This is a genomic window from Pseudarthrobacter sp. PvP004 (assembly GCF_017876035.1).
Taxonomy (GTDB): Bacteria; Actinomycetota; Actinomycetes; order Actinomycetales; family Micrococcaceae; genus Arthrobacter; species Arthrobacter aurescens_A.
In genome coordinates this window covers 916837-974507 of the sequence record NZ_JAGINL010000001.1, presented here as the reverse complement: position 1 = coordinate 974507, position 57671 = coordinate 916837, and the positions used below count along the sequence as shown (strand labels likewise).

Here is a 57671-nt window from a genome sequence, read left to right as displayed (position 1 = left end):
GGCCTTCTTCAGCCGTTTTTCCTGCTCTGCCCGGACAAACGGAACTCCCTCGATGATGGCCTCGCCGTTCTCATCAACCGGCGCCCGAAGCTCAGCCCACTTATCGGTGGTGGCTCCGGGTGGCAGTGGAACCGGTTGATCGGGACCGTAATCGGCAATGAGTTGTTCAGCGGAGAGGCCAAGTTCTTCGATGGACCGCGATTCCAGGGCCTCGATGCGGAGCCGCTGCTGTGTCCGGGCCATTTCATCCCGGTGCACCGAGTCAGTCAGTTCGGCAAGCTCCCGGGCCAGGGCATCGTTCCCGGAGCGGACCTCAGTGAGCTCCTTCTCCAGCTGCTCACGCTTTTGCTCGGCAAGGTCACGATCATATCCGGCCAGATCCACCGAAATATCGATGAACCGGAGGGTCTGCTCCACCGCTGACGCGACTGCCGCCGCACGATTCGCCTGGGCGCGTCGGCGTTGCGCCCGACGAGCGGCCTCTTCACGGGCACGGCGTTCAGTTGCTGCTGCCCGCTCAAGAGATGCCGCCCTGTTACTGATTGCTCCCAACTGCTCTTCCGAAGTCCGGAGCCCGAGGCGGGCCTCTGTTTCCAATGCCCGGGCGGTTCTGGCGTGGGCAGCCAGTTCATCCCGTTGATCCGTGGACGGTTCCTCATCCGGAGCTTCCTGGGCCGCAGCGAGGCGCTCCGCCGCGACCTCGAGGTCCAGTTGGGCTTCAGCGATGTTGGCTTCAGCCTTGGCCATGGATGCAGCGAGCCTTTCGCTTTCGCCAACAGCACTGCGAAGAACCGAGTTAAGATGGCCCAAGCGCTCAGCGACCGCCGCCAGCCGGGCATCCGATTCGTGCAGCCGCTCCAAGGCGGCATCGGCGCGGTCCTGCGCTTCGGCGCGGCGCGATTGAGCTCCGGCCAAGGCGAAGCGTCCACGTTCCAGACGGGCCGTGACCTCCTGGAGCCGGGCAACGGCGTCGTCCACTGCTGCCTGAACCTCAAGCAGTGTCGGCGCGGTGGCCGATCCGCCTGTGATGGTCAAGGAGGTCAGAACGTCACCTTCACGGGTGACAGCCCTGAGGCCAGGGTGCTCCGCAATGAGGTCTGCCGCCGCCTCCACATCATCGACGACGGCGGTACGGGCCAAGAGTGCGAGCGCACCTTGGGCAGCGGGATCAGCGATTTTCACCACATCGGCTGCCCAGCGACTACCGGCGGGAAGCGCGGCGTTGGCACGTACGTCTTCCTCGGCGGGTGGACCGCCGGCAAGAAGCAGTGCTGCCCGGCCGGCGTCGTCATCCTTCAGTAAACGCAAGGCTGCTACAGCGCTGTCCGTATCGGCGACCACCAAGGCGTCCGAGGCACTCCCCAGGGCGGCAGCTATGGCGGCCTCATATCCCGGCTCGATAGTTATCAGCGCGGCCAATGAGCCAAGAACGCCCTCAGCCGTCAGAAGACTTCCGGACCCGTCCTTGCGGTTGAGCCCCAGTTGAAGTGCATCACGCCGAGCCGTCAGGGCGTCCCGCTCACGGACAGCTTCCCGCTCGGAAGCTTTCAGTTCCTCGATCTCCGCCAGGACAGCATCCAGGACCTCGTTGGCATTCTCGTAGTCAGCGTCGAGGCTCTCTTCGCCGTCTTCAACGCCCGCCACCTGTGTTTCGAGGGCAGTGAACTCGCTTTGCGCCTTACGGCGCCGTTCGTCACCTGCCCCGAGGGATTCCCTGAGGCGACCACGCTCGGCTTCGGCAGCTTCAGCCCGGGATCTGGCCGCTGCCACTTGGCCTGCCAACCTGGCCAGCCCTTCCCTGCGGTCGGCGGCTGCCCTTAGCATGGCCGTCAGGCGCTTGTCTTCCGCGGCTGCGAGTGCTTCGGCCGAGTCCTTCGCTACCGTGGCTTCCAGGAGTGCGGCTTGTTTGGCAAGAATGTCGTGTTCAAGGGCAGCTTGTTCCTCGCGGACCCGCGCGGCCTGGCGTTCGAGTTGCTCGGGATCGCGTCCAGTATCCGGGGGCGCCTCTGAGGAGCCAAGGAGTCGCCGGCGTTCAGTTGCCAGTGATCCGAGTGAGCGGAGTCGCTCCCTGTTTGCGGAGAGCTGGTACCAGTGATCGCGTGCGGCGTTGAGTCGCGGCGTGGCTTCGGCGGCCTGCTGCTCCAAAGCAGCTTGGCGTCGCCTCCCCGAACCCAACCCGGCCTCAACCACCTGGCGGCGTTCCTTGAGGGCCGCTTCGTCGGCAACATCCTTCTCAAGGGTGGTTGTCAGTTGAACGAGCTCGTCCGCCAAGAGTCGGGCGCGGGCGTCCCGAACGTCGAATTGCACTGTTTGGGCACGGCGGGCTATCTCTGCCTGCTTGCCCAAGGGAGTCAACTGCCGCCGTATTTCCGCCGTTAGGTCACCCAGGCGCGCGAGGTTGGCCTGCATGGCCTCCAGCTTGCGGACCGTCTTTTCCTTGCGGCGGCGGTGCTTAAGGATTCCTGCCGCCTCTTCGATGAAGCCGCGCCGGTCCTCGGGTGTCGCGTGGAGTACGCGGTCCAGCTGGCCTTGTCCCACGATGACGTGCATTTCGCGGCCGAGACCGGAATCGGAGAGGAGTTCCTGTATGTCCAGGAGCCGGCACGGTGCTCCGTTGATGGCGTACTCGGATCCACCCGTTCGGAAGAGAGTGCGGGAGATGGTGACTTCGCTGTACTCGATGGGGAGCGCGTTGTCTGCGTTGTCGATAGTCAAGGCGACATGGGCGCGGCCCAGAGGCGGCCTGCCTGAGGTGCCGGCGAAGATGACGTCTTCCATCTTGCCGCCGCGAAGGGTTTTTGCACCCTGCTCTCCCATGACCCAGGCTAAGGCATCCACCACATTGGATTTACCGGACCCGTTGGGACCGACGACAGCAGTGACGCCGGGCTCAAAGTCGAAGGTCGTGGCCGACGCAAACGACTTGAATCCGCGGACAGTCAAACTTTTCAGGTGCAAGGCGCTTCGGTTCTCCTGGGTGGCCCGGGTGTCTGTATCCAATAAATCTACTGCGGTTTGTGCGAAATCCGCGGATCTGACGGCGGAAGCCCTTGCGGGCGGCATTCCACACCCCTACACTCCTGCCAAGGGTTACTTGGCGGATTTGTTCCTGTAATCCGGCTTCGGCTTGAACTTCTGTTCGGTCACTGCCGGATACGGTCCCGATCTTCGGAACATTCATTCGCCTACCCTGCGTTTCATAACTGAAGATCTTGGTTTGACCCTGGCTGGGGAGCGGCAAGCAGGGCCCGCGCGTAAAACCGCGGACCCGTCTTAGCAATTGGCGTACCACTCCAGGAGTTCTGATGCCCGGTCGTTCAGCTACCCGATCACAGCGAGTCTTCAGGGGATTTCTTGTGCCCTTGGTGATTGGCATGACGGCGGCCCTGCTGCCCCTTACCGCACCCGTAGCGGTAGCCGCTGGCCCATGTGATCCGGTAGTAAACGCCGTGGCCTGTGAGAACTCCAAGCCCGGAAGTCCTCCGTCCGAGTGGGACATCGAGGTTCCGGGCGACGACAGCATACAAGGCTTCTCGACCGAGATGAGCGTCAATGCCGGCCAGCCAATACGCTTCAAGGTGGATACTGACGCGTCAACTTACACCATCGGGATTTACCGTACGGGCTGGTATGGCGGCAACGGGGCCCGCAAGATCGCGAATGTAACTCCATCGGTTTTCCGGCAGAATCAGCCCCAGTGCCGAACGGACTTGGCCACCGAGCTATACGATTGCGGCAATTGGGCGGTGTCTGCAACCTGGCAGGTCCCGGCTACGGCCGTCTCTGGCGTCTACGTGGCGCTGCTAACCAGACCCGACACTGGCGGCCAAAGTCACATAACGTTCGTTGTTCGGTCTGACTCGAGCCGCTCGGATGTTGTGTTCCAGACGTCTGATACGACGTGGCAGGCTTACAACACCTATGGCGGCTCCAATTTTTACCAAGGCGGCGAGAACGGCAGGGCCTACAAGATCAGCTACAACCGTCCAATGGCCAGCCGCGGTGCTAATGCCGGCAGAGATTTTTACTTTGCCAATGAATACCCGATGGTCCGGTTTCTGGAACAAAACGGTTACGACGTCAGCTACATCAGCGGCCTCGATACGGATCGCAGCGGTTCGTTACTGCTCAACCACAAAGTCTTCCTCTCTGTAGGGCACGATGAATATTGGTCTGGCGCCCAGAGGGCCAACGTCGCGGCGGCCCGCGATGCGGGTGTCAACCTGCAGTTCCTGTCCGGGAACGAGATGTATTGGAAGACCCGGTTCGAACCTTCCATCGTGGACGGCGCTGCCGGGCGCACACTGACTTCATACAAGGAGACCTGGTCCAACGGCAAGATCGACCCCAGCCCACAGTGGACAGGTACTTGGCGGGACCCTCGCTTCGCATCACAAGCCAACGGCGGCGGACTACCGGAGAACGGGCTGACCGGAACCCTTTACATGTCCAATTACTCCGATCTACCCGTGACGGTTAGCTCCGAGGAAGGAAAGACCCGGCTATGGCGTAATACCCCCCTGGCGTCATTACCCGCTGGCTCATCGGCAGCCTTGGCTCAACACACAGTCGGCTATGAGTCCAACGAAGACATCGACAACGGGTTCCGTCCGGCCGGCCTCATCCGGCTTTCCACAACGGTAGGGAGCGTACCCGAATACCTGCAGGATTACGGGAACACCGTCAAGCCCGGAACTACGACACATAATGTGACGCTTTATCGCGCTGCGAGCGGCGCCTTGGTCTTCTCAGCCGGCAGCGTGCAATGGACTTGGGGCCTGGACCAGGAACACGACGGCAACGGGGCGGCAGCGGATCCCAGGATGCGGCAAGCCCAGATCAATCTCTTTGCGGATATGGGCGTGCAGCCTGCGACGCGTGCGGCAGGTCTTGTGGCCGCAGCCCCGAGCAGCGATCGGACAGGGCCTACGGTTGCTGTTACCGCACCGGCCAACGGCGCCACAATCCCCCACGGCTCCAAGGTCACCGTCACTGGCACCGCGGCCGACAGCGGCGGCGTGGTAGCCGGCGTCGAGGTTTCCACGGACGGCGGCAACACATGGCACCCTGCCGTGGGAAAGCAGAACTGGACCTTCAGCTACATACAGCAGGGCCTGGCGACTGCCACCATCCAAGTCCGGGCAATTGACGATAGCGCCAACATTGGTACGCCCACCACCCGCAACCTCGTACTCGCCGGACCCTACAGCGTCTTTGGCCAGACGGTTCCCGCCATTCAGGACTCCGGCGACGGTGGAGCCTACGAAATGGGACTGCGCTTCACTCCCACTGTTGACGGCTTCATCACCGGCGTGCGCTTCTACAAGAGCGCGGCCAACACAGGAACACATACAGGCTCGCTCTGGAGCTCCTCCGGCGAGCGCCTGGCCACGGCCACCTTTACCAACGAGACTGCCAGCGGCTGGCAGACCACGCTGTTCAGCCAACCTGTGGCTGTCACGGCCGGGCAGAAGTACACCGTCTCGTACTGGGCACCACGGGGGCACTATGCCATAAAGGACTTCCAGTGGGCGAGCTTCGGGTCTACTGCTGCTCCGCTAACCGTGGCTGGTGGCTTCGGAGCTGAACCAGCAGGCGTCTACAGCACGTCGCAGAGCTTCCCGACTGCCAGTTACAACGGGGGCAACTACTTCGCCGACGCCATCTTCAGCACCGTGGACAACTCCCCTTTGACGGTGTCCGGGCACTCTCCGATCCCGTCGTCGTCCAGCGTTGCGGTTGCCACGAAGGTCAGCGCGGTGTTCTCCAAGCCCGTTACCCCAGCAAGCGTACAGTTGACGTTGCGGTCGTCCGCTGGCCCTGTGGCCGGGACCACTGCTTACGATGCTGCGACCCGCCGCGCCACTTTCACTCCAAGCTCGCAGTTGGCGTTTAGTACGCAGTACACGGCGACGATCGCCGGTACTGACGCGGTCGGCGGACAAGTAGTATCCGGCGGCACTTGGACGTTCACCACAGCGGCCACCCTGCCTGTCCCCGGCTCCTGCCCCTGCAGCTTCTACGATGACAGCGTCACTCCGGGGATTGCCGAGATTCGCGATGGCGTTCCGCTGACGTTGGGCGTTCGGTTCTCGAGCGTTTCGGCAGGCGAGGTCACAGGCATCCGCTTCTACAAGTCGGCCGGGAACACCGGCACTCACACGGGCGCCCTTTACACGGCCAACGGCCAGCAATTGGCAACAGTGACCTTCGCCAACGAGAGCAGCTCCGGATGGCAGACCGCCATGTTCAGCCAGCCGGTCCAGATTACGGCCAACACGCAGTACATTGCCTCTTACAAGACACCTACAGGCACCTATTCCGCCACCGCCAACGGTTTCGGCCCGGGCATGAGTGTTGGGCCGCTTCGGGCAGATGCCGACGCCGGCGCGTACTCGTACAGCGGGGACTTTCCCAATTCGCGGTCGACCGCCAGCTACCTGGTTGACGTCATCGTCATGATTCCAGCGCCTCCATTCACGGTTGGCTCCCATTCACCCCTGCCTGGTTCCTCAAGTGTTCCGCTGGATAAGGCTGTGTCAGCCGTGTTGTCGGAGGCCGCGGTGCCGTCGAGCGTCACGCTGTCCTTGAAGAACAGCAACGGGGTTGCGGTAGCGGGCACCACCACGTACGACCAAGCAACACGGAAGGTTACTTTCGCTCCTTCTGCGTCCCTTGCGGCAGGTATGTCCTACACGGCCACCCTCACCGCCACGGCGGTGTCCGGGCAACCGATGTCCTCCGGTGGTTCGTGGACCTTCACTACCGTTCCCCCGCCACGGACCCCGGGAGTGTGCCCCTGCACCTTGTACCAGGACACGGTAGTACCTACCACCGCCGAAGTGGACGATGGCATGGCTTTGACATTGGGCGTACGGTTCGCCAGCGATACCGCCGGTCAGATCACCGCCATCCGTTTCTACAAGTCGGGTGGGAACACCGGGACGCATACCGGGTCCCTCTATACCGCAGCGGGGCAATTGTTGGCATCAGTGACATTTACCAACGAAACAACAAGCGGCTGGCAGACTGCGACCTTCAGTCAGCCAGTGTCCATCCAGGCTGACACAGAATACGTGGCCGCATACAAGTCTCCGAGTGGCAAATATTCCTACACCGACGGAGGGTTCGGCGCCGGCTTCACCAGCGGTCCGCTCCGCACAGCGCCAGACTCCGGAATGTATTCGTATACAAACAACTTCCCGAGTGACCGTTCGTTTGCAAGCTACTTGGTGGACCTCGTGTTTAGTGTCACGTCTGCTCAGCTAACGGTCTCAGAACAGATTCCGGCACCGGGTGCTACCGGGATTCCTGTGGACGTCAAGCCGTCCATCACGTTCTCGTCCGCCATCAACCCCGGCGCTTCGTTCACGTTGACCGCGAACGGCGCGTCCGTCGCAGGGACGGCTGCATTTTCTGCCGATGCCCGGACCATCACCTTCACCCCAAGCGCGCCGCTCCCCAACAGCACAGCGATTTCGGCCACCGTGGCGAACGTCGTGTCCCAGCAAGGGCAGGCGTTCCCCACCACCACCTGGCAATTTACAACTGCGGCCCCGGCCGTCCAGCAATCCACGATTTTCGGGTCGCTGGTTCCACAGGTCGCCGCAAACTCTGACTTCCTGTCTGTGGAACTGGGTACCGCCTTCACGGTGTCCCAAGCCGGGAACGTGACGGGAATCCGCTTCTACAAGGGGGCCGGAAACACGGGAACTCACGTGGGCTCTCTGTGGAACGCGGCAGGCACCCGTCTGGCGCAAGTGACCTTCACCAATGAGACGGCGACAGGCTGGCAAACTGCCACCTTGGCCACACCAGTGGCATTGACGACGGGCCAAACCTACGTGGTGTCCTACCGGGCACCGAATGGCCGCTACTCGTCGACATCCGGGTTCTTCAACCAGACATGGACGAGCGGGGTATTCACTGCCGCTGGCCCGAACAATGGCCGCTACCGGTACGGCTCCGGCGGAGTCATGCCAACCAGCTCCTGGAATGCCACCAACTACTTTGTGGACGTGGTGTATTCCTCCGCAGCTCCGGCTCAGCAGCAACTGGCCGCCCCATCTCCGTCGCCTACACCCACTCCGACAGTGACTCCGACACCAACGCCGACCGCAACTGCGACAGCGACGCCAACTCCGAGTCCGTCACCGAGCCCGACGCCCAGTCCCACACAAACAGGCGGGCTAGTCTGCGGGCTGTTGCGGGTCTGCTGAAGGCTAGCTGAAAGGGACTGCTTCCGCTGGTGTCCGAACCCCTGAACTCCGGGCCGGGCGCCAGCGGATCCATGCAGTGGACCCCTGATCTCGAGCAGCTTCAGCGGACCACGCTGGGTGACCATGCATGGGCGATGAACAGGCTCGGCTGCGAGTCGGGATCGGTTGCCAGCTTCCAGATGTTGCTGTCCCCGCCAATGGTTTCGTCCGCTAAACCGTAGAGAACGTTCTGGTTGTCGAGCCATTCGATCTGGTCATCGACACTGCGCTTCTCAGCGAGTACCGTTTCCCGTCCCGTAGCGAGCTCAAGCACAGCGACGTTCCAGTGGGCTGCCAACGCCCCGCCGTCGTTCTTCTTAAACGCGATCCGCGTGCCATCAGGCGAGATGGACGGACACTCAACGTTGTCGTGAATGGCAGTCAGGGTCTTGGCGGACAGGCTCCCCCGCACCAGCCAGATGCGCCCTGAGGAAGCGGCAGTAGCGTAGAAAACATCGCTCTGGCCAGGCGCGAAGGTCACACCCCAAATGTTCCTGTCGGTGGCAAGAAGCCTTTCGCCGTTCACCATCAAGGCGAAGTCCTCGAGGTTACCGGAGGTACCTTCCGGAAGGCTGATCTCGGTGGCGGTGGAAAAGCCTGCTGTGGCATAGGAGTGGCCGGAAACGAAAACGGTGGTGGCGATCATGGAACCGTCGGGGCTGATGCGGGTCCTGCTGGGTATTCCCGGGACCGGCCAGACCCGTTGCTGCTCCCAGTTGCGGTTCAGCACAGCAGCCTCGAATGCCGTCACCAATCCCCGGTTTGTCTTCAGGCACACCACGTTCTCCGACGTTCCGTAAACGCGATCGCACTCTTGTCCACTCACCGCCCGGGTGCCATCCGGGGAGTCCAACGGAACAGTGGCGGCGTTTCCGTAGCCTTGGCCTGATGCTGTGTTGCGAAAAAGGATGAAGGGTCCGGCCGGAAGCGGCTGGCTCGCCGTGACGCCCACGGACGAGGCCGCAATGCGACTCTCCTCGAAACGCTGATATGCGCCCACCGCGTAGATACCTGCCGCCACCAGGACCAGTGCCGTGACGGCAAGGAGGGCACCCCACCGCAACTTACCTTCCGCGAGCCCGCCGCTCATGCCTCGTCACTTGCATCCTGAACCGGGGCAACCCGGGCGCCTCTCAGGATGAACGCGACGGCCACCACAGCGCAGGCGAGCAACCCACCGGCCAACACCATGGCCGTTGGCGCACCGACTGCGTACCACAGGACACCGAAACCTGCCGATGCCATCATCCGGCTGAGAGCCACCACTGTCTGCGCAGAGGCAATGCCCGTGGCGAGCTTCCCCGGAGGGGTTAGTTGGCTGGCCAAGGCGGCCAGAACGCCATCTGTGGCTGCGTAGAACGCTCCCAGAAGGACCAGGCAGCCTACAGTCGCCCAAAGCCCCCCGAAAGGTGCCGCCGCGAGGAGGTAGGTTGCCAGTAGCGCAATGTGTCCCGCTACGAACACCGGGATCTTTCCCACCCGGTCCGCCAGCCGTCCCAGCGGAATGGCGAAGGCGAGGAACACCACATTTGTGCCCACGAACAACAACGGAAACCACTGGACGGCGAAGGAATCCCGTGCCTGCAGCACCAGATAGATGAAGCCGTCACCAACGGTCACCAACCCCAACAGCCCCGCAGCAATCAGCAGCTTGCCCAGCCCTGGTTCCTTCAGGTGACTCCAGGAAAAAGCGAAAAGCCGGCGTCCTTCGCGTTCCTCCGTGCCCTTGAGGCCACGCGCCTTGATATCAGGCACCACCAAAGCAAGAACAGCAACACCGATCACGGCGAACGCCAGCGACACCACAAACACCGTGCTGAAACCGTTGGGAATCATCAACAACACGAAGAACGCGATCAACGGCCCGGCCGCGGCGCCGATGTTGTCCAGCATCCTGTGCACGCCGAAGGAACGAGCCAGATGTTCGGGCTGTGCTGAGACCGAAATGAGGGCGTCCCGCGGTGCCGTGCGGATGCCCTTGCCGATCCTGTCACCGGTAACTATTGCCGCTATTGCCCAGAACCCGCCCGCGAAGAGAAAACCAATTCTGGCAATCATGGACAAGCCGTAGCCGGCCAAAGCTATCCGTTTGGGGTGGCCACTGCGGTCGGCAGCCCAGCCGGCCGCAATCCTGACGATCGCACTGGCGCCCTGGTTGATGCCGTCGATGAACCCAAAGGCAATGGTGGACAATCCCAGGAATCCGGTCACATACAAAGGGAGGATCGCGGTGACCGACTCGGAGGAGACATCGGTCACCATACTCACAATGCCCAACCACAAAATGACCGGAGACAAACGGAACGGCACTTCGCTCGATAGTGCCGTTCGTGTTCCCTCCGGCTTGTCCCGTTTACCTCGGTCCGAGAGTGAAATGTACATCGCTGCCCCTAGTCCGCCGCCGTGTGCAGGCTGCCCAAAAGCTGGAAACGTGAGTTGCCGGTACCTGTTGTCGATACCGAAACCGTGACCGTGTCTGTGCCCCGCACGAACCGTTCGGCAACAGCTCCTTCCGCTGCGGGGGCTCCCTCCGACCAGAATCCATGGGCCACCAACGACTGCCGGAAGGACGCCAGGACCTCGGCCTGCGGTTTGGCAATGATTCCGTCCGCTGTTACTTGGAGGACATCACCAGACGTCGATATTGAGGTGGAACCGATCGTTGTTCCTTGGGGCAACGTCAAAATATCGGCAGGCCATCCGTCCACCACTTCACCGGCCGCACTTCCGGGCTCAGGCAAGGTGGTGATCAGTGGCGCGGGGGCAGATGGTTCGGGCAAACCTGTGGGAGTGGCGGTTACCGGCGGGAGGACCTCGAGCGGCTTGGCGGTGGACGGGCCACCCTCCTCCTCGCTGTTGTTGCCTGCGCTGCCTTCGGCGCCCGACGTCGGGCTACCGGACTGGGCGGGCTCCCCGGCACCACCCGGGGTCGGGGCCCCTGAAGCGGTGGCGTTGGAGCCTGGGGTTGGGGCAGAAGACGTTGTGCTTTGGGCGGCCGACGGCCCTGGCTTCCCGGCCATCTGGTCCAAAACCACGGCGACGGCGGCGATCAGCACAGCAAGGCAGATGCCCGCAATGACCAACCGCCGCGCCATCATGGCATGTCCGGGGTGACGGGATTGCCGAGAGGTTGGTACGCCTTTTCACGATGGACGGCGGGTAGAACTGACGCCACCCACATTGTGGTGGCGTTGATCCTTGCGATGGCGATTCGAAGCGCCAAGCTGTTCATGGGGACAGTCTGCCATTGCGACCCCGATTCCGGAACAGTTTTGGCCCTACCAACGTCCATTCCGCGGCCGCGGTTGGCACACCGGGCAGGTATAGGAAGAACGGTTCATAAACTGTTCCCGCTTCATGACGCTGTGCAATCCGATTGCCTCGCAACGGCCACACAGTTCACCGGCACGTCCGTAGGCATTGAGCGACCTGGCGAAGTACCCGGAATCGCCATTGACATTCACATAGAGGGAGTCAAAACTCGTCCCCCCTGCGGCAAGGGCGGCGTTCATGACGTCTTTCACAGCCTCAACCAGGCGCTCGGCATCCGCCCGGCGAAGTGTGTCTGTGGCCCTGGCATAGTGGAGACGGGCACGCCACAAGGCTTCATCCGCATAGATGTTGCCGATGCCGGAAATGACCCCTTGGTCCAGAAGAGCGCGCTTCAGGCCGGTCTTGCGGCCCTTGACCTTCCGGTAGAACGCGTCAAAAGAGAAGTAAGGGTCAAGCGGATCCCGGGCAATGTGCGATGCTTCCTCGGCGATCTCCGGCAGGGGCGTTTCGCCCAGGCCGCCAGGGCCACCGTCGACAGTTGGCACCAAAGCAGTCACGAACAGGCCACCAAAAATCCTCTGGTCCACGAACCGCAGCTGCTCAGGCATCCCGTCCGCCGGGCTGAGGCTGATTCTGACCTTCAGGTGCTTCTCATCCGGCACCACGGGGTCCTGCATCAGCAGCTGCCCGCTCATTCCCAGATGCGCCATCAGCGCCACCTTGGGGAGCTCGTCCGCGGGTTCGGTGTCGGATACGCCGGACATGGCGAGGGGCATCCAGAGGAACTTGCCTCGACGGACGACGTCCAGCACGGTTGCGTGCTCAAGATTCCCGATAAAGTCTTCTGTTCCGAGGGCATGGCGTCGGATGGAGCGCGGATCAAGGACATCAACACCGGTGACGGTACGGCCACGAACCCACCGGGCCAAGCCGCGGCGGACAACCTCTACTTCAGGAAGTTCAGGCATCCGGGTTCAAGCGGAAGAAGGACCGGCAGTAGTGGGATCCAAGGCAGTCAGGGCACGCCAGGCATCAGCGGCTGCTTCCTGCTCTGCTTCTTTCTTGGAATGGCCCGAGCCCCGGCCGTAGGGAGTTCCACCGATGTTCAGTACTGCCTCGAACGTCCTGGCATGGTCCGGCCCGGAGCCCTCCACAGCATAGTGAATGGCGCCCAGTTGCCGGCTCGCCGTAAGTTCCTGGATGCTGGTCTTCCAGTCGGTTCCTGCTCCAAGGGCACCGGCATCTTTGAGCAGCGGGCCCACCAGGCGCATCACCAGTTGGCGTGCGGTCTCGATGTCGTTCGAGAGATACGTGGCCCCGATCAGGGCCTCCATGGTGTCAGCCAGGATGGAGGCCTTGTTCTTGCCGTCAGTCAGCTTCTCGCCTTGACCGAGGTAAATAAACTCGCCGACGCCGATCTCCCGGCCAATACCAGCCAAAGCACGCGTACTGACGACGGCGGAGCGTCGCTTGGCGAGCTCACCTTCAGGCAGCGAGGGGTTCTCACGGTAAAGAGAATCGGTGACCGAGAATCCCAGGATGGAGTCGCCGAGGAACTCAAGACGCTCGTTGGTGGGAATCCCGCCGTTCTCATACGCATATGAGCGATGTGTCAGAGCAAGACGAAGCGTCTCGGTGTCAATCGAGACACCGAGACGCTTCAGAAGCTCTTCAGTTGAAGACATCCTTAGTCAGCCTGTACGGCAGATTAGGCGTCTGCGACCTTGCGGCCCTTGTATTCAAGGAACAGCGCGGTGCCGGCAGAGTCAGTAACGACCTTTGCCTGGTGCGGCAGGCTGTAGGTAACCTGACCGTTTTCGATGGTCTTGACCAAGTTGGGGGCAGTTGCCTTCCACTGGGCACGGCGGGCGCGTGTATTTGCGCGAGACATTTTCCGCTTGGGAACAGCCACGGCTATCTCATTTCTCTCTTAGACGAACACTTACTAATCGGTTTGCCGGTCAGTCTTAGCCAGATCAGCTAGGGCAGCCCAGCGAGGGTCAATGACCTCGTGGTGGTGCCCCGGCTCGTCTTCCAGGCGCGCTCCACATTCGGAACACAGGCCCTGGCAGTCTTCCCGGCACACCGGCTGGAACGGCAGCATAGTGACAACTGCGTCCCGCAACACCGGCTCAAGATCGATTAGATCGTACTCGACTCGACGTTGCTCTTCATCGTCTTCTTCGCCCGAAAGCTCAACGCCTTCGTAGAAGAAAAGTTCTTGCACATTGACCTCAAGGTCATACGCAAGGGGATCCAGGCATCGACCGCATTCGCCGGTTACTTCGACGTCTACGGTTCCAGATACCAGAATTCCTTCGTGTACGGCCTCAAGACGAAGATCCAGCTCGATATCCGAGCCTTCCTTTACGCCAATGAGCGCCACACCAAGGTCACTTGGCGCAGGTACATGCTCGTTGAGTGTCCGCATGGTCCCTGGACTGCGTCCAAGGTCCTTGACTACCAGCGCCAAGGGCGAACTTGCATCTCGCTTAATGAGAACTCCTGTAGAACATATGACCGACGTATCATCTTAGCCTGATCACGCTTGAGGACTCAAACCGACGCCGGGCGCGCGTGAATGCGCGGTGATTTCAGCTTGGGAACTCCGCGCGAAGGCGCAAGGTACCCATCAAGCCTACCCCTTGCGCGAGGGTTCCGTGGGCGGCTCGCCAGCGAGGAGCCTCTTCAGCACCGATTTGGGGACGTACTCGGAGATGTCGCCGCCGAGGACGTTGACCTCTTTGATCAAGGTGGAGGAAAGGTGCACGTAATGCGCTTCCGCAGGCAGGAAGACCGTTTCGACGCCGGTCAACTGGCGGTTCATGGTGGCCATCGGCAACTCGTAATCGAAATCCGAAGATGAACGCAGCCCCTTGACTATGGCTGAGACACCGCGGTGACGGCAGTACTCCGCCAGCAAACCTTCGCCCATGGGCTCCACGATGATCCCGCGCAGAGAGGCCAATGTTTCCCGCGCCATTTCCATGCGGTCTTCAAGGCTGAACCTGTATTTTTTGGCGTAGTTGGTGGACACGGCCACGATGACTTCGTCGAACAGGCCGGCGGCCCGGGCGATGACTTCGAGATGTCCATTGTGAATGGGGTCAAAGGATCCAGGGCATACCGCGCGTCTCATGAGACGAACCTACCCCATGGCTTTGCCGGGATACCATGGCTGACATGGCATCCGCAGGCAAAAGCCCCTCCCTTGATATGAGTGCCGGCACCACCGCTGGTACTGACTCAACACCATGGCAGCGGGCCGCTACGGGAGCCAATCTGCTCTCCCCCGATGGAACGTTGGGTGTGACAATCTTCGAGGAAATGACCACCTTGGCACTGTCCACCGGGGCCATAAACCTTGGCCAGGGGTTTCCCGATGAAGACGGCCCGGCGGAAATCAAAGCGGCTGCCCAATCCGCCATCGCCCAGGGAGCCAACCAATACGCGCCAGGCAAGGGCACTGCCGCGTTGAGGGAAGCCATTGCCACACACCAACAGCGCTTCTACGGGCTTAACCCGGATCCGGACACGGAAGTACTGGTCACAACTGGCGCAACGGAAGCCATTGCCGCCACACTGCTCGCCTTCATCCAGCCCGGCGACGAAGTCCTGACCTTCGAGCCCTTCTACGACTCGTACGGGGCCATCATCGGCATGGCGGGAGGCAACCACGTCACCGCTCCCCTGCTGGCTCCGGACTTCCTCCCCGACCTCGCGGAGCTGGAAGACTCCTTCAGCAGCCGGACCAAAATCGTCCTTTTGAATAATCCGCATAACCCCACAGGAGCCGTTTTTCCGGAACCCGTACTGACCAGGATTGTGGAACTCGCAGCTAAGTACGGCGCCATCATCGTGAGCGACGAAGTCTACGAGCACCTGACATTCGGCGTAAGGCACATCCCGATCACGTCGCTGCCCGGCGCCGCCGAACGCACCATCACCATTTCGTCCGCAGGCAAGACCTTCTCCTTCACCGGGTGGAAAATCGGCTGGCTCAGCGGACCGGCGGAGCTGGTGGCGGCAGTGCGTACGGTGAAACAATTCCTGACTTACAGCTCGGGGACGCCCTTCCAAAGCGCAATCGCCGTGGGACTTGCCCTACCCGATGAGTTCTACACGGGCATTGCCAATACCCTTCGACACAAGCGCGACGTTCTTGCTGAGGGCCTCCGCGCCGCAGGCTTCGGAGTCTACAACCCCAGCGGAACCTACTTCATCAACGTCGACACCGCTCCGCTGGGCATTCGGGACTCGGTGGATCTCGCACGGCGACTTCCCGGGCTCGTTGGAGTAGCAGCCATCCCCGTCCCCGTGTTCTGCCACCCCGAAGGGGCCGAGCGAACGCGGAGCCTGCTGCGGTTTGCCTTCTGCAAGAAAGCGGACGTCCTGGAAGAGGCTGCCGCCCGACTGGCCACCCTCAAGGACCGGCTCTGAACCCGGCAGGCTCCGGCCAGCATGGGGCTACCCGCTTCCTCAGAACCACAGGACAGCACGCCACCATCGAGACGGACACCCTGATTGAGGGCGGCTTCATCCTCAGCATCGGCGGAGCCGAACAATCGCATGTGAACCTGGCCGATCCATCGGAGATCTTCTACGAGTACCTGCGCAGGATCGGGCACGTGGTGGACTTGGCTGCCGAACCCGGAAAACCCATCAGCGCCCTGCATCTGGGCGCCGGTGCCCTCACCTTGGCGCGTTACATCCAAGCGACCCGTCCGGGCTCGGAACAATACGCCGTTGAGCTGGAACGTGAGCTTTTGGACTTCGTACTCCAGAAACTGCCCATGCCTGAAGGCACCACGTTGACCACCCACATCGGCGACGCCCGCGACGCGTTGGCCGAACTTCCCGCGCAGGTGACGTTCGACGTCGTGATTCTCGATATCTTCTCCGGACCGGAGGCCCCTGCCCATATCGCCTGCCGGGAATTCTATGAAGAAGCAGCCGCGCGGTTGCGGCCCGACGGGGTGCTGATCGTCAACGTGGGTGACGAACCCGCGCTGACGCTCGTACGCAGTCAAGTGGCTGCGTTGCGCCAGGCCATGCCGGACGTCGCCGCCTTCGCTGAAACGGGAATGTTCGCTGGCCGCTACCCGGGCAATATAGTGCTGGTGGGCACACGCAAGCCGTGGTCCCCGGACTGGACCGCGCGGCTGCTGGCGCTGGGCCCCCACCCCGCAACCGTCCTCACGGGCGTGGAGCTGGATAGGATTACTGCCTAGCACCCGCGAGCGTTAGGCAGGCTCAGCGAACCACAACTTGGTCTCGCCGTACTTCTTGTCCGCGAAACATTCCAGAGCCTCGGGCCACACAGGTTCCGGGCTCCGCGAACTCCGCTCCACCACCACAACGGCCGCGTCGTCCAAATACGGTGCCAACTTTTCGAGCACGGCACTCAGGGCAGGCTCATCCAAGGGATAAGGCGGATCAAGGAAGACCAGATCCCACCTGTCAGCGTCGCCCGCACGCTCCAGGAACGACTCCACCTTGGAACGATGCACCGAGACCCTCTTGCCGCCCAGGAGCTGATTCACCAAATCCGCATTGCGCTGGCAGACATCGCTCGCCTTGGCATCAAACTCCACCAGATCCACGGTCCGGGCACCTCGGCTGGCACTCTCGATGCCCAAGGAACCAGATCCTGCATAAAGGTCCAGGACCCTGGCATCGTCAATTACCGCCAAGGATTCCAGCCGGGAAAACAGCGCTTCCTTGACCCTGTCGGTCGTGGGACGCGTAGCCGTTCCGGGAACGCTGGTCAGCGGGTTCCCGCCACCAACTCCGGCAATGATCCGGCTCACAGGGATTCTCCAAGTGCGAGCATCCATGGATCTCTATCCGCGTTCAAGGAACGCCTCCTTCTCAGGGTTCAAATACTCATCGATCGCGGCGGCAAGAACCGGCTGATGGTCCAACGCCGGGTCCTCCGACACCAGGCCTTGGGCGTCAGTTCGTGCACGGGCAATGATTTCTTCGTGTTCAAGTACACGGAGCAACTTCAGCGTGGACCGCCCGCCGGATTGCGAAGCACCCAGAATGTCACCTTCCCGGCGGAGTTTCAGGTCTTCCTGGGACAGCCCAAAACCGTCGGTCGTTGAAGCAACGGCATCCAGCCGCCGCCGACTCGGGTGTCCGGGTTCCAACGTAGTCACCAGCAGGCAAGTGCCCGGCAGTCCCCCACGACCCACCCGGCCGCGCAACTGGTGGAGCTGGGAGATCCCAAAGCGGTCGGCGTCGAGAATCACCATGAGGGTGGCGTTGTGGACGTCCACGCCCACCTCAATGACAGTAGTGGACACCAGCACTTTGGTGTTGTTGGATGCGAACGAAGCCATCGTCTCGGACTTCACCTGCGGATCCTGCCGGCCGTGGAGCGGCGCCACCGGGACACCAGCCAGCGCCGGCTCCTGCAAGAGGCTTTCGACGACGGCGGTCACCGAGGCCAGCTCCCGCGCCGGGCCTTCGTCCGCGAGCTCGGCATCGCTGGGTTCCGCTTCGCCAGGGCTGAAGTCGCCGTCGTCGTCCGAGCCGATCTTGGGGCACACCACATACACCTGATGGCCGGAATCGACTTCTTCGCGTGAACGCTTCCAAATGCGGTCCACCCAGCCCGGATTCTCAGCGAGCCCCACCACGTGCGTCGAAATAGGTGCACGTCCGGCTGGAAGCTCATCAAGGATGGAAGTCTCAAGGTCACCGAATACCGTCATGGCAACCGTGCGAGGAATCGGTGTGGCCGTCATGACCAGCAAATGTGGAGGCCGCTGCGCCTTTGCGCGGAGGGCATCGCGCTGCTCCACGCCAAAGCGGTGCTGCTCATCCACCACAATCAATCCGAGGTCCTGAAAGCTGGTTTTGTCGCTCAGCAAAGCATGAGTACCAATGACGATTCCCGCATTCCCGGAGGCCGCATCCAGCATTGCCTGTTTGCGTGCCGCGGTGGGCATGGAGCCGGTGAGGAGCGTTACTTGCACGGCTTCCTGAGTGGAGTCTCCTCCCAGCATGCCCGCTCCGCCAAAGATATGGTCCCGAGCCAGTGGCCCCAAGGTCTTGCGGATCGAGTGGAAATGTTGGGCCGCCAAAACCTCCGTAGGCGCCAGCAGGGCAGCCTGGCCACCCGCGTCCACTACCTGCAACATGGCCCGAAGGGCAACGATCGTCTTGCCCGAGCCCACTTCACCCTGCAGGAGCCTGTTCATGGGGGTATCGCGCCCGAGCTCTTCAGCCAGTGTCTTTCCGACGGCGGACTGGCCGGCGGTCAGCGTAAAAGGCAGGTTCTGGTCGAACTTGCTGAGCAAACCGTCCGCGCGCGGCCGGCGCGCAGTGGCTTCCTCGGCGGCGAGCTGCGCGCGACGGCGTGCCAGAGCCGTTTGCAGCACTAGCGCTTCCTGATACCGGAAGCGTTCTTGGGCCCGTTGCCAGTCCTTGGCAATGTCAGGTGAATGGATCAGACGGTATGCCTCAGCCACGCTGAGCAATGCGTCCCTTCGGACGATACTTTCCGGCAGCGGGTCTTCCAAGGAATCAAGATCCATGGTTTGGAGCAAGGCGGTGATTACTTTGTGGATGGACCAACTGGTCAGCTTGGCAGTTGCCGGGTAGACGGGGATGGGCATGGCGGCGAGCTTCTCCGGATCCACGGAACCCTCGGCTTCAGGGTCCTCGTCCAGCAGAAGGAAGTCGGGGTTGGTCAGGCCGAGGGCCCCGCCGTAGCGGGTCACCTTTCCAGAGAACATGGCCCGACGACCAGGCAGTAGTTCTGCCTTCGCACGGAACCCGTTGAAGAAGCTGACCTTCAACGTGCCTGGAACGCCGCCGCCCCCGGCCTCGTCCGTCACCACCACATCTGTGATCGAACCACGCCGGGCCCGCATCTGGCGTGTGCTGTTGGACAGCACACGGGCAATCAGCGTGACCTCTTCATCCAGCGGAAGCTTGTTGATGGGCGTCAATTCACCGCGACTCAAGTATCTGCGAGGGAAGTAGTTCAGCAAGGCTCCGGCCGTTTTGAGGCCCAAGTGCTTATCAATGACAGCCGCAGACCGCTTGCCGATTCTGCGTTCGAGGGGCAGTTCCAGCTCAGAATTCATGCCGTGACTGGCCCGGGACTGGGGAGGCTTGGTTGATGCTGGTGGATTCTCCGCCAGCTGGTTCCAGTGTGGCCGGTTCCTGCCCGTCATCACGGGGTATCGCCAGCTGGCTTACGGCGATATCAGTCGGTTCCCCCAGCGAACGTATGAGTGCTACAGCCGGCTCCGGATCCGGGACATGCACATGAACGCGCCAACGGTAGCTGATTTCGACGCCGGATTCGTCGTCATCATCATCGGCGCCCTGGGCACCACCAACTTGACTCATGATGACGGAATCGCCCATCTCGTCGAGGCGCTGGCGAAGGATGGCTGCATTCAGTGGCGAGAGGTTGATGGTGCACATGACCTCCACGCCATCGTCGGCAGGCATGTGCTCATGGATGTGGGGATCCTGCAATTTGTAGCCATGGAGACCATCCAGCAGTTCCTCCTGGAGTTCCTCACCAAGGACGGCAGCGCGGAGGCAATCCAGCACCAGCAGCATGCCCACCCCGCCCGCATCCACAACATGTGCTTCATGGAGCTGTGCGAGCTCATCTTCGGTCCGGACAACTGCTTGGTAGGCCGCCTCCACCACGGCGTCGAGCGAGAGCCCCAATGCATGGTTGCTGTCGTCGCCGCTTTGGGATGCATCCACCGCTTGGGCAGCGTGAGCGGCGGCTTCCAGCACAGACAGCATGGTGCCTGCCACAGGCTCACTCAAGGCAGACCAAGCCCGGATCTGTGCCCTGTTCAGGGCAGCGGCAAGCAGGGGTGCGCTGAGGCGCGATTTTCCCGCCAAAGGCTCTGCGGCGGCGCACAGGAACACCGCAAAAAGCGTGCCCGAATTGCCCCGTGCTTGCTCCATTGCTGCCTGCCCCGCGCGGGACAGCAAGGCGCCGACGTCGTTGCCGGTCTCGGTGGTGTCCGGCGCAGCTCCACCCAGGGCAGCCACTGCTGCCCGAACAGTGAGATAAAGGTTGGTTCCGGTATCGCCGTCAGCGACAGGAAAGATGTTGATCGCATTGAGACGGTCGCTGTGGTTGCCGAGGACAACCTCCGCCTTGCCGAGCCAACGTTTCATGGCGTGTGCATTCGCGGCGATCTTAGTCTGCAAAGTGATCCCATCCAACGGTGTCAGCAGTTTGCCCGGCAATCCGGACGCCACTGCCTGGCGGCTCGACAACGGCTTGCACCGAGCCTATCGCAGTGAAGCCCTGCGGCAGCTGAATTTCTGCCGGGAACGTAGCAAGCAAACCGTGGTCTTCTCCCCCACCGAGCACCCACCGCATCGCTTCCCCGCCCAGAACCGCAGCTGCTGGTTCCAACGGGGCTGCGTGAATCTTCAAAGCAGCAGGATCAAAGTCCAGGACCACGCCGCTGGCTCCGGCCAGCCGGCTGCCGTCCCGCAGCAGGCCGTCGGAAATATCCAACATGGCCGTGGCACCCGCATGCGCAGCCAGCGGTCCGGCTGCCAGCGGTGGCAGCGGCCGGCATTGGTTGTCCACCAAGCTCCGCAACTCACCTGACAGGCTGTCCAAGGGAATTTCACTTTCCAGCAGCGCCCAGCCGGCAGCTGCCCTTCCCAGCGTCCCTGAAACCGCCACGACGTCCCCGGGTTTGGCGCCGGACCTCAGCACCGGCGCCATACCGGCCAGCGTTCCGACGACGGCGACGGTCACCGCGAGCTCGCGGCCCCTTCCAAGGTCTCCGCCGGCAACGGAGCAGTCCTGGGCGCCTAAACCCACAATTGCCGCCGAGAGGCCATCGGCAAACGCTTCAACCCATTCGACGGGCGTTTCCGGTGGCATGGTCAGGCTCACCACGAGACTCGTGGCACTGCCGCCCATGGCATTGATGTCACTGAGGTTTTGCGCCGCAGCTTTCCAGCCGACGTCGTATCCCGTGGTCCGGTAGCCGTTACGCCACTCAAGCCTGAAGTCCTGATCCTGCGTTTGAGTGTCAATGGAGATGAGCGTCCGGCCGTCCGGGGCTGAGATCAGGGCGGCATCGTCACCAGGTCCCAGCAGAACGCCGGGGCTATGATGCAGGCGAGGAAAGATCCGGGCGAGGAGCTCAGACTCCGAAAGGTCTTGGACGTGCAACCGTTCTGCAGGCACTGCTCTCAATTCTTCTGCTGGCACTGCGCTCGACTCTTCTTCCCGCACTGCACTCGACTCTTCTCCTGGCAATGCTCTCCACACTTCTTCTGGCACTGCGCTCCACTCTTCTTCCCGCACTGCACTCGACTCTTCTCCTGACACTGCTCCACGCTATCGCGATCCACCGACAGAATAATGCGGCGCTGCATTGTGGGGGTTCCGACCTTAGTGTGACCCTGGCAACGCGAATCTGACTGCCAGCGCTTGCGGGATAGTCTGGATGAATGCACCGAAAGATCCTTCGCCGGACTGCTCTGGCCATCGCCTTGGCTTCGGCATCCGTCACCGCTTTGTCGGCTTGTGCGCCGGCCGTGGACGTCACGGCCGCCGCCGACGCCGCAAATCCTGCCTGCGCACCAATGATGGTGGCCCTGCCGGACCAAATCGGTGACGCCGCCCTCCGCAAAACCAACAGCCAGGCGACAGCTGCGTGGGGAGACCCTTCGCAGGTCATTCTCCGGTGCGGCGTGAACGTTCCCGGCCCCACTACCGACCGTTGCGTGAGCGTCAACGACATTGACTGGGTGATCAAGGAAGGCGATCCCGTCTACACCTTGACCACGTTCGGCCGCGAACCGGCCACGGAGATCTTGATTGATCCGGTCAAACTGGAAGCGGCAAACATCAGTTCCGCAACCGTGCTGACCGAGCTGGCAGCGGCGGTTGGCAAGATCAAGGCAACTGGAAAGTGTGTGGGCCAGGAGGACCTTCAGAACTTGCCGTCCGCGCAGTAGTCGACGCCCACTGACGGGCAAGAGTAGTTGTCTTTAGCACAACAACCACTATTGCCACGTACGTGGGTCAGCGCAGCCCGGTCTTGCGGGTCAGAGCCAGATGGATCAGTTCATCTATCAAGTCCCCGTAGGCCAGACCGGATGCCGCCCACATCTGCGGGTACATGCTTTTCGGCGTGAAGCCAGGCATGGTGTTGATCTCATTGATGATCAGCTCTCCGGCCGGGGTATAGAAGAAGTCCACACGACTGAGGCCTTCTGCTCCCACGGCGTCGAAAGCGACGGCGGCGAGTTCCCGCACGCGTGCGATCGCCTCATCCGGCATATCTGCCGGGCAGCTTAGAGCTGCGGCCCCGTCCTCAACATACTTGGCCGCAAAGTCGTAGAACTGATGTTCCCCAACTGCCACCGCAATCTCACCCGGCATGGAGGTACGTGGCGCATCCGTGCCACGGCCCTGTAGGACAGCGCACTCGATTTCGCGGCCCACGATGCCGGCTTCAATGACCAGCTTCAGGTCGTGGCGGCGCGCTTCATCGATGGCCGCGTCAAGTCCTTCCATCGAGTCAACTTTGGAGATACCCATGGACGAACCCGCGCGGGCAGGCTTGACGAACACGGGGAACCCGAGCTTGTCCACCCGCTTACGAACAGCCTCCGCGTCGGTGCTCCATTCGCGGTCTGTGACAGCCACGTACGGGCCCACGCTCAGTCCGGCGGACTCAAACACCACCTTCATGAAGTGCTTGTCCATTCCCACAGCCGAGGCCAGCACACCGGCGCCGACATAGCGCGTGTCTGAAAGCTCCAAGAGGCCCTGGATGGTCCCGTCTTCGCCCCATGGCCCATGCAGCAAGGGGAAGACAACATCCACCGAACCCAGTTCCTGGGGAACGGCATTGGGCTCGGTCACGATGAGCTGATGCTCACCACCCACTTCGGCCAAGGTTACGGTCCTGCCCGACGGCGCCACCTCGGGAAGCGCTGCGGAGCTCAAGGACCACTCACTTGTGTCGCCCGAAGCGAGAACCCACTGCCCCGATTTGGCGATGCCAATCGGTATGACCTCGTACTTGTTCTTGTCGATCGCGCCCATGACACCAGCGGCGGTAACGCAGCTGACGGCATGCTCGCTGGAGCGCCCCCCAAAGAGAATCGCTACACGGGGGCGGCCCGTCACGGGGGTGGAGTGGTCAGTCACCATCAGTAGTCGCCTTCGGACTTCAGTGCCCGGGCCAACAGTCGCGGCCCCAGGTCATCAACGGACATTCTGCCTTCAAGCACCGCCACGACGGCAGCCGTTATGGGCATTTCAACATTCAACTTGCCAGCAAGCTCGTGCACAGCAGGGCCTGACTTGATGCCCTCCGCTGTCTGCGTCATCTGTTCGGCAACCTGCTCAAGGCTGAGACCTTCGCCGAGCAATCTGCCGGCCGTGTGGTTGCGTGAGAGTGCTGAAGAGCATGTGGCAACAAGATCGCCGAGTCCGGCAAGACCGGCCATGGTGTGTGCTTCTCCGCCAAGAGCCAGCGCCAGCCGGGACGTCTCGGCGAGACCGCGCGTGATGACGGAAGCTTTAGTGTTGTCGCCCATCTGCCGGCCTTCGCAAATGCCCACGGCAAGTGCAATCACGTTCTTCACGATCCCGCCGATTTCCACACCTACGACGTCGGTGCTGGTGTACGGCCGGAAGTAGGGTGCCGTGCAGCAAAGCGCTATGGCAGCAGCGGTGTCGGCGTCGCTGCAAGCAACAACTGACGCCGTTGGTTGTTCCCTGGCAATCTCCATCGCCAGGTTAGGGCCTGAAACCACAGCAACGCGCGATGCGGGAAGACCCAGCTCCTGGGCAATGACTTCGCTCATCCGGGCGTCCGTGCCCAATTCCAGGCCCTTCATCAAGGAGACAACCACGGCGTCCGGCGCCAGCAACGGCTTCCATTCCCCCAGCTGCGGCCGCAGGGACTGGGCGGGCACGGCGAGGACCACCAAGGTGGCATCCCGAAGCACCTCCGCCACATCCGTGGACGCTGTGATGGATGACGGAAGGTCAATGTCTTTGAGGTACTGCTCGTTGCGGTGTGAAGAGTTGATCTGCTCCACAACTTCCGTGCGACGTCCCCAGATCCGGATACTGCGCTCAGATCCCGTAGCGTCAGCTGCGTCAGCCAGGACCTTGGCAAACGTGGTTCCCCACGACCCGGCACCCAAGACAGCCACGATGTCCGGTGTTTTGACGGGGCTTTCCACTGCGATCATTTGCTGTCCTCCCCTTCACGGGCATCAGGAGAGCCACCCTGAGTGAAGCGGCCGTGCTTGGACTGTTTGTGGACAGCCGGATCCCAGCGTTCAACCGGAGCATCTTTGCCGCGAAGAGTCTCAAGGAGTTCCGTGATGGCGTCCATGATGACTTCAGTGGCCTCGGTCAGTGTGGCGCGGTCCATCGGCCGGTCACTGAACGCACTGAGATCCACGGGCTTCCCGATGAGCACGCGAACCGTTTTCCGCGGGAACACATGGAACCGCTTGGCATAACGCGGGAAAACATCTTGCGCACCCCAGTGGGCCATGGGCACCACGGGGGCTCCGGTCTGCAGGGCAAGCCTGGCGGCCCCGGTGTGCCCCTTCATCGGCCACAGATCAGGATCCCGGGTCAAGGTGCCCTCCGGATAAATGATGATGGCACCGCCGGCATCCACCACCTCTTTGGCGACTTGGAGCGAGCGGTTCGCTCCCGCCGTCGAGCGTTCAACCGGAATCTGCCTGGTGGCGTGCAGCAGGGCACCCAGCACGGGGACCTTGAAGAGGCCTGTCTTCGCGAGGAAGTGCGGTGGCCGCTTCTGGTTGTACACCATGTGTCCAATGACGATGGGGTCGATCTCGGTGCAGTGGTTTGGTACTGCGATGAAGCCGCCAGGTGGAAGGTTCTCCACACCTTCCCACTTCTTGGCCATCAGGATGTTCATCAACGGGCGCGCGAGACCCGCCAGCAGCATGAACGTTGCACGGCTCTTGGCCGATTCCTTCAAAGGATCCCCCGCTACTTGGTGGTGGTGATGTCGAAATCGGCGCCCAGACCGGCCAGCTTCTCGGTAAAGCGCTCGTAACCGCGGTTGATGATGTCTATGCCCGTAACGCGTGACGTTCCCGTGGCGGCCAAAGCCGCGATGAGGTGGCTGAAACCGCCACGGAGGTCGGGAATGTCAATGTCTGTGCCCCTGAGCGGAGTGGGACCTGAGATCACTGCTGAGTGGAGGAAGTTCCGCTGTCCGAACCGGCAGGGAACACTGCCCAGGCACTCACGGTGTACCTGAATGTTCGCACCCATCCGCGCAAGGGCTTCTGTGAATCCGAAACGGTTCTCATAGACAGTCTCGTGGACGATGGAGACGCCCTCGGCCTGTGTCAGGGCAACCACCAACGGCTGCTGCCAGTCCGTCATGAAGCCGGGGTGGACGTCCGTCTCCAGGACGAGCGGGGAGAGCTTTCCGCCCTGGTGGTAGAAGCGGATGCCGTCGTCGCCGATGTCCATGCCGCCGCCAACCTTGCGGTAGGTATTCAGGAACGTCATCATGTCCCGCTGCGAAGCACCCTCAACAAAGATGTCGCCGCGCGTGACCAAGGCGGCAGATGCCCAGGACGCGGATTCGTTGCGGTCCGGGAGTGCGCGGTGGTTGTAGCCACCAAGGTCCTTGACGCCCTCAATCCGGATGGTCCGGTCAGTCTGGACGCTGATAATGGCGCCCATTTTCTGCAGGACCGCAATGAGGTCGATGATCTCCGGTTCCGTGGCCGCACCAATGAGTTCGGTGATGCCCTCGGCGCGCGTGGCGCTGAGCAGCACCTGCTCAGTGGCTCCAACTGACGGATACGGCAGCGAAATCTTGGCTCCGTGCAGACCGTTGGGGGCGGAGATATGAATACCGCCCGGACGCTTTTCCACCACGGCACCAAATTGGCGCAGGACGTTCAGGTGGTAGTCGATGGGCCTGTCGCCGATCTTGCAACCACCAAGGTCGGGGATGAAGGCCTCGCCGATCGCATGGATCAGGGGTCCGCACAGCAGGATGGGAATCCGCGAATCGCCCGCGTGCGCATCAATTGCTGTACTGGAGGCCGTCTTGGCATCCTTGGGATCCAAGGTGAGGTCTCCCGTCACCGGATCCTTTACGACGGTTACGCCATGCAGCTGCAGCAGGCTGGTGACAACCTCGACATCCTTGATTTCCGGCACGTTCCTCAGCACCGATGGTTCGCTGCCCAGCAACGCCGCCACCATGGCCTTTGGCACCAGGTTCTTGGCACCGCGAACGGTCACTCGTCCTGTTAATGGGACGCCACCGCGGATTGTCAGAACACTACTCATCTATACCGGTTTCCTCACGACTACTCGCCCCCCAAACTTACAAAGGCTCCAGCTAAGCATAGAAGCTCGCTTTACCGAACCGAAATGGAACCGCCCGACACCCCGCCTTTCACGCTCCAGGCGCACGCCAATGAAAAAGGACCGGCGGGGCCCCTTTGAGGGGGCCCTGCCGGTCCGAAAACCGCAGCGTTGCGACCTGGCGTCGGAGGCTACTGGGCTTGAACCTTCGCGGGAAGCGTCTTCGGCTTGAAGGACGGGCGTGTGGCCTCGTAGGCCGTGATGTCTGCCTCATGCTGGAGGGTCAGGCCAATGTCATCGAGACCTTCCAGGAGGCGCCAGCGGGTGTAGTCGTCGATCTCGAACGGCGCCACCACATTGCCGCACTCAACCGTTTTGGAAACCAGGTCAACCTTGATTTCAGTCCCGGGGTGGTTCTCCAGGACCTTCCAGATGAGTTCGATGTCGTCCTGTGCCACCTGGGCCGCAAGCAGCCCCTGCTTTCCTGAGTTGCCACGGAAAATGTCGGCGAACCTGGAGGACAGAACGGCTTTGAACCCATAGTCCTTCAACGCCCAGACAGCGTGCTCACGGGATGATCCCGTACCGAAATCAGGTCCGGCCACCAGCACGGAGCCGGCATTGAACGGGGCCTGGTTCAAGATGAAGGACTCGTCCTTCCGCCAAGCGGCAAACAAGGCATCCTCGAAGCCGGTGCGCGTAATGCGCTTGAGGTACACAGCGGGGATGATCTGGTCGGTGTCCACGTTGCTCTGGCGCAGCGGGACGCCGATGCCGGTGTGGGTAGTGAATGCTTCCATGGGATCCTCCTAGACTGCGATTCCGGTCAGTGCGCCTGCCGCAGCGGGCTCAAGGTCCGATGGCGAGCTCAGCGTGCCTCGGACAGCTGTGGCCGCAGCCACGACGGGCGAGACCAGGTGCGTGCGGCCACCCTTGCCCTGACGCCCCTCAAAGTTGCGGTTGGACGTGGAGGCGCAGCGCTCCCCCGGCTCCAACTGGTCCGGGTTCATGCCCAAGCACATGGAGCAGCCGGCAAAACGCCATTCTGCGCCAAACTCCTTGAAGACCTTGTCCAAGCCTTCAGCCTCTGCTTCCAAGCGGACTCGGGCTGAGCCTGGAACCACCAGCATCCGCACGTTGGGATCCTTGGCACGGCCGCGGATGATGTCGGCGGCAACGCGCAGGTCCTCGATGCGTGAATTGGTGCAGGATCCCAGGAACACGGTATCCACGCGGATGTCCTTCATGGGGGTGCCGGCTTCCAAGCCCATGTACTGCAGGGCGCGCTCGGCAGCTGCCTTGGCATTCTCGTCACCGAAGTCCTCAGGAGACGGCACCTTTGCGGACAGGGACACGCCCTGGCCCGGGTTGGTACCCCAGGTCACGAACGGCTCCAACGTGTCGGCGTCCAGGTCAACTTCGACGTCGAAGGTTGCATCGGCGTCCGTGGTGAGCGTGTTCCAGTACTCGACGGCGGCATCCCAGTCGGCGCCTTCCGGTGCGTGTGGGCGGCCCTGCATGTAGTCGTAGGTAGTCTGGTCCGGAGCCACCATACCGGCGCGTGCGCCGGCTTCGATGGACATGTTGCAGATGGTCATGCGGGCGTCCATGGACAGCGCACGAATTGCGGAGCCACGGTATTCCAGGACGTATCCCTGACCGCCACCGGTGCCGATCTTGGCGATGACGGCCAAGATGATGTCCTTCGCGGTGACGCCGGGACGCAGGGTGCCTTCAACATTGATGGCCATGGTCTTGAACGGCTTCAAGGACAGCGTCTGGGTAGCCATGACATGTTCTACCTCGGACGTGCCGATGCCCATGGCCAGGGCACCGAAGGCGCCGTGGGTTGAGGTGTGTGAGTCGCCGCAGACCACAGTCATGCCCGGCTGGGTCAGGCCCAGCTGCGGCCCTACCACGTGCACGATCCCCTGCTCCTTGTCGCCGAGGGAGTGCAGGCGGACACCGAACTCCTTGCAGTTGGCGCGCAGGGTTTCGATCTGGGTGCGGCTGGTCAGGTCCGCGATTGGCTTGTCGATGTCCAGCGTGGGAGTGTTGTGGTCCTCCGTGGCAATGGTGAGGTCGACGCGACGCAGCGGCCGACCAGCCAGGCGCAGGCCCTCAAAGGCCTGCGGGGACGTCACTTCGTGGATGAGGTGCAGGTCGATGAAAAGAAGGTCTGGCTGGGCATTGGCTCCTTCGCCCTCACCCTTGCGCACCACGTGCGCGTCCCAGACTTTCTCGGCCAGTGTCTTTCCCACGGCCTTGCTCCCTTCACTGCGGTTGGATGATCACATCCATTGAACTGTTCGTGATCCACTGATCTCTTCATCTACTGAAGCAGCTTCAACTACTGAAGCAGCCCTGCGGCAAAATAGGCCAGCGAAACAACTTGCATCTCAGATATTGAGACGGCAATATCATTACATGGACAATTCTAGTGGAGTCGGTGTCATTGATAAAGCGGCCCAGGTACTCGATGCCCTTGAGGCCGGGCCCACGACTCTCGCCCAACTTGTGGCGGCCACGGGCCTTGCCCGGCCCACGGTTCACCGGCTCGCGCTGGCCCTGGTTCACCACCGTCTGGTGAGCCGCGATATCCAAGGACGTTTCGTCCTGGGCAGCCGGCTGGTGGAACTCGCATCCGCTGCCGGTGAAGACCGGCTCATCGCCTCAGCCGGTCCCGTGCTCATTCAACTCCGCGACGCCACGGGCGAAAGCGCGCAGATCTTCCGCCGCCAAGGCGACTGGCGTGTCTGCGTGGCCTCAGCGGAACGCCCCATCGGTTTGCGGGACACCATTCCGGTAGGCACCCAACTCTCCATGAAGGCCGGCTCTGCCGCCCAGGTCTTACTGGCGTGGGAGGACCACGACCGCCTTCTCGAAGGGCTTCAAAATGCCCGCTTTACGCCCACCGTACTTGCAGGGGTACGACGCCGGGGCTGGGGTCAGAGCCTCGGCGAACGCGAGCCCGGGGTCGCCTCGGTTTCGGCCCCCGTTCGCGGACCGTCGGGCAGGGTCATCGCGGCGGTGTCTATTTCGGGTCCGATTGAACGCCTCACCCGCCAGCCGGGCCGCCTTCACGCCGAAGTGGTTTGCAACGCCGCCCGGGTTTTGACCGAAGCCCTGCGCAAGAACAACGACTGACATGAACAGCTACGCCGTGTTCCTCCGCGGCATCAATGTGGGCGGCATCAACATCAAGATGGCCGATCTCTCGTCAGCCCTGAAGGACTACCCGTTCACCAAGGTCAAAACCCTCCTGGCCAGCGGAAACATGGTCCTTCAGAGTGAACTCAGCGCCAAGGACGTCAAAGCGCAGTTCGAGAAGTGCTTGCGGGAAACCTTTGACTACGACGCCTGGGTGGTAGTCCTTACCGCCGCACGGGTAAGCGAACTTGTGGACGCGTGCCCGTACCCGGCCGACGACAAATCCACGCACAGCTACATCACCCTCGCCTCCGACACAGCAATGCTCGACGAACTCTTTGAGGCAGGCGAAAACCTGGGCGGCGTAGAACAAGTGCGGCTGGGCCCGGAGGCCTCCGCTTGGCTGGCCCCCGCCGGCGGTACACTGGCCAGCCCTTTCAGCAAGCTCTCCGCCAAGGCACGCTACAAGGCCAGTACCACTACCAGGAACTTGCGCACCCTTATCAAAGTCAGGGATGCGGCCGAGGCCCTCTAGCCGGAACGCGCGGCCTTCAGCGCCGCGTTGAAAGCCTTCAACCGCGTAATTTCCACTTCAACCGGCTCCACGATCCGCTGCTCGGCAACCGCTGCCACAGCGGCCTTCAAACGCTTTGCAGCCCTCGAAGCCCTGACGCGGGCAGCCCAGCCCCCAAGCATCCGCCCGGAAATCGCCAGGACAATACCCAACACCACTCCGCCCACGACCATCAAGGTAGGCCACGGCCATCCCTCCGTGCGGGGTACTTCGGGTACAGGCATCTGGAAGTAGCCGAGGACGGCCAACACGCCGAGCCATCCAAGGCCGCCAACGGCCAGCAGAAGCGCCAGCCATTGAAGTGTATTAAAGAGCACCCACCACAGCGGACGCTTCGTGGCCTTCAGATCAGTTCCGGCAATAGCCTGATCCAACGCATCAGGCAGCTGTTCCCGGCCGTCCCTGGCCACACCACGGATGGCCGCACGCCACGGACCAGGAGCGCCGGTGGATGCGTCGTCCGCGAAGTCCCTGACGGCGGCATCCGTCCGTGCTCGCTCCGGCGCGCCCGCTGGAGGCAACGATGTCCGGCTCAACTCAGGCCGGGTGTCATCCCTGCCCAGATTTAACCTCCGCAATGGATCAGGTCGGAAACGCAACAGCCATCGGGTGACGGGCCACCCCGTCCTCTTGGCCGACTCCCTCTTGAAAGATCGCTGAACAGCATCCACCACCACCGGTACATTTGCCGCCGTCGAAAGTTCTGACGCCAAGCGGGCCTTCGCGTTTCCCTTGATGCCCCGGGCTTCACCCTCGCCGGACGCCCGAGCGAGTTCCGTGGCGGCCCTCGTGACGTCCGCCGCCAGGCGCTGTGTTGTGGCCTCCCGTTGGACCACGACGTTCCGGATGGCACCGCGGAGGGTTTGGACGCCGTCGCCAGTCAGCGCTGAGGCGCTGAGGACCCGAACCTGGCCCAGTCCGTCCCGTGCCAGGATCCCTTCCAATGACTGCATGACTGCGGAAGCGTCCGCAGAACTGAGCTTGTCCACCTGGTTCAGGACAACCAGCGTGACGGCACCGTGGGAGGCCATGGGTCGAAGGAAATCATTATGCACAGCGGCGTCGGCGTACTTTTGCGGGTCCAGAACCCACACCAAGACATCCACCATGCCCACCATGCGCTGAACAATCTCCCGGTTTTCAACCCGAGTGGAATCGAAGTCCGGGAGGTCCAGCAGCACCAGGCCGGTGTGCTCATCTGCGAGGCCAGGGACCGGCGGCAGCGTATGCCGCTCTTTGACATCCAACCAGTCCAGCAACGGTCCGCTGCCATCTTCTCCCCAGATGCCCGCCAAAGGCGCCGAGGTTGTGGGGCGTCGCGCAGCTGCAGTCGCCAGTTCGCTGCCGGATACTGCATTGAACAAGGACGACTTGCCGCTGCCAGTAGCTCCGAAAAAGCCCACCACGGTGTGTTCTGCAGACAATGACCGCCGGGACGCTGCACGTTCCAGGACGTCATAGACAGATTGCAGCTCCTGCTCCGGAAGCACGCCTTCGGCGAGTTCCCGGGCCGTGTTGAGCGATTCAAGCCGGCGCTGCAACTGGGAAGACTCGCGGACCTGACTGTGGCGGCTCATGCGGCCCCTGCCAGGCGGCGCAAGGCTTTGGCATGCCGGGTGAGGTTGTTTCCGGAGCTGGGATTGGCCTCCTCAAGCCGGCTAAGGAACCGTTGCCTCTCATCGTCCAGGAGCCGTTGGCACTGAGTGTGCAAGTCATCCCTGGCCTGCTGGGCCAAGCGACGTACGGCGTCCTCACCGAACACCGCTTCCAGCAGTTTCTGGCCAACAACGGCCGTTCCGCCTGCGATGCCGATCTCCAAACCGCTCAGACCGGCAGTCATGGAGAACACCACCACCATGAGCGCAGCGCCGAGTCCGTTGACGCCGAAGGACAACCACCGGGCCTGGGTTCGTTTTCCCTGGCCCTGGGTCCGGATCATCTCCATCAGCCCTTCCTGCCAGGATCGGATGGCTGCTGCGGCCTTTGCGTCGAAGCCCTCGCTGGTGCCCGAAAGATCGTCGGAACCAAGGAGCTCCCGGCCAGCAGCATCCGCACGCCATCGCCTGTCCACGTTTTCGGCAGCGTTCGCGGCTTCGTCCAAGATCACCGCCTGCAACCCGGTCTCAATCGCGGTTTCAACCTTCACCGCGGGGGCGGGTTCGCCACGGAAGAATGCCCCTACGCGGTCCCGCATCCGTCCGATGTTCTGTTCGAGTGCCCGGAAGAACTCCCCCGTGCCTACAAAGTCCTGCCACCGCGCCAACACTTCGCCGCGGAGCAACGCTCCATCCTTAGTGGCCTCCAAAATGCGCGAAAGGGCTTGCCCATACTCAGCAACGCATGCTGCCTGGAGGTCGTGGGCTGCGGCATCCTGGGCAGCAGCAGCACCGGCGATTCCCTCCAACCGGACGCTGACAGCTTTGACAGCGCCATTGAGTGTGCGCCTGGCAACGTCTGCACGCCCGGCTGCATTGGCCGCCAAGGCACCCAGCCACTGGCGCAGGGGAATGACGGATTCCTCCGGCAGCATCCCCAGCCCATCCAAAGCACTCTCCGGAATGACGAAGAGTTTCGCGTCAGCCAGCCCCTGCCGATCAAGCATTGCTTGGAGGTCAGTCCTGACTTCGTCTTCCGCAGCAGCGGGCACGCGGTCCAGGACCACGGCTACGGTGATATCCCGCGAAGCTGCGTCCAGGAGCAGTCGCCAGGGAACGGCGTCGGCATAGCGGTTTGCCGTGGTGACAAACACCCAGAGGTCAGCGGCAGCAAGCAGCTGTCCGGCAAGCCTGCGGTTGTCGTCGGAGATGGAGTCGACGTCGGGCGCATCCAGGAGGGCTATGCCCTGCGGAACGCGGTCATGCCCCACCAGCACCAACGATGTGATGGCTTGTGCATCGGGAACGGCACCTGCCTGATGCGCGGGCATGGGATTCGCGGACACGGTTCCCCGGATACGGTCCAGGTTCGGAAGTATCCGGTGGCCTTCAAACCACCCTGCGTCCAGAGGATGATGCAGAAGGATGGGCTGGCGAGTGGTGGGCCTGATAGCACCGGCACGAGTCACCGGATACCCAATCAGCGCATTAACCAGCGTGGACTTCCCGGCGCCCGTTGAACCGCCGACGACGGCCAGCAGCGGAGCGTCGAGGCTGCGGTAGCGGGGAATAACGTAGTCGTCCAGCTGGGCCAGTGACTCTCGGATCCACTGACGTGCTTCCCGCACCTCCGGCACGGCGAGCGGAAGGGTTGTGGCCGCAAGTTCCGCGCGGGCATCTTCCAGGGTCTCGACGGCGGCTGCCGCGCCTGGTGCAGCTTGGGTAGCCCCGGGTGTTGCCTCATCATCATTTGCGGTCACAGCATCATCATGCCAGCCCGATCCGTCGCAGGAGCGGCGGCGCAGGCCCTGAGGGCAAAACTGTGGAAAAAAGAAATCCCCCGGAACCTGAGTTCCGGGGGATTTGTTTGTGACCCCAGCGGGATTCGAACCCGCGTTACCGCCGTGAGAGGGCGGCGTACTAGGCCGCTATACGATGGGGCCTTGCACTTTTTGTCACCGTTTCCGGCGATCAAGCTGAATGAGTATTTCATACTTTCAGCTTCACTCCAAATCGCTTCAGCGGCTTGGAGGTTCCGAATTTCCAGCGAATTCACGCGGATTTTCAGAGCTGGGATACCAGGACTCGAACCTAGAATGACGGTACCAGAAACCGTAGTGTTGCCAATTACACCATATCCCAAAGTGACTTTTGGACCGGAGTTCCTCGCGTTGGTTTCCCTCAGCTTTTCCCTCCGTGCCCCTCAGCACGAGTAATGACTCTACCGGAGTCTCGTCACCTGCACAAATCGGAAAGCCGTTACCTGCATCACATGATCCTTAGGCCGGAGTGGGAGCGGTGACCAGCAACCGGGACAGGGAGTCCACTTGGCGTCCGGTGAATGTTTCCACCACTTCCCCCGTCCTGTTGAGCCACACGCCGATCAGGCCGGCCGCGGTTGCACCGTCAGCATCAAGCAACCTGTTGTCGCCCACGTAAAGGGTTTCGCCCGGCCCGGTGCCCAACAGCCGCACGCCTTCGAGGTAGATCGCCGGATCCGGCTTTGGCACACCTACCGTATCCGTACCCACCAGAACCTTGATCCTGGAGAGACCTGCACCGTCCAGCTTGGCCCGCTGGTAATCATGCACATTGTTGCTGACGGCACCGTAAGGAATGCCTGCGGCATCGAGCGCGTCCAGCACGCCCTCCACATCGTCGAAGGCCCGCACGTACGCCGTCTGGCGCTGGTGATACTCCGTTACCCAGGCCTGCGATTCCTCACCTTCTTCAAGCTCCACACCAAAGTGACCCAAAGCAGCCCTGCCGCGCAGCAGCCGCTGCTCGTTGAACGTCAGCTCGCCGGCCAGGTAGCGGTCGTAGAAGTGAGTAGTTTCGTGGGTAAAGATGCGCCCGAACTTCACCCACCCGGCCTGGTCCAGGCCGGGCAGGAGATGTTCGCTGACGTCGCGGAGCGCCGTTGTCATGGCGTACTCAAGGTCCACCAAGGTGTCGTCAATGTCGAAGAGGACACCGCGGATGGTGCCGAAAGTGCTTGAGATAGCCATGACTGTTTCCGTTGTTAGCCGCGGAAAGCGCGGACGCGTGCGAGGGACGAGTCCTTGCCGAGGATCACCATCGACTCGAACAGCGGCGGGGAAATCCGGCGTCCTGAGATGGCGGTGCGCACAGGCCCGAAAGCTGCCCGCGGTTTGATGCCAAGGTCCTCAACCAGAGCCTGCTTGAGCGCGGTCTGGATATTCTCCGCCGTCCACTCCCCGATAGGCTCCAGTGCCGCCAAGGCAGCATCCAGGACTTCCTCCAGGTTCTGCGGAAGACCCTTGCGGGCATCATCCGCAACGTCAATGGCGTCATCGGCCTTGAACAGGAACGCCAGCATCTCGGGAGCTTCGCCCAGAAGGGTGATTCGCTCCTGAACCAGCGGGGCGGCCTCCGCGAGGATCTCTTCCTGCCGCGGGGTGAGGATCTCTCCGACGAATCCGGCGGCGCGGAGGTAGGGAACCAGCCGCTCCTTGAAGTCCTCGGCCGCAAGCATCCGGACGTGGGTTCCGTTAATGGCTTCGGCTTTCTTGATGTCGAAGCGCGCCGGGTTGCCCAGGACGTCATGGATGTCGAAGTTGGCCACCAACTGCTCCACGGTGAAGATGTCCTCGTCCGCACTCAAGGACCAGCCGAGCAGCGACAGGTAATTCAGCAGGCCCTCGGGGATGAAGCCACGTTCGCGGTGCAGGAACAGGCTGGACTCGGGATCACGCTTGGAAAGCTTCTTGTTGCCCTGGCCCATGACATAGGGCAGGTGACCGAACTCCGGCATGTACTCGGCAACACCGATGGCGTAGAGCGCTCGGTACAGCGCGATCTGACGCGGAGTGGAGCTCAGCAGGTCCTCACCGCGCAGGACGTGCGTGATTCCCATGAGGGCATCGTCCACCGGGTTCACCAAGGTGTACAGGGGGGCACCGTTGGCACGGACCACGGCGAAGTCGGGTACGGAGCCGGCCTTGAAGGTGATTTCACCGCGTACGAGGTCGTTGAACGTCAGGTCCTCATCCGGCATGCGGAGACGCAGGACGGCTTCGCGGCCTTCGGCCTTAAACTGTGCCAGCTGTTCATCCGTCAGGTGGCGGTCGAAGCCGTCGTAGCCCAGCTTCGGATCGCGGCCGGCAGCCTTGTGGCGGGCTTCGATCTCATCAGGTGTGGAGTAGGACTCATAGACGTGTCCCCCGGCCTTGAGCTTGGCGATGACATCCTGGTAGATGTCTCCGCGCTGCGACTGCCGGTACGGCTCGTGCGGTCCGCCAACCTCTACACCCTCATCCCAGTTGATGCCAAGCCATTTGAGGGCATCCAGCAGCTGGTGGTAGCTCTCTTCGCTGTCACGGGCAGAATCCGTGTCCTCGATACGGAAGATCAGCTTGCCACCGGTGTGGCGCGCATAGGCCCAGTTGAACAGGGCGGTGCGAATCAGGCCAACGTGCGGCGTACCCGTGGGCGACGGGCAAAAACGGACGCGGACCGGAGTCTCGGTGTTGACGGCAGGGATGGCGCTGGAGGCAGCGTTCGACGCAGAAGCAGTAGTCATAGTGGTTCCAACTTTACCGCTTGGCGCCGCTTCGGTTTCCCCGGCTGGGAGCGCCCGACGGCGGTACGCGCCTTTCGTGCGAAAGGCGCGTGCCGCCGTCGAGCTGTGGCCTTCGGCGGGGTGCCTAGCGGCGGACCACCGGGTTGGACAGGCGTCCGATGCCTTCGATCTCCACTTCGAAGCGGTCGCCCTCGCTCACCAGTCCGACACCGGCCGGGGTGCCGGTCATGATGACATCACCCGGGAGCAGGGTGAACGCGTGCGAGACGATCGAGACGAGCTCGCGTACGCCGCGGATCATCTGGTTGGTGCTGCCGTCCTGGCGGAGTTCACCATTGAGTCGGCCCTGGATGGACAGGTCTTCGTGGTCCAGCTCGGTTTCGATCCACGGGCCCAGCGGCGCCGACGTGTCAAAGCCCTTGGCACGTGCCCACTGGAGGTCCGTCTTCTGGACGTCGCGGGCAGTGAGGTCGTTACCGCACGTGTACCCGAAGATGACATCGTCCGCGCGGTCCTCGGGAACGTCCTTGCAGATGCGGCCGATGACGACGCACAGCTCGGCTTCGAAGGAAACTTCCTCCGAGAATTCCGGAAGGATGATGGGATCGTTCGGGCCGATCACCGAGGTGTTGGGCTTCAGGAAGAGCAGCGGTTGCTGCGGAACCTCGTTGCCGAGTTCGGCAGCGTGCTCGGCGAAGTTCCTGCCGACGCCAATGACTTTGCTGCGGGGAATGATCGGAGCGAGCAACCGCACATCCTCCAGCTTGTGCTTCATGTGGGTACGTTCGACGCCGTTGAAGAAGGGGTCACCGTTGATGACAGTGATTTCCTCACTGCCGGGCTCGCCTTCAACGACGCCGTAAAGGGGATCAGAATCAACTACAAACCGGGCGATACGCATGGGCTCAAGCCTACCGTCAGCGTTTAGCTTCGGAGGTAATCCAACTGGGCCGCCACGGATGTCTCAGCCGCCCACCTGACGGAAGGGTCGACGTCGGGATAAACGGCATCGGTAACGGCAGGTATCGATGCATCCTGTCCCAGGGAATTCAGCGCCGCCCTGATTTGATCGAGCCGCTGCTCACGGTGGTCACGGTACTCGCGGCACTTCTCGTCCAAGGCCGGTAGCACAGGCCCATGTGCGGGCAGCAGTGTTGCGGGCCCCATCGCTTCCAGCTTGTCCAAGCTTGAAAGGTAGTCGCCCAATCGACCATCCGGAAAGTCCAACACGGTGGTGCCACGACCCAAAATGGTGTCCCCCGTGAGGACGGATCCGGTGGGGCCGTCATGAGGGAGATGGAAACAGAGAGAGTCGGACGTGTGGCCCGGGGTTGCCACCACACGGATCTCCACGCCACCCGCGGTCAGGACCTCGCCGCCCATCAGCGGCTCGCCGCCATGGCAATGCTCCAGCAACGCAGCACGCACCGGCGCCCCGGTGATCTGATGGAACCGCGCAGACGCCTCGGTGTGGTCAGCATGCCGGTGAGTGATGAGTACGACGTCCACTACGCCTGCCGATGCCAAGACGGCCAAGTGCTCTTCGTCGTCAGGACCCGGATCCACAACCGCGACGTAAGGGGATCCCGGGGCGCCGATGACGTACGAGTTGGTACCGTCCAGACTCATCGGACCCGGGTTCGGGGCCAATCGGAAACGGGTGAGCTCACTGCTGCGCTGGAGGGAACTGCTGGGCTGGGGGGAACTGCTGGGCTGGGGGGAAGAGTCGCCATTGATGGGTGAGTTGCCGGAAGTCGCCTTTGATTCTGAAGTCACTGTCCCATCTTGGCACTGAACCAACCCTCTCTCACATCCCACACCCTTCACCCCAGCCCTCACTCACATCCCACAACCTTCAACCCAACCCTCTCTCACATCCCACAACCTTCCCAAGGCACGACGCCGTCAAGCGGCTGAGGTGCCAGCATCGCCGGCGTCGAACGCCCCTGCCGGAAGGTGAGTCAGGGTTCGACGCAAACCCGAGGGATCTGCGAGAGCGTCCGCCCCAAACCCGAGGGATCTGCGAGAGCGTCCGGGAAGCAGAACGGCGGCCCTTCCGCTTGTCTGCCAAGTGGAAGGGCCGCCGTCGCGCGTCTTCAGTCGTGCCAGGAAACCCGGGTACTAGACCAGGCGGGTCAGCCAGCCGTGGGTGTCCTCGACGGTTCCGGTTTGGATGCCCAAGAGCTGCTCGCGGATAGCCATGGTGGTTTCCCCGGCCTTCGCGTCTTCGGAGCCGATGAATTCCGTGGCGTCCTTGAGCACACCGATCGGCGTGATCACGGCGGCCGTGCCACAAGCGAAGACTTCGGTGATCTCACCTGAGGCCACGCCGTCACGCCACTCGTCCAGGGTGATCTTGCGCTCTGTCACTTCACGGCCCATGTCCTTGGCCACCTGAATGACGGACATCCGGGTGACGCCTTCAAGGATGGTGCCGCTGAGCGCGGGAGTGACCAGAGAGCCGTCCTTCATGACGAAGAAGACGTTCATGCCACCGAGTTCTTCCACGGCGTCATCGTTGAAGTGGTCAAGGAACAGTACCTGCTTGCAACCGTTCGCTTCGGCTTCCTGCTGCGCAATCAGGGAAGCTGCGTAGTTGCCCCCGCACTTGGCAGCACCGGTACCGCCACGGCCCGCACGGGCGTATTCGCGGGAGATCCAGATGGAGACGGGCTTGAGCTCGCCGCCAAAGTAGTTGCCGGCGGGCGAAGCGATGACGCGGAAAGACACCTCGCGCGCGGCCCGAACACCAAGGAACGCCTCCGTGGCGATCATGAACGGGCGCAGGTAAAGGGCTTCTCCGTCGCCGGAAGGAACCCATTCCTTGTCTGCCTGCACGAGTTCGCGGATGGCACCAAGGAAGTACTCCTCGGGCAACTCCGGGAGGGCGAGGCGGCGTGCGGACTTGTTCAGGCGCGCGGCGTTGGCTTCGGGCCGGAAGGTCCAGACAGAGCCGTCAGCGTGACGGTAGGCCTTGAGGCCTTCGAAGATTTCCTGGCCGTAGTGCAGGACTGCGGCCGAGGGGTCCAGGGAAATGGGTCCGTAGGGCTCGATCCGGGCATTCTGCCAACCGCCATTCCCATCGGCATCAACCTTGTAGTCGACGACGGCGGTGTGGTCGGTGAAGTAGTCGCCGAAGCCTGGGTTCGCCAGGACGGCTGCACGCTCCTCAGCAGACTTCGGGGTTTCCGAAAGCTGCTGGCTGAATTCGACGCCGTGGGCAGTCTGAGTCATGTTTCCTCCACAGTCAGCTACCTGGCAGGGCGAACCGGGCCCCCAAAAGGGTGTGGTTCAGCGATGGACCAGGGAAGCAGGTAAATAATTCAACACAAGCTTACGCCTGAGTAATGGGCCTAAAGTGCGGCCGCGATGGCATCGCCGATGGCAGCTGTGCTGCGTGGCTCACCGGTGCGGCTTTCGACGTCGGCGACTACTGCCGCTTCGATCTTGCGGGCCGCCGTGGTGTAGCCAAGGTGGTCCAGGAGTAGCACTGCGGAGAGGATGGCCGCCGTGGGATCGGCTTTTTGCTGTCCGGCGATATCCGGAGCTGAGCCGTGAACGGGCTCAAACATGGACGGTGCTGTGCGGTCCATGTTGATGTTGCCCGATGCCGCCAGGCCGATGCCGCCTGTGATGGCAGCGGCGAGGTCGGTGAGGATGTCGCCGAACAGGTTGTCGGTGACGATGACATCAAAACGGGAGGGGTCGGTCACCATGAAGATGGTGGCGGCGTCAATGTGCAGGTAGTCGTGGGTGACCTCGGGGAACTCCCGTGCCACGGCCTCGACCGTGCGCTTCCACAAATGACCGGCGAAGACCAGCACATTGTGCTTGTGGACGAGTGTGACGTGCTTGCGCGGGCGTTCGCTGGCGCGGCGGAAGGCATCGCGGACAACGCGCTCCACACCGTGAGCCGTGTTGAGGGAAACTTCCGTGGCTACCTCGTGGGGAGTACCGCCCCGGAGGGTGCCGCCGTTGCCCACGTAGGGACCTTCGGTACCTTCGCGGACCACGATGAAATCGATCTCGCCGGGGTTCGCCAGTGGGCTGCCGACGGTGCCGTACAGGCGGGACGGGCGCAGGTTAACATAGTGGTCCAGGCTGAAGCGGAGCTTGAGGAGCATCTCGCGTTCAATGATGCCGGAGGGGATGCGCGTGTCACCCGGGGCTGCACCCACAGCTCCGAAGAGGATGGCATCGCGGGTGCGCAGGTCTGCAAGGACCTCGTCAGGGAGGGTCTCGCCGGTCTCAAGCCAGTGCTGTGCGCCAAGCTTGTAGTTGGTCAGCTCCAGGGCCACGCCCTGGGCGGCGACAGCCTTTTCGAGGACCTTGACGGCTTCAGCGATGACCTCAGGGCCGATGCCGTCGCCGGGGATGACAGCGAGATTGATGGACGTTGCACTCATAGCTCTATCTAGCCAAGCAATCCACATGCTGGTCAAAATCGTCTCACTCTGCGAACACCTGCTTGCCTGCAGCCCGGGTCGGACTCAGACCACGGCATGATGCCCGAGCATGGAGCGAGCACATAGAGTCATAGCGTGGATAGAAGGCACGAGATATACGAATGGTTCCGGATCAACCGATTCAAGGTTGATATGACGGCCACGTGCCTCCTCATCCTCCTTTTTGGTCCCGTATATCTGGTCGCGGACCGGCCTTGGCTGTTCCTCTTGTCCTGCAGCCTCCTGCTTCCCCTCGCATGGCGACGCACCCGCCCGGCCGTTGCGGCCGGCGTCGTCATCCTGGTGTGCCTCGTCCAGTGGGCGGTGGCTGCCGAACCTGTAGCCGGACAGATAGCCGTCCCGCTTGTCATCTACGCGACGGCTGCTTATGGCCCCGCGTGGGCGAGTCGGACGGTTCTTCTGGCCGGACTGTTAGGTGGGGTCATGCTTACCACCCGACTCTTTTCAACCACCGCTGAGTCCGGCATCCTGGGCCTCACCATCGGTGCGCTCTATACGGTGTTGATCTGGATGCTGGTGCTGGTGAGCTGGACCCTGGGCGACCTCACGCGCGTACGTCGGTTACAGCTCCAGGCCCTTGAGGACCGCACGCGGAGGCTTGAGGTGGAGCAGATGCAGGAACGGAAACTGGCCGCCGCCGATGAACGCTCGCACATTGCCCGGGAGATGCACGACATCGTGGCGCACTCCCTGTCCGTCATCATCACCCAGGCCGACGGTGCCCGTTATGCGGCGGCCGCCAAACCCGAACTCGCGACCGAGGCGTTGGCCACTATTGCGGCCACGGGCCGGGATTCGCTGGGCGAGATGCGAAGACTGCTGGGCGTCCTCCGCTCCGACGACGATTCCCCTACCCGCCCTCAGCCCCGGCTTTCGGACCTGGATGAGCTCCTGCTCGGTTTCCGTGCCGCCACGCTTCAGGTCACCTTTGAACAAAGCGGCGCACCTCGTAGGGCCCTTCCTGCAGGTGCGGAACTGACGGCGTACAGGATCATCCAGGAAGCCCTCACCAACGTGATGAAGCACGCAGGACCAAGAGCGACGGCGGCGGTCACCCTGGCGTGGCAGGCCCGCGGCCTGCAGGTGGACGTCGTCGACGACGGCCGGGGCGCCGCCGCCGATCCGCCGACTGCCGGTGGAGGTAACGGTCTGAGGGGAATGGGCGAGCGTGTCTCGCTCTACGATGGTTCCTTGACCGCAGGCCCGGAACAGGGCGGCGGTTTCCGTGTGTCCGCTTTCATCCCTTATTCGGAGGCCTGAGCCATGCCTGTAGTTCCTTCACCCATCCGGGTGGCACTCGTCGATGACCAGCAATTGGTTCGCTCGGGATTTGGCATGCTGATCAATTCCCAGCCCGACCTCGAAGTTGTGGCCGAAGCAGGCAACGGTATCGAGGCCGTCCAAGCGCTCAGTGCCACCACGGCCGATGTGGTCCTGATGGACGTCCGGATGCCCGGGATGGACGGTATTGAAGCAACCCGCCGCATCCTGGAGCAGGCAGCGGCACAGCCGACGGGTTCGCAGCGGGCTGAGATCAAGATCGTGGTCCTCACCACCTTTGACCTGGACGAGTACGCCCTTGCCGCCATCCAGGCAGGCGCCAGTGGATTCCTCCTGAAGGATGCACCTCCGGAGGAACTTCTCGAGGCCATCCGTACCGTTTTCCGCGGGGACGCCGTGATTGCCCCGTCTACCACCAGACGCCTGCTTGACCACGTGGCGCCACTCCTGAGGACGCAGACGCCGGAGCAAACTGAGCATGCTGCCGCCGTCGAGCGCCTTACCGCCCGCGAGCGCGAGGTGTTCCAGCTGATTGCGCAGGGCCAGTCGAACCCGGAGATCGCGGCGGGGCTGTTCCTTTCCGAGGCCACGGTCAAGACCCATGTAGGGCATATCCTGGCGAAGCTAGGCGCACGGGACCGCGTTCAAGTGGTGGTCATCGCGTATGAAACCGGTGTCGTAGCCCCTGGCACCTAGATGGAACATCCGGCTGGCTCATACCGGCCGACCGTCAGTCTCAGACCACGGTATGAGCAGGCACCCGGAACAATGGGCCCGCGGCCCGATCCAGCAGGGCAGCCCTGAACCATAGCGTGGAACCATGACAACTTTCACGTCTCTCCCCCACCCGTCAGGAACCGATCGCCCCGCAGGCTCGGCAGGCGCCCAGGCCCGTCCCGCCGTGGAGGCTCATGAGCTGACCAAGAGCTACGGCCGCGCCGATACCACCGTCACTGCCCTGAACAAAGTGTCCTTGAGCTTCGACGCCGGGAAGTTCACTGCCATCATGGGACCGTCCGGTTCCGGCAAGTCCACTTTGATGCATTGCCTCGCCGGCTTGGATACGGCTGATTCCGGGCGGATTGTGCTGGGCGGCACGGAACTGACGGGGCTGAACGACCGCCAGCTCACGGCGCTCCGCCGCGAGAGGATCGGCTTTGTTTTCCAGGCGTTCAACCTTGTGCCCACCTTGACTGCCGAACAGAACATCACGCTCCCCCTCGCCTTGGCAGGAACCACTGCCGACGCCGGATGGCTGGACACCGTTGTCAGCACCCTTGGGCTCAAGGACCGTTTGAAGCACCGGCCACATGAGCTCTCGGGCGGCCAGCAGCAGCGTGTGGCGGTTGCCCGGGCGTTGCTGACGCGTCCCGACGTCGTGTTCGGCGACGAACCTACCGGCAACCTGGACTCAAGGGCGGGCGGAGAAGTCCTGGCGTTGCTGCGCCGGAGCAGCCAGGAGATGGGGCAGACCATCATCATGGTCACGCACGATCCCGTGGCAGCCAGCTACGCGGACCGGGTGGTGCTGATGAGCGACGGAGGACTGGTGGGCGAGATTCACGATCCCACAGCAGACTCTGTGCTCGTTGCACTTGGCAAGCTGGGGGCTTAAAGCATGTTGCGTGTTGCCCTTTCCCAATTGACCACACATTTCCGGCGGTTCGTGGCCATCGGGCTTGCCGTGATGTTGTCCGTCATGTTCCTCTCGGCCACCCTCATGGTGGGTGCGAGCACCAATGCGTCGCTGGGCGCGAGCATCGGTGAGGCGTACCGGAACGCGGATGTTGTGGCTACGTCCAAGAACGGGGAGCCGTTCAGCCAGGCTGCGGTGGACTCGGCGGTTTCCTCCCCCGCCGTGCAGGACAGCTATGCGGAGCGTTCCACCTACGTGACGTTCGAGGCTGGTGGCGGTGAGCAGTACGGACGCCTGCGCAGTGCGGCGCCGGCTTCCCTGGAGAGTGCAGTGCTGTCCTCGGGGTCCATGCCATCGAGCGCCTTGGAAGCCACGGTTGACGTCAAGGCTGCCGAGCATCTGGGCCTCACTGTCGGCAGCACCTTGGAGCTGCGGGGCGCGGGACCCGTCAAGACGGCGAAGGTGACCATTTCGGGCTTGACGAAAGCTACCAACGATCCTTTCTCGGCATCGGCTGCCCAGCTGGTTGGTTCTGAGTCTGTACTGAACGCTGTCCAGGACGCGGGCGCCGGGTATTCGGGGCTGCAGTTCGTACTCAAGCCCGGGGAAGACGCCACCGCAGCAAAGGACTACATCGCGCACCGAATGGAAGCAGCAGGTGCGGTCGAGCCCGTGCTGGAAACGGCGCAGGAGAAGGTCACCTCCACCGTGGCCATGCTCAGTGCAGGCCAGGACCAGCTGACCGTGGTGCTGCTCGCCTTCGCAGGAGTGGCCATCCTCGTTTCCACTTTGGTGGTGGCCAATACGTTCTCCATTCTGGTGGCTCAACGGACCAGGGAGTTGGCTTTGCTCCGCTGCTTGGGGGCCGGCCGGGCACAGATCCGCGGCTCAGTCATGGTGGAGGCCCTGGTGGTCGGCTTCATTTCTTCAGTCCTGGGTGTCCTTGCTGCCACCGGCCTGATGACGGGCTTGATTGCCTGGGCGAAGTCCCAGCCCGAGCAAGCGTTCGCGACGTTGGCTGTACCGCCGTCGGCCATCATCGCCGGCCTGGTAGCCGGAACGCTCCTGACCGTGGTGGCTGCACTGGTACCCGCGAAGGCGGCAACCGCCGTCGCTCCCCTTGCCGCCCTCCGCCCGGCAGACGACGCCTCCGTGGGTAACCGACGCGGTAAGGTACGCCTGATCCTGGGCCTGGTGGCCATGCTGGGCGGAGCAGCCTTGCTGGTATACGGCAGCATGACTGTCTCCTTGCTGGTGGCACTGCTCGGTGGTGCTGCCTCGTTTGTGGGCATCCTGCTTTGCTCCACCCTGTTCATCCCCTCCGTGGTGGCCTTGGCCGGCCGTCTGGCCGCACCGGCCGGTGTGCCCGGCAAGCTTGCCGCCGTCAACGCGACGCGAAACCCTGCCCGCACCTCCGCTACGGCCGCTGCGCTGCTGATCGGTGTCACGCTGGTCTCCCTCATGATGACCGGAGCGGCTACGTCCAGACATGCATTCAACGACACCTTGGCGGAGAACTATCCGGTGGACCTGTCCGCCCAGACAACAGTGGACGCCAGCGACCCCGCGCAGGCTGTTGCCCGGATCAAAGCGCTCGACGGCGTCAGCGCTGCAGTGCTGCTGCAGCCGGTGGGAACACTGGCTGACGGAGCCACGCCCGACGCCGGCACTACCATCTACGGGCTCTCCGCCGCTGATGCCGCATCAGTACTGCGCGACAACAATCTCAAGCCGACGCCGGGCACCGTATACCTGCCTGAAGACTCTCCGGAGGGACCAGCCGAGATCTCGACGGCGGCAGGCAGCGTTACGCTCGACGCCAAGGTTCTGCGCACCCGCCACGTACCCGCCTTCGTGGAGACTTCCAGTATCTCCTCGGCTGCGCTGCCGGAAACGCCCGGCATGGTGTGGGTGAAACTGGACGATTCGGTATCCGGGGACCGGGTTCAGGCCATCCAGAAGGAAATCGCATCGACGCTGGGTGTTCATGAGCGCACAGTCAGCGGTGCGGCCATTGAGCGGGTGACTTTCAACAGCATTATCGATGTCCTGTTGCTGGTAGTCACAGGCCTCTTAGGGGTCGCGGTGGTCATCGCGCTGATCGGCGTAGCCAACACGTTGTCACTTTCTGTCCTGGAGCGAACACGAGAGAACTCCTTGCTCCGTGCCTTGGGACTGACCAGGGGTCAACTCCGCGGGATGCTGGCCATCGAGGCCGTGCTCGTCGCTGGTGTGGCCGCAATCATGGGCGCAGGCCTGGGCATCGTTTACGGCTGGCTCGGCGCACAGGCAACCCTGGGAGGGGTAGCCACTGTTGTTCCGGCGGTGCCGTGGGTGCAACTGGCGGCCGTTTTTGGGGTCGCCGTGGTTGCCGGGCTCCTGGCTTCCGTGGTTCCTGCCCGGCGCGCGGCACGATTGTCGCCCGTTGAGGGTCTGGCAACCGCCTAAGTCGCTCTCTCACATCATCACGCCAAACGAGAATCGCTCTCTCACTTCCTGCGGTCAAACCGACGGGAAGTGAGAGAGCGATTCTCAATGAGGGCTGTTATGTGAGAGAGGAACTAAGCCTCGGCGGGTTCCTCGTAGCGCGGGAAGACCGGCGCAGGCGCGGGCAATTCGGTGCCGGCAACAATCGGTGTGGCGACAGCCGCGAATTGACGCGACTCGCCTTCCGGCTGTCCGAGAACTTCCAGGAGCTTCGCGGACGACGACGGCATGACCGGCTGAGCGAGGATCGCCACGATGCGGACAACTTCCAAGGTGACGTACAGGACCGTGTTCATACGTTCCAGATCGGTCTTGCGCAGCACCCACGGAGCCTGCTCTGCGAAGTAGGCATTGGTGTCGCCCAAAACAGTCCAGATGGCCTCGAGTGCCCTGCTGAATTCCTGCTTGTCGAACGCGGCACGTGCGGTGTCCAGCAGCTCACCGGCCTGTGCCAGCAAGGCTTTGTCCTCTGCCGTGAACTCTCCGGGTTCGGGAACCCTGCCCTCGCAGTTCTTCGCAACCATGGACAGCGAACGCTGGGCGAGGTTGCCGAAGTTGTTGGCCAGATCCGAATTCATACGCCCCACGATGGCCTCGTGGTTGTAGTTGCCATCCGCCCCGAAAGGAACTTCGCGGAGGAAGAAGTAGCGGCACTGGTCCAGGCCGTACTGGGCGACGAAGTCCTGCGGTGCCACAACGTTGCCCAGGGATTTGGACATCTTCACACCGTTGTTGGTGAGGAAGCCATGAATCATGACCCGTTTGGGCAGTTCCAGCCCGGCGCTCATGAGGAAAGCGGGCCAGTAGATAGCGTGGAAGCGGGAGATGTCCTTGCCGATAACGTGGACGTCGGCGGGCCAGAACTTCTTGAAGGATTCCGACTCGATGTCCGGGTAGCCGACGCCGGTCAGGTAGTTGGTGAGTGCGTCAACCCAGACGTACATGACGTGCTTCTCGTCGCCCGGAACCGGGACGCCCCAGTCGAAGGTGGTGCGGCTGATGGACAGGTCCTCCAAGCCGCGCCTGACGAAGCTGATGACCTCGTTGAAGCGGGATTGCGGCGCGCCGAACTCAGGCTGTTCCTCGTACAGGGCAAGCAGTTTGTCCTGGTAGTTCGAGAGCCGGAAGAAGTAGCTTTCCTCGGCCGTCCAGGTGACCAGGGTGTCCGTCTCCTTGGAGTAGCGGAGCCCGTCATCCTTAACCACGGTGTCGTCTTCGACGTAGTAGGCCTCGTCGCGGACGGAGTACCAGCCCTCGTACTTGGACAGGTAGATATCGCCGTTGGCTTCCATCTTCTTCCAGATGGCTTGGGAAGCGGCGTAATGGTCCTGATCCGTGGTGCGGATGAAGCGGTCATGGGAGATGCCCAAGTCCTGGCTCATCTGCTTGAAGGCGGCCGAATTGCGGTCAGCGAGCTGCTTGGCAGTGAGGCCTTCCTTCTCGGCTGACTGCTGCATTTTGAGTCCGTGCTCATCCGTTCCGGTCATGAAGAACACCTCATGGCCGTCAAGGCGCTTGAAGCGCGCCATGGCATCAGTCGCGATGACCTCGTAGGCGTGGCCGATGTGCGGCACGCCATTGGGGTAGCTGATTGCGGTGGTGATGTAGAACGGGGATTTCTCTGGAGACGTCACTCTAAGAAGTTACCTTTTTTTGGGATGAAATAGCTCAGTTAAGTTCGGTCAGCGTATCGCTGAGCCGCACCAGCTCATGGTCGTGGGAGGCAACCAGGACGGCAATGCCATCGCTGGTGGTGTCCTTAAGGATGCCGATGATGCGGTTCGCCGCAGCACGGTCAAGGCTGGCGGTAGGCTCGTCCACCACCAGTACGCGGGTTCCCAGGATCAGTGCACGGGCAATTGCGACTCGCTGGCGTTCACCGCCGGAGAGCTGGGCGGGACGGTGACGCATGCGGCGTCCGAGCCCCACCAGGTCCAGGAGGTCCTTGGCCATTTCGGTGCGCTGTTCAACTTCGCCGTCGGGTACTGCGGGAAGCAGGACGTTCTCAAGGGCACTCATACCGTCGATCAAGGCGCCGCCCTGGTCCACGTATCCAATGAGTGCCCGCCGACGGTCCGCGATCTCGTCGTCGCCCATGGTGTCCAGCGCCTGGCCCTCCCAGAAGACCTTGCCCGACGTCGGGAGCGTAAGTCCCGCGCTGACCGTCAGGATACTGGTCTTACCGGAGCCGCTTCGCCCGGCGATGCAGTGCATCTCACCTGCGTGCAGGGTGAGGTTGAAGTCGTCCACGACGTCGACTTCCTCGGCTCCGCCTTTATCGCCACCGTAGTGGATGGTGACCCGGCTCAGTTCCAACGGAGTTGCGTGGTCCGTGGCCCTCACGATGGTGTTGGCACGGGTCTGCAGCGACTCGTCCGCGGGTTCCGGGGTGGCCGTCTTCTCGGGGTTGAGGTTGTCAGTCATTTGACTACTTTCGTTGCAATCGGAATCCAGCAAATTACGGCCAACAGTCCGGCCAGCCCGGCCCAAAGAGCCGCGTAGGGAGCCAGGAGCAATCCCAGCCCCAGGGCACCAAGGACACCCAGGGGAAGTGCCACGGTGCCCACAAGTGCGTTCTCAAAGAAGCGGACCTGGCCAAGCATGTCCGGGTTCCAGCCCATGGCACGCAATGTACCGAGGTACTCCCGCTTGGCGTGGAGCTCGAAGCGGCCGGTGACCAAGGTCAAGAGGAGGCCAACAACCACACCGAAGACCGCGAGGATGACGCTCGGCAAGGCGATGCTGGCAGCGGCCAGACCACTCAAAGCACTGGCGCCGGCTGCTCGGGGGATGTCGATCAGGAGTGCGATCAGGGCGCCCACCGCTGCGCCGAACACGCCGACAGCCACGGCGAGGGAGATCGAGTTGAAGCGGTTGGTGGTGAGCTGCCTGTTGGCGAACGTCAGGGGCGAGTCCACGGTCACCAGGCGCTCATCGTGCTGCGGTTCCTGATCAATCACCACTCGGTGGCGCAACTGCTGGGCAGCCAGCAGTGCCGCGCCGGAATAGATGACCAGCATGGTCACGGAGACGATTACCGTGGCGATATTCCAACTCAGCAGGCTGAGGATAATACCGGCGGCCGCGAGGGCTGCGGCGCCCACGGCAAACTCCTCCAAGACCCAGGAACGGATGCGTTTCTGCGTCCAACCCATGGCCCTGAGGATTCCGGCTTCGCTCCTGCGTTGGCGGATGTAACTCACGGTGGAAGCACCCGTCAGGAGCGTTGCACCCAGCAGTGTCAGGAACAGCAGGGTGATGTTGGTTCCGGTGAGAGATCCTGTGACGGCGTCGGCCGCGTCCTGGCGCACCCACGACTGCTGGACGGTGCCCAGCGGTGACTCCTTGCCGGCGTCGTCCTTGCTGTAACCGGGGACGAAAATATTGGCGTCTTCACGGGCGGAACCAGCCACAACAGTTGCCTCAAGGCCGAGTTCACGGATTTGCGTGGCCAGTTTCTCTACCTCGGGCTGTGCCGTCTTCCAATTACCGGTAGCTGACGCCTTGACCCGTACGGCGTCAATGACATCCGCGTTGCTGTCGTATCCACGCGCGGCTGCAAGACCGTAGTAATCGGTGATCGCGCCGGCGGACTGGCTGACCAGACCTGTAGCACTCAGCGAGGGCTTCAGTTGCGTGCCCTCAACGTCTTTGCCCTCAGCGTCTTTTGTCAGGGTCATGGGAGTGGGGTCGTAGCCACCCAGGGGCAGCTTGTTGACATCCCCGGCCGCAGCCTGGACATCTGCAGGGTCAAAAGTGCCGTACACCATGGGCAGCGGCGTGGCCGGCTTCTTGCCCGTTTCCAGGTCTTCACGGTACGAACGCTCGTCAACCGGCTTTCGCTGCGTCTGGTCCACGGCAGCCCCGAAGGACGACTTCTCAGGCAGACGGTTGACTGTTACCCAGTCCCCCGGTGTGGCGCTCTTTTCCGATGCTCCGTTGGCGGCTTCGTCACCCTCCTGGTACTGCGGAGCGGCGGCAAACGCAGTGCTCCAGGTGGCCGGGTTGTACAAACCCTGGCTGAAGGAGGCAGTGCTGCCCAGCAGTTTGCTGTAATCAGTGGATCCCGGCCATTCAAGGGCAAACGGGGACTTGGACACGAACGGAAGGTAATCCTTGTCCAGGGACCGTGTTACGGTGCCCACCTCATTGACCACCTTGCCGCTTGCATCAAGTTCCTCGATTTTGACCGAGTACTGCAGGTCAAGGGAGGTTCCGGAACGGACAATCAGCGGAATGGCCTGTGAGTCATCAGTCAGCAGGCCGTCGCGCTTGGCTTGCTGGTACTGGGTCATCAGCGGGGCCCAGTACTTGAGCTTGACGCCCAGGAAATCCGGCCCTTCTTCCAACTGGTCCATGCTGAGGCCGGTGGTGAAGAGACTCTCGAAGTGACGTCCGATGGCGCCCGCGTCACGCGCATCTGCCGGCGGGGCCTTCTCCAGCGGTGCCAGGAAATCTCCTGCGGACCCCAGCAATGCCCGCTCCGCGGCAGGGTCGACGGCGACGACGGACTCTGTCACCTCTGGCGCCAGGGGAAGCGCTACGGAGAGGTTGAAGAGGTTGTGCTCCGAGCCCAAGGCGGGGGCAGGGAACTTGACGCCGGTCTCGCCTTCGGGACCCGCGATCCGGACGTTGGAGCCGCCCGCAGTCTGCTCCTGGATCAGGCGGCCCTTGCCCAAAGTGCCTTCAGCGCTGGTTTTGAAAAGAGTTTGTTGGTTCACGCCATCCGAGCTCGTGGCGGAGGCTGTGAGACGGTACTTCTTGGGGGAATCGGGCAGCACGGATTCCGGGGCAGGCCATTTGCCCGAATCCATGGCGGAGGGGTCCCCCGCAGTCATGGCGCCAGCAAGCCCTGCATTGTAGCCCAGGTAGTCCATGGCATTGAGGCGCGGAGCCTCAAGGTTCTGCGACACACGCGAGACAAGGCTGATGGGTGCGGCCACAGCCGTTTGGCCCATGGTCCGGATCTTCTCCAACTGCTCAAAGCTGATTCCGCCTTGGCCGTTCGCGATTTCCGGCTGGATCAATGCGCCGCCGTCGCCATCTTGTGATTGGTCAGGTTTGGCCTGGACCAGGATGTCGTAGAGTCCCCGCGAGTTCTCGTCCACTGTCCTGTTCAGAGCAGCCTGCGACTGGCTCTGGACGAGGACGGACAAGCACATTGCGACGATCAAAATGGCCGCGGTCAGCAGCAGCACACGGCTTCTGATGAACCTTTGGACGGCGTTCATTGGGCTCCCTGAGACCTTGATTGCGGGCGCGCACACATGCACCGTGCTTCCTCAAAAGACACAGAGGAATACCGGGCTGTATGTGCAAAAAGTTGTGGCCGGCCTGCTGCCGGGTCCGAATCCCGGACCCAGCCATTGTAAGCAGACCGGCCACTCCTGCGTGCCAGGGTGTGTCGCCGGCACGCGAACTTAGCTGATGAAAATCAGTGCTAGTCCTCCAGGTCCACTTCACGGACCATCTCTGCGCCGATACCGGCTTTGATGGCTTCCAGTACCTGCTGAGGAACCGAGCTGTCGATGGTCAGGAGCGCCAGGACCTGGCCGCCTTCGGTCTGGCGTGCCACCTGCATCCCGCCGATGTTGATGTTGTTCATGCCCAGGATGTGTCCGATGGTGCCGATCACGCCCGGACGGTCGGCGTAGGCCACAACAACCAGGTGCTCGCTGATGGGAATTTCGACGTCATACCCGTTGACGCCTACCAGCTTCTCCACCTGCTTGGGACCCGTGAGGGTGCCAGCAACCGAGATTTGCGAACCATCGCTGAGCGCTCCACGGATGGTCAGGACGTTGCGGTAGTCCTCAGCGTCCGGGGTGGTGATCAGCCGGGTGTTGATGCCGCGCTGTTCGGCGATCACGGGAGCGTTGACGTAGGAGACCTGCTCCGTCACGACATCGGCGAAGACGCCCTTCAGCGCGGCCAGTTCGAGTACCTTGACGTCCAGGGCGGCAATTTCTCCGGCGACTTCAACGTCGATCTGCGTCAGGGACGCGTGGGTGAGCGCAGTGAAGATCCGGCCCAACTTTTCGATCAGAGGGATGCCGGGACGTACGTCCGGAGCGATGACCCCGCCGGCAACGTTCACGGCATCGGGCACGAGCTCGCCGGCAAGGGCAAGGCGAACCGACTTGGCCACCGACACGCCCGCCTTTTCCTGGGCCTCATCCGTGGACGCGCCGAGGTGCGGTGTAACAACCACGTTGTCGAATTCGAAGAACGGCAGGTCGGTGCTGGGCTCCTTGACGAAGACGTCCACGCCGGCGCCGGCAATCTGACCTTCCTTCAGAGCTGTGTAGAGGGCTTCCTCGTCCACAAGGCCACCACGTGCCACATTGATGACATATGCCGATTCCTTCATCTTGCGGAAGGCGTCAGCACCCAGCATTCCCACCGTCTCCGGCGTCTTGGGCATGTGGATGGTGATGAAGTCGGAATTTTCCAGAAGTTCATCCAGGGTGACCAGCTTGACGCCCAACTGGGCTGCACGGGCAGCCGTGATATAGGGGTCGTAGGCGAGGATCTCGGTCTCGAAGCCCTGCAGGCGTGCTGCCACCAAGGCGCCGATGCGGCCCAGGCCGATGATTCCGATCTTCTTCTCGAAGAGTTCAATGCCGGTGTACTTTGAGCGCTTCCATTCGCCGTTCTTCAGCGCGGAACTGGCCTGCGGGATGTGGCGCGCGAGGCTCAGGATGTGGCCCACGGTGAGCTCTGCGGCAGAGACGATGTTGGACGTCGGCGCGTTGACCACCATGACGCCTGCCTGCGTCGCAGACTTGATGTCCACGTTGTCCAGACCCACGCCTGCACGGGCGATGACCTTGAGGTTTTTAGCCGCAGCGATGGCTTCGGCATCCACCTGTGTAGCCGAACGGACCAGGATGGCGTCGACGTCGGCAATGGCGGACAGCAGCTGGGAACGGTCGGCGCCGTCGGTCTGTCGGATTTCAAAGTCCGGGCCCAGTGCCTCGACTGTGGCGGGCGAAAGTTCCTCGGCGAGGAGGACGACGGGTTTGCTGGCTGACACGGGGTGGCACCTTACTTTGGACAACTTTGGACAGAACTGGACAAGGAGCGGATGCGTGGCCCGGGCACGGCGCCGGGACCAGCCCAGAATATCGAATCCGGGCGGGGATTCCGGTGCCGGGGAGGGATGTTACGGCCGGACCGGTAGCTGGTGTGAAGAAGTTCACAGCCCATGCGGCTGGGCTATTCGGTGGAGAAAACTGTGAAATTCGGTGGAGAAACAACGCATCGAACGACGACGCCCGCCCGGCTGTGTTCCCCGGACGGGCGTCGTGGTGCGCGAGCCGCTAGGCCTGCACTGAAGGATCAGCGGGCTGCAGAACCTTCAACGTAGTCAGCGTCCTGCTGCTGCCAGGAGAACAGGGAGCGAAGTTCGCGGCCGACCTCTTCGATCGGGTGCTGCTCTGCCTTGGCACGCAGTTCCTTGAACTCGGTGCCGCCGTTGTCCTGATCGTCGATGAAACGCTTGGCGAAAGCACCGTTCTGGATGTCCGCGAGGACAGCCTTCATGTTTTCCTTCACCTCGGGGGTGATGACGCGCGGGCCGGAGACGTAGTCGCCGTACTCTGCGGTGTCGGAAACGCTCCAGCGCTGCTTGGCGATGCCGCCTTCCCACATGAGGTCAACAATGAGCTTGAGTTCGTGGAGAACCTCGAAGTAGGCGATCTGCGGCTGGTAGCCGGCCTCGGTGAGGGTTTCGAAGCCGTACTGGACGAGCTGGGAAACGCCGCCGCAAAGGACAGCCTGCTCGCCGAAGAGGTCGGTCTCAGTCTCTTCGGTGAAGGTGGTCTTGATGACGCCGGCGCGGGTTCCGCCGATTGCCTTGGCGTAGGACTTCGCCAGGTCCCAAGCGGAACCGGATGCGTCCTGCTCAACAGCGATGATGTCCGGGATACCGCGGCCGGCTTCGAATTCGCGGCGAACAGTGTGGCCCGGAGCCTTCGGGGCGATCAGGATGACGTCAACGCCGGCCGGAGCTTCGATGTAGCCGAAGCGGATGTTGAAGCCGTGCGCGAAGGCGAGTGCCTTGCCTTCGGTCAGCTTGTCCTTGATGGAGTCGTTGTAGATAGAGCGCTGGTGCTGGTCCGGTGCCAGGATCATGATGACGTCTGCCCATTCGGCAGCGTCTGCAACGTTCTTGACAGTGAAGCCTGCGTCTTCTGCCTTGGAGGTCGACTTTGAGCCGTCCTTCAGCGCGATAACAACCTCGACGCCGGAATCGCGCAGGTTGAGTGCGTGGGCGTGGCCCTGGGAGCCGTAGCCAACGATGGCTACCTTGCGGCCCTGGATGATCGACAGGTCTGCGTCGTCGTCGTAGAACATTTCAGTCACTTGCGTAACTCCTCTTGAGTGGTTTTTCGTAGATATTGATAGTGGTGCTGCGGTACTGGGCGCAACGCTCACGCGGAGCGGAGCGCCCTGTCACTCATGGAGCGGGATCCCCGTCCAACGGCCAAGGTGCCGGACTGCACGATTTCACGGATGCCGAACGGCTCGAGCACTGAGAGCAGTGCAGCGAGCTTCTCGGGGGTACCGGTTGCCTCAATCACCAACGAGTCTGTGGACACGTCGACGACGGCGGCACGGAACAGGTCTGCAGCCTGGGTAACCTGCAGACGTGTCGCGGCATCCGCACGTACTTTGACCAGGATGTGGTCACGTTGTACGGAAGATTCTGAAGTCAGCTCAACGATCTTGATGACGTTGACCAACTTGTTGAGCTGCTTGGTGACCTGCTCGATGAGGTCGCCGTCGGCGTCGACGACCACCGTCATGCGGGACATGCCTGGAACCTCGGTGGGTCCCACAGCCAGGGAATTGATGTTGAACGCGCGCCGGGCGAAGAGGCTGGCCACGCGGGTCAGCACGCCGGGCTTGTCTTCTACCAGAACGGACAGTGTGTGACGGCTCATGCCTAGTCCTCCTCTTCCCATTCCGGGGTCATGTTGCGGGCAACCTGGATCTGGTCGTTGCTGACGCCTGAAGGCACCATCGGCCACACCATCGAGTTGGGGCTGACGACGAAGTCGATAACCACGGGGCGGTCATTGATTTCGAGCGCCTTCTGGATGGTGGCGTCAATGTCTTCGTCGCGCTCACAACGAAGTGCTGCGCAGCCGTAGGCGTCGGCCAGCTTCACGAAGTCCGGAATCCGGATGGTGTCGTGGCCTGTGTTCAGATCCGTGTTGGAGTAACGGCCCTCGTAGAACAGGGTCTGCCATTGGCGGACCATGCCCAGTGAGGAGTTGTTGATGATGGCGACCTTGATCGGGATGTTGTTGATGGCACACGTGGCCAGTTCCTGATTGGTCATTTGGAAGCAGCCGTCACCGTCGATGGCCCAGACCACGCGGTCCGGTTCACCGACCTTGGCGCCCATGGCTGCCGGAACCGAGTATCCCATGGTTCCTGCGCCACCTGAGTTCAGCCAGGCGTGAGGCCTTTCGTACTTGATGAACTGGGCGGCCCACATCTGGTGCTGGCCCACTCCGGCTACGTAGATGCCTTCCGGACCGGTGAGTTCGCCGATGCGTTTGATCACGCGCTGCGGGGCAGTGAGACCGTCCTCGGGCTCCGTCCAACCCAGCGGGTACGTGTCGCGGAGGTTGCCCAGGAAGGCCCACCAGGAATCCAGGTCCGGGGTCCCGCTCAGTTCGAACTGAGTCTTCACGGCCTCGGTAAGTTCCGGAATGATTTCCTTGACCGAGCCAACGATCGGAACATCGGCAGTGCGGTTCTTGGAGATTTCCGCGGGGTCGATGTCAGCGTGAATGACCTTGGCAAACGGGGCAAAGGTCTTCAGCACGCCGGTGACGCGGTCATCAAACCTTGCACCGAGAGTGATCAGGAGGTCGGCCTGCTGGAGGGCAGTGACGGCGGAGACGGAACCGTGCATGCCGGGCATGCCTACATGCTGCGGGTGGGAATCCGGGAAGGCACCGCGGGCCATCAAGGTAGTGACCACGGGAGCGCCGGTAGCAAGCGCGAGCTCCATGAGCTCTGCAGAAGCATGGCCCTTGACCACACCGCCGCCTACGTAGAGGACCGGCTTGCTGGAAGCAGCGATCAGCTTGGCAGCTTCGCGGACCTGCTTGTTGTGGCCACGCACCACGGGACGGTAGCCCGGCAAGTCCACCTTCGGCGGCCAAGAAAAAGTCATCTGGCCAACCTGGGCGTCCTTGGCGATATCCACCAGGACAGGTCCCGGGCGGCCCGTGGACGCGAGGTGGAAAGCCTCTGCCATGACGTGCGGGATGTCGTTGGGGTCAGTCACCAGGAACGAGTGCTTGGTGATGGGCATCGTGATCCCCACGATGTCCGCTTCCTGGAAGGCATCGGTGCCGATGACTCCACTGGAGACCTGGCCGGTGATGGCCACCATCGGCACGGAGTCCATGTGGGCGTCCATGATGGCGGTAACGAGGTTGGTGGCACCGGGTCCCGAGGTGGCGATGCAAACGCCAACCCGTCCGGTAACCATGGCGTAGCCTTGCGCGGCGTGGCCGGCTCCCTGTTCGTGACGGACCAGGATGTGATTCATGCTGGAGGCCATCAAGGGGTCGTAGGTGGGCAGGATCGCGCCACCGGGCAAACCGAAAATATCGTCCACGCCGAGTTCTTCGAGCGACCGGACAATTGCTTGCGAGCCGGACATCACCGTTGGGGGTACAACGGTGTTCGGCCCAAGTACAGGAGAGAGAGGTGCAGCAGCGTCGACCACGACGGCCTCGGCCGTACGGTCGATCTTTTCCGGAGCTTTGTGGGCTCCAGCGGACTTTGCAGCCATCAGCGAGGGGCTGATCGGCGATCCTTTGCTCATCGGACTCTTCCTTAGTGGATCTTCATTAGATGGATCTTGCTTCGGGGAATAAAAAAACCCCTCAGCCTTCCGGCTCTTCGAGGGGTTTGCGCGTGACGGTTCGTTACCAGTCGGGCTAAGCCACGCGCTTGGTAAGGACGACGACGCCGACGGTAACGAATGTGATCATGCGTTCAGTGTTCCCTCTAAGTGAGA

At 62.4% G+C, this 57671-nt stretch carries 45 protein-coding genes and 2 tRNA genes (1 of these 47 running past the window's edge); 10 read left to right on the top strand and 37 right to left on the bottom strand.

The window, feature by feature from the left end; all coding sequences use genetic code 11:
* On the bottom strand, positions 1-2958 hold the 5' portion of the coding sequence (gene smc, locus J3A64_RS04405) for a chromosome segregation protein SMC (RefSeq protein ID WP_210066052.1). Its footprint begins 621 nt before the window's first position; 2958 of the gene's 3579 nt are visible here — the first part of the coding sequence; it begins with the start codon at positions 2956-2958; the stop codon falls past the left edge of the window.
* Positions 2959-3305: 347 nt separating this feature from the next.
* On the opposite strand from smc, the gene J3A64_RS04400 reads away from it, so the two are divergent.
* On the top strand, positions 3306-8219 hold the full coding sequence (locus tag J3A64_RS04400) for a DUF4082 domain-containing protein (protein ID WP_210063696.1): 4914 nt from the start codon (positions 3306-3308) through the stop codon (positions 8217-8219).
* A 100-nt stretch (positions 8220-8319) separates the two neighbouring features.
* On the opposite strand, the gene J3A64_RS04395 is transcribed toward J3A64_RS04400, so the two are convergent.
* The 9 genes from J3A64_RS04395 to coaD all read right to left on the bottom strand — a co-directional run bounded on the left by J3A64_RS04395 (position 8320) and on the right by coaD (position 14670).
* Positions 8320-9348, bottom strand: a complete 1029-nt coding sequence (locus tag J3A64_RS04395; protein WP_210063695.1) for a PD40 domain-containing protein — start codon at positions 9346-9348, stop codon at positions 8320-8322.
* Positions 9345-10568, bottom strand: a complete 1224-nt coding sequence (locus J3A64_RS04390; RefSeq protein WP_210066051.1) for an MFS transporter — start codon at positions 10566-10568, stop codon at positions 9345-9347. Before J3A64_RS04390 ends, J3A64_RS04395 begins: the two co-directional genes overlap by 4 nt.
* An 80-nt stretch (positions 10569-10648) precedes the next feature.
* Positions 10649-11356 carry a hypothetical protein gene (locus tag J3A64_RS04385; RefSeq protein WP_014922094.1) on the bottom strand — a complete coding sequence of 236 codons (708 nt, stop codon included), beginning with the start codon at positions 11354-11356 and terminating at the stop codon, positions 10649-10651.
* On the bottom strand, positions 11353-11490 hold the full coding sequence (locus tag J3A64_RS04380) for a hypothetical protein (protein WP_159101464.1): 138 nt from the start codon (positions 11488-11490) through the stop codon (positions 11353-11355). The genes J3A64_RS04385 and J3A64_RS04380 overlap by 4 nt, the downstream gene beginning before the upstream one ends.
* Positions 11491-11536: 46 nt before the next feature.
* Positions 11537-12499, bottom strand: a complete 963-nt coding sequence (gene mutM / locus J3A64_RS04375; RefSeq protein ID WP_210063694.1) for a bifunctional DNA-formamidopyrimidine glycosylase/DNA-(apurinic or apyrimidinic site) lyase — start codon at positions 12497-12499, stop codon at positions 11537-11539.
* Between the two features lie 6 nt (positions 12500-12505).
* Positions 12506-13216: a ribonuclease III gene (gene rnc, locus J3A64_RS04370; protein WP_011775138.1), complete on the bottom strand. Its 711-nt coding sequence runs from the start codon at positions 13214-13216 to the stop codon at positions 12506-12508.
* 23 nt (positions 13217-13239) lie between these two features.
* Positions 13240-13443 carry a 50S ribosomal protein L32 gene (gene rpmF, locus J3A64_RS04365; RefSeq protein ID WP_011775139.1) on the bottom strand — a complete coding sequence of 68 codons (204 nt, stop codon included), beginning with the start codon at positions 13441-13443 and terminating at the stop codon, positions 13240-13242.
* Between the two features lie 33 nt (positions 13444-13476).
* Entirely contained in the window at positions 13477-14004 is a 528-nt protein-coding gene (locus J3A64_RS04360; protein ID WP_011775140.1) for a DUF177 domain-containing protein, read from the bottom strand.
* Positions 14005-14169: 165 nt separating this feature from the next.
* Complete coding sequence (coaD, locus tag J3A64_RS04355; protein WP_011775141.1) at positions 14170-14670, bottom strand: pantetheine-phosphate adenylyltransferase; 501 nt, start codon at positions 14668-14670, stop codon at positions 14170-14172.
* A 77-nt stretch (positions 14671-14747) separates the two neighbouring features.
* Between coaD and J3A64_RS04350 the strand changes: the two genes are divergently transcribed.
* Both J3A64_RS04350 and J3A64_RS04345 read left to right on the top strand, forming a co-directional pair.
* Positions 14748-15971: an aminotransferase class I/II-fold pyridoxal phosphate-dependent enzyme gene (locus J3A64_RS04350; protein WP_210066050.1), complete on the top strand. Its 1224-nt coding sequence runs from the start codon at positions 14748-14750 to the stop codon at positions 15969-15971.
* 131 nt (positions 15972-16102) lie between these two features.
* Positions 16103-16762, top strand: a complete 660-nt coding sequence (locus J3A64_RS04345) for a spermidine synthase (RefSeq protein WP_011775143.1) — start codon at positions 16103-16105, stop codon at positions 16760-16762.
* Positions 16763-16774: 12 nt separating this feature from the next.
* Here the strand turns inward: J3A64_RS04345 and rsmD are convergent, their stop codons facing one another.
* Genes rsmD through J3A64_RS04325 form a run of 4 tightly spaced genes read right to left on the bottom strand, consistent with a single transcriptional unit; the run spans position 16775 to position 21732 of the window.
* Positions 16775-17341, bottom strand: coding sequence for a 16S rRNA (guanine(966)-N(2))-methyltransferase RsmD (gene rsmD / locus J3A64_RS04340; RefSeq protein WP_238324317.1), 567 nt, complete (start codon positions 17339-17341; stop codon positions 16775-16777).
* 33 nt (positions 17342-17374) lie between these two features.
* On the bottom strand, positions 17375-19630 hold the full coding sequence (locus J3A64_RS04335) for an ATP-dependent DNA helicase RecG (protein WP_210063693.1): 2256 nt from the start codon (positions 19628-19630) through the stop codon (positions 17375-17377).
* Entirely contained in the window at positions 19620-20696 is a 1077-nt protein-coding gene (locus tag J3A64_RS04330; RefSeq protein ID WP_011775146.1) for a DAK2 domain-containing protein, read from the bottom strand. The genes J3A64_RS04335 and J3A64_RS04330 overlap by 11 nt, the downstream gene beginning before the upstream one ends.
* A 22-nt stretch (positions 20697-20718) precedes the next feature.
* Positions 20719-21732, bottom strand: coding sequence for a thiamine-phosphate kinase (locus J3A64_RS04325; RefSeq protein WP_286139735.1), 1014 nt, complete (start codon positions 21730-21732; stop codon positions 20719-20721).
* Between the two features lie 266 nt (positions 21733-21998).
* On the opposite strand from J3A64_RS04325, the gene J3A64_RS04320 reads away from it, so the two are divergent.
* Positions 21999-22508: a DUF3515 family protein gene (locus J3A64_RS04320; protein ID WP_014922098.1), complete on the top strand. Its 510-nt coding sequence runs from the start codon at positions 21999-22001 to the stop codon at positions 22506-22508.
* A 67-nt stretch (positions 22509-22575) separates the two neighbouring features.
* On the opposite strand, the gene J3A64_RS04315 is transcribed toward J3A64_RS04320, so the two are convergent.
* From J3A64_RS04315 to leuC, 6 genes are all read right to left on the bottom strand, one after another.
* Positions 22576-23712 (bottom strand): D-alanine--D-alanine ligase family protein, encoded by a 1137-nt coding sequence (locus tag J3A64_RS04315; protein WP_011775149.1) that lies wholly within the window; start codon positions 23710-23712, stop codon positions 22576-22578.
* Complete coding sequence (locus J3A64_RS04310) at positions 23712-24764, bottom strand: NAD(P)H-dependent glycerol-3-phosphate dehydrogenase (protein ID WP_011775150.1); 1053 nt, start codon at positions 24762-24764, stop codon at positions 23712-23714. The genes J3A64_RS04315 and J3A64_RS04310 overlap by 1 nt, the downstream gene beginning before the upstream one ends.
* Positions 24761-25534, bottom strand: coding sequence for a 1-acyl-sn-glycerol-3-phosphate acyltransferase (locus J3A64_RS04305; RefSeq protein ID WP_210063691.1), 774 nt, complete (start codon positions 25532-25534; stop codon positions 24761-24763). The genes J3A64_RS04310 and J3A64_RS04305 overlap by 4 nt, the downstream gene beginning before the upstream one ends.
* 11 nt (positions 25535-25545) lie before the next feature.
* Complete coding sequence (gene murA / locus J3A64_RS04300) at positions 25546-26871, bottom strand: UDP-N-acetylglucosamine 1-carboxyvinyltransferase (RefSeq protein ID WP_014922100.1); 1326 nt, start codon at positions 26869-26871, stop codon at positions 25546-25548.
* 209 nt (positions 26872-27080) lie between these two features.
* Positions 27081-27689, bottom strand: a complete 609-nt coding sequence (leuD, locus tag J3A64_RS04295) for a 3-isopropylmalate dehydratase small subunit (protein ID WP_011775153.1) — start codon at positions 27687-27689, stop codon at positions 27081-27083.
* Between the two features lie 9 nt (positions 27690-27698).
* Positions 27699-29150: a 3-isopropylmalate dehydratase large subunit gene (gene leuC, locus J3A64_RS04290; RefSeq protein WP_011775154.1), complete on the bottom strand. Its 1452-nt coding sequence runs from the start codon at positions 29148-29150 to the stop codon at positions 27699-27701.
* Positions 29151-29316: 166 nt separating this feature from the next.
* On the opposite strand from leuC, the gene J3A64_RS04285 reads away from it, so the two are divergent.
* Both J3A64_RS04285 and J3A64_RS04280 read left to right on the top strand, forming a co-directional pair.
* Entirely contained in the window at positions 29317-30036 is a 720-nt protein-coding gene (locus J3A64_RS04285; protein WP_014922101.1) for an IclR family transcriptional regulator, read from the top strand.
* 1 nt (position 30037) lies between these two features.
* A complete protein-coding gene (locus tag J3A64_RS04280; protein ID WP_210063690.1) occupies positions 30038-30574 on the top strand; it encodes a DUF1697 domain-containing protein in 537 nt (178 codons plus the stop codon).
* Here J3A64_RS04280 and J3A64_RS04275 read toward each other — a convergent pair.
* From J3A64_RS04275 to J3A64_RS04230, 10 genes are all read right to left on the bottom strand, one after another.
* A complete protein-coding gene (locus tag J3A64_RS04275; RefSeq protein ID WP_210063689.1) occupies positions 30571-32190 on the bottom strand; it encodes a GTPase in 1620 nt (539 codons plus the stop codon). The genes J3A64_RS04280 and J3A64_RS04275 overlap by 4 nt on opposite strands.
* Positions 32187-33968: a dynamin family protein gene (locus J3A64_RS04270; protein ID WP_210063688.1), complete on the bottom strand. Its 1782-nt coding sequence runs from the start codon at positions 33966-33968 to the stop codon at positions 32187-32189. The genes J3A64_RS04275 and J3A64_RS04270 overlap by 4 nt, the downstream gene beginning before the upstream one ends.
* A 110-nt stretch (positions 33969-34078) precedes the next feature.
* Positions 34079-34151 (bottom strand) — tRNA-Glu (locus tag J3A64_RS04265).
* Positions 34152-34278: 127 nt separating this feature from the next.
* Positions 34279-34350: transfer RNA gene (locus J3A64_RS04260), tRNA-Gln, on the bottom strand.
* 137 nt (positions 34351-34487) lie between these two features.
* Positions 34488-35216 (bottom strand): HAD family hydrolase, encoded by a 729-nt coding sequence (locus J3A64_RS04255; RefSeq protein WP_011775159.1) that lies wholly within the window; start codon positions 35214-35216, stop codon positions 34488-34490.
* 14 nt (positions 35217-35230) lie between these two features.
* Positions 35231-36751 carry a glutamate--tRNA ligase gene (gene gltX / locus J3A64_RS04250; RefSeq protein ID WP_210063687.1) on the bottom strand — a complete coding sequence of 507 codons (1521 nt, stop codon included), beginning with the start codon at positions 36749-36751 and terminating at the stop codon, positions 35231-35233.
* 124 nt (positions 36752-36875) lie between these two features.
* A complete protein-coding gene (locus J3A64_RS04245; protein ID WP_210063686.1) occupies positions 36876-37652 on the bottom strand; it encodes a fumarylacetoacetate hydrolase family protein in 777 nt (258 codons plus the stop codon).
* 23 nt (positions 37653-37675) lie between these two features.
* A complete protein-coding gene (locus J3A64_RS04240; protein WP_374100532.1) occupies positions 37676-38527 on the bottom strand; it encodes an MBL fold metallo-hydrolase in 852 nt (283 codons plus the stop codon).
* Between the two features lie 345 nt (positions 38528-38872).
* Complete coding sequence (locus J3A64_RS04235) at positions 38873-39985, bottom strand: branched-chain amino acid aminotransferase (protein ID WP_011775163.1); 1113 nt, start codon at positions 39983-39985, stop codon at positions 38873-38875.
* A gap of 119 nt (positions 39986-40104) precedes the next feature.
* Complete coding sequence (locus J3A64_RS04230; RefSeq protein WP_210063685.1) at positions 40105-41157, bottom strand: 3-isopropylmalate dehydrogenase; 1053 nt, start codon at positions 41155-41157, stop codon at positions 40105-40107.
* 192 nt (positions 41158-41349) lie between these two features.
* Between J3A64_RS04230 and J3A64_RS04225 the strand changes: the two genes are divergently transcribed.
* The 4 genes from J3A64_RS04225 (at position 41350) to J3A64_RS04210 (ending at position 46582) form a co-directional block, all read left to right on the top strand.
* Positions 41350-42477, top strand: coding sequence for a sensor histidine kinase (locus tag J3A64_RS04225; protein ID WP_014922107.1), 1128 nt, complete (start codon positions 41350-41352; stop codon positions 42475-42477).
* A 3-nt stretch (positions 42478-42480) separates the two neighbouring features.
* Positions 42481-43194 carry a response regulator transcription factor gene (locus J3A64_RS04220; protein ID WP_011775166.1) on the top strand — a complete coding sequence of 238 codons (714 nt, stop codon included), beginning with the start codon at positions 42481-42483 and terminating at the stop codon, positions 43192-43194.
* Between the two features lie 124 nt (positions 43195-43318).
* Positions 43319-44113, top strand: a complete 795-nt coding sequence (locus J3A64_RS04215; RefSeq protein WP_011775167.1) for an ABC transporter ATP-binding protein — start codon at positions 43319-43321, stop codon at positions 44111-44113.
* A 27-nt stretch (positions 44114-44140) separates the two neighbouring features.
* Positions 44141-46582, top strand: a complete 2442-nt coding sequence (locus J3A64_RS04210) for an ABC transporter permease (RefSeq protein ID WP_286176160.1) — start codon at positions 44141-44143, stop codon at positions 46580-46582.
* Positions 46583-46695: 113 nt separating this feature from the next.
* Here the strand turns inward: J3A64_RS04210 and metG are convergent, their stop codons facing one another.
* The 7 genes from metG to J3A64_RS04175 all read right to left on the bottom strand — a co-directional run bounded on the left by metG (position 46696) and on the right by J3A64_RS04175 (position 57476).
* Positions 46696-48255 (bottom strand): methionine--tRNA ligase, encoded by a 1560-nt coding sequence (gene metG / locus J3A64_RS04205; protein WP_011775169.1) that lies wholly within the window; start codon positions 48253-48255, stop codon positions 46696-46698.
* Between the two features lie 34 nt (positions 48256-48289).
* Positions 48290-49045 (bottom strand): ABC transporter ATP-binding protein, encoded by a 756-nt coding sequence (locus tag J3A64_RS04200; RefSeq protein WP_011775170.1) that lies wholly within the window; start codon positions 49043-49045, stop codon positions 48290-48292.
* Positions 49042-51852, bottom strand: a complete 2811-nt coding sequence (locus J3A64_RS04195; RefSeq protein ID WP_210063683.1) for an FtsX-like permease family protein — start codon at positions 51850-51852, stop codon at positions 49042-49044. The genes J3A64_RS04200 and J3A64_RS04195 overlap by 4 nt, the downstream gene beginning before the upstream one ends.
* Before the next feature lie 209 nt (positions 51853-52061).
* The gene (serA, locus tag J3A64_RS04190; RefSeq protein WP_014922111.1) at positions 52062-53657 is read right to left on the bottom strand and encodes a phosphoglycerate dehydrogenase; all 1596 of its coding nucleotides are present in this window, start codon (positions 53655-53657) and stop codon (positions 52062-52064) included.
* A 305-nt stretch (positions 53658-53962) separates the two neighbouring features.
* Positions 53963-54988 (bottom strand): ketol-acid reductoisomerase, encoded by a 1026-nt coding sequence (gene ilvC, locus J3A64_RS04185; protein WP_014922112.1) that lies wholly within the window; start codon positions 54986-54988, stop codon positions 53963-53965.
* A gap of 68 nt (positions 54989-55056) precedes the next feature.
* A complete protein-coding gene (gene ilvN, locus J3A64_RS04180) occupies positions 55057-55569 on the bottom strand; it encodes an acetolactate synthase small subunit (protein ID WP_011775174.1) in 513 nt (170 codons plus the stop codon).
* Positions 55570-55571: 2 nt separating this feature from the next.
* Entirely contained in the window at positions 55572-57476 is a 1905-nt protein-coding gene (locus tag J3A64_RS04175; RefSeq protein WP_011775175.1) for an acetolactate synthase large subunit, read from the bottom strand.
* Positions 57477-57671 lie beyond the last annotated feature (195 nt).

Coding starts and splice junctions, on each gene's coding strand:
- J3A64_RS04215 (WP_011775167.1), top strand. CDS start 43,319: ATGACAACTTTCACGTCTCTCCCCCACCCGTCAGGAACCGATCGCCCC.
- leuD (WP_011775153.1), bottom strand. CDS start 27,689: ATGGAAGCATTCACTACCCACACCGGCATCGGCGTCCCGCTGCGCCAG.
- J3A64_RS04200 (WP_011775170.1), bottom strand. CDS start 49,045: ATGACTGACAACCTCAACCCCGAGAAGACGGCCACCCCGGAACCCGCG.
- J3A64_RS04310 (WP_011775150.1), bottom strand. CDS start 24,764: ATGATCGCAGTGGAAAGCCCCGTCAAAACACCGGACATCGTGGCTGTC.
- J3A64_RS04380 (WP_159101464.1), bottom strand. CDS start 11,490: ATGAACAGCTTGGCGCTTCGAATCGCCATCGCAAGGATCAACGCCACC.
- J3A64_RS04280 (WP_210063690.1), top strand. CDS start 30,038: ATGAACAGCTACGCCGTGTTCCTCCGCGGCATCAATGTGGGCGGCATC.
- J3A64_RS04330 (WP_011775146.1), bottom strand. CDS start 20,696: ATGAAACGTTGGCTCGGCAAGGCGGAGGTTGTCCTCGGCAACCACAGC.
- J3A64_RS04385 (WP_014922094.1), bottom strand. CDS start 11,356: ATGATGGCGCGGCGGTTGGTCATTGCGGGCATCTGCCTTGCTGTGCTG.
- J3A64_RS04255 (WP_011775159.1), bottom strand. CDS start 35,216: ATGGCTATCTCAAGCACTTTCGGCACCATCCGCGGTGTCCTCTTCGAC.
- ilvN (WP_011775174.1), bottom strand. CDS start 55,569: ATGAGCCGTCACACACTGTCCGTTCTGGTAGAAGACAAGCCCGGCGTG.
- J3A64_RS04245 (WP_210063686.1), bottom strand. CDS start 37,652: ATGCGTATCGCCCGGTTTGTAGTTGATTCTGATCCCCTTTACGGCGTC.
- J3A64_RS04175 (WP_011775175.1), bottom strand. CDS start 57,476: ATGAGCAAAGGATCGCCGATCAGCCCCTCGCTGATGGCTGCAAAGTCC.
- J3A64_RS04220 (WP_011775166.1), top strand. CDS start 42,481: ATGCCTGTAGTTCCTTCACCCATCCGGGTGGCACTCGTCGATGACCAG.
- J3A64_RS04275 (WP_210063689.1), bottom strand. CDS start 32,190: ATGAGCCGCCACAGTCAGGTCCGCGAGTCTTCCCAGTTGCAGCGCCGG.
- rnc (WP_011775138.1), bottom strand. CDS start 13,216: ATGTCTTCAACTGAAGAGCTTCTGAAGCGTCTCGGTGTCTCGATTGAC.
- J3A64_RS04225 (WP_014922107.1), top strand. CDS start 41,350: ATGACGGCCACGTGCCTCCTCATCCTCCTTTTTGGTCCCGTATATCTG.
- J3A64_RS04235 (WP_011775163.1), bottom strand. CDS start 39,985: ATGACTCAGACTGCCCACGGCGTCGAATTCAGCCAGCAGCTTTCGGAA.
- J3A64_RS04335 (WP_210063693.1), bottom strand. CDS start 19,630: ATGAATTCTGAGCTGGAACTGCCCCTCGAACGCAGAATCGGCAAGCGG.
- J3A64_RS04350 (WP_210066050.1), top strand. CDS start 14,748: ATGAGTGCCGGCACCACCGCTGGTACTGACTCAACACCATGGCAGCGG.
- J3A64_RS04285 (WP_014922101.1), top strand. CDS start 29,317: ATGGACAATTCTAGTGGAGTCGGTGTCATTGATAAAGCGGCCCAGGTA.
- mutM (WP_210063694.1), bottom strand. CDS start 12,499: ATGCCTGAACTTCCTGAAGTAGAGGTTGTCCGCCGCGGCTTGGCCCGG.
- J3A64_RS04400 (WP_210063696.1), top strand. CDS start 3,306: ATGCCCGGTCGTTCAGCTACCCGATCACAGCGAGTCTTCAGGGGATTT.
- J3A64_RS04395 (WP_210063695.1), bottom strand. CDS start 9,348: ATGAGCGGCGGGCTCGCGGAAGGTAAGTTGCGGTGGGGTGCCCTCCTT.
- murA (WP_014922100.1), bottom strand. CDS start 26,871: ATGAGTAGTGTTCTGACAATCCGCGGTGGCGTCCCATTAACAGGACGA.
- J3A64_RS04320 (WP_014922098.1), top strand. CDS start 21,999: ATGCACCGAAAGATCCTTCGCCGGACTGCTCTGGCCATCGCCTTGGCT.
- gltX (WP_210063687.1), bottom strand. CDS start 36,751: ATGACTACTGCTTCTGCGTCGAACGCTGCCTCCAGCGCCATCCCTGCC.
- coaD (WP_011775141.1), bottom strand. CDS start 14,670: ATGAGACGCGCGGTATGCCCTGGATCCTTTGACCCCATTCACAATGGA.
- J3A64_RS04315 (WP_011775149.1), bottom strand. CDS start 23,712: ATGGTGACTGACCACTCCACCCCCGTGACGGGCCGCCCCCGTGTAGCG.
- J3A64_RS04195 (WP_210063683.1), bottom strand. CDS start 51,852: ATGAACGCCGTCCAAAGGTTCATCAGAAGCCGTGTGCTGCTGCTGACC.
- J3A64_RS04230 (WP_210063685.1), bottom strand. CDS start 41,157: ATGAGTGCAACGTCCATCAATCTCGCTGTCATCCCCGGCGACGGCATC.